The following is a 55,286-nucleotide window of genomic DNA, read 5'->3' as shown; positions in this document are numbered from 1 at the left end:
TTCAAGGCAGGCGCAAACGCGAAGCCCGAGGCTTCCACCTATTGCATCATGATCCCGCCCCCCAATGTCACCGGCGTCCTGCACATGGGCCATGCTTTCAACAACACGCTGCAGGACATCCTGATCCGCTGGAAACGCATGCAGGGCTTTGACACCCTGTGGCAGCCTGGACAGGACCACGCCGGCATCGCCACCCAGATGGTTGTGGAACGCGAACTGGCGAAAAACCAGCAGCCCTCCCGCGCCGAACTCGGCCGGGAAAAGTTCCTGGACAAAGTCTGGGACTGGAAAAGCCAGTCTGGCGGCACCATCGTTAACCAGCTGAAACGCCTCGGCGCCTCCTGTGACTGGTCGCGCAACGCCTTCACCATGTCCGGCGCCCCCGGTGCCCCGGAAGGCGAAGAGGGCAACTTCCACGATGCCGTGATCAAGGTCTTCGTGGAGATGTTCAACAAGGGCCTGATCTACCGCGGCAAGCGGCTGGTGAACTGGGACCCGCATTTTGAGACCGCGATTTCCGACCTTGAGGTGGAGAATATCGAGGTTGCGGGCCACATGTGGCACTTCAAATACCCTCTCGCGGGCGGTGCAACCTATACCTACGTCGAAAAGGACGAGGACGGGAATGTCACGCTTGAGGAGGAGCGCGATTACATCTCCATCGCCACTACCCGCCCCGAAACCATGCTGGGCGATGGCGCCGTGGCCGTGCACCCCGATGACGCGCGCTATGCCCCCATCGTAGGCAAGCTGGTCGAGATCCCAGTGGGCCCCAAGGAACACCGCCGCCTGATCCCAATCATCACCGACGAATACCCCGACCCCGACTTCGGCTCGGGTGCGGTGAAGATCACCGGCGCACATGATTTCAACGACTATCAGGTGGCCAAGCGCGGCGGCATCCCGATGTACCGCCTGATGGACACCAAGGGCGCGATGCGTGCCGATGGTGCGCCTTACGAAGAGGCCGCAACCACGGCCATGGCCGTCGCCAAGGGCGAACAGACCCTTTCGGAGGCCGAAGCCGACGCCATCAACCTGGTGCCTGAGGACCTGCGCGGTCTGGACCGCTTTGAGGCCCGCAAGGCCGTGGTGCAGCAGATCACCGACGAAGGTCTCGCCGTGATGGTGAAAGAGGCCAAGACGGACGACGAGGGCAACCTTGTCGAAACCATGGTGCCGCTGGTCGAGAACAAGCCGATCATGCAGCCCTTTGGCGACCGCTCCAAGGTGGTGATCGAACCGATGCTGACCGACCAGTGGTTCGTGGACGCTGAAAAGGTCGTCGGCCCGGCGCTGGACGCCGTGAAGGACGGCACCGTCAAGATCCTGCCGGAATCGGGTGAGAAGACCTATTACCATTGGCTGGAGAACATCGAACCCTGGTGCATCTCGCGTCAGCTGTGGTGGGGCCACCAGATCCCGGTCTGGTACGGCTTTGACCTCTCCGGCGAAGGGTTCACCGATGACGAGGGCGACGGCGCGCTTGATCTGGTCGAAAGCCTGCGCCTTATGTGGGAGCAGAAGCTGCTGATCGGCGAAGAGCCGCGTCATTGCGCCGCCGATTTCGACAGCGTCAAACCACAGTTTGACGACATTCTGGTTGGCCTGCCGACACCGCTGAACCACGCGCAGGTGGTTGAAGTCGAAACCCGCGCCGATGCGGTCAAGGCCTTTGCCGCCGCGCTGGCCGAGTATGAAACCACTCAGGATCCGACCAAACTGGTCTACCCGGTCTGGCGTGACCCCGATGTGCTCGACACATGGTTTTCCTCCGGCCTCTGGCCAATCGGCACGCTGGGCTGGCCTGAACAGACCGAGGAACTGGGCAAATACTTCCCGACCTCGACGCTGGTCACCGGGCAGGACATCCTGTTCTTCTGGGTTGCCCGCATGATGATGATGCAGCTGGCCGTCGTGGATCAGATCCCGTTTGACACCGTCTACCTGCATGGCCTCGTGCGCGACGCCAAGGGCAAGAAGATGTCGAAATCCACCGGCAACGTCATCGACCCGCTGGATATCATTGACGAATACGGCGCCGATGCGCTGCGTTTCACCAATGCGGCGATGGCGAGCCTCGGCGGGGTGCTGAAGCTCGATATGCAGCGGATCGCCGGCTACCGGAACTTTGGCACCAAGCTGTGGAACGCCATCCGCTTTGCCGAGATGAACGAGGTCTTCACCGATGCGGTGCCGCAGACCGATGTGGCCGATCTGAAGCCCGCGCAGGCCGTCAACGCCTGGATCATCGGCGAAACCGCCCGCGTGCGTGAGGAAGTGGATGCGGCGCTAGAGGCCTATCGCTTCAACGATGCGGCGCAGGCGCTTTACGCCTTTGTCTGGGGCAAGGTCTGCGACTGGTATGTGGAGCTGTCCAAGCCATTGTTGCAGGGTGAAGACGCCGCAGCCCAGGCCGAGACCCGCGAGACCATGCGCTGGGTCATGGATCAGTGCCTGATCCTTCTGCATCCGATCATGCCCTTCATCACCGAAGAGCTGTGGGGCCAGACCGGAACCCGCACCAAGATGCTGGTGCATGTTGATTGGCCCGCCTATGCCGCCGCTGACCTGGTCAATGCCGAGGCCGACCGGGAGATCAACTGGGTGATCTCGGTCATCGAGAACACCCGCTCTGCCCGCGCGCAGATGCATGTGCCTGCGGGCCTCAAGGTCGCCATGTTGGTGACCGAGATCGACGAGGCCGCCCAAACCGCATGGGACCGCAACGAGGCGCTGATCAAACGCCTTGCGCGGATCGACAGCCTGACCAAGGTCGACAGCCTGCCGAAGGGCTGTGTCTCGATCTCGGCGCCCGGCGCTTCCTTCGGCCTGCCGCTCGCCGATATCATCGACATCGACGAGGAAAAGGCACGCCTTGAGAAAACCCTTGGCAAACTGGCCAAGGAACTTGGCGGCCTGCGCGGACGGTTGAACAATCCGAAGTTCGTGGCCTCCGCCCCCGATGAGGTGGTGGAAGAAGCGCGCGAGAACCTTGCCGCCCGCGAAGAGGAAGAAACCAAGATCAAAGAGGCGCTTGCCCGCCTTTCTGAACTCGGCTGACATACCCCTTGAAGCCGCCCGCGCAAAACGGGCGGCTTTCACTAGGCGCAACCCCGTTATTTAACGAATTTTTTAGATTTTCCGGAACCGAACGGGGAAATTCAGGCCAAGGCGGCCATTGTTTTTGTGTCGCTTCTGTTTCAGCTTATCAAAAAGACAAAAAGGATTCCGAATGCCAAAGGGATATTGGGTTGCCCATGTCGATGTTGACGATATGGAGCGTTACAAGGACTACGTGGCGGCCAACGCGGCGCCCTTTGCCGAATACGGCGCGAAATTCCTGGTGCGCGGCGGCGCGAAAGAAGTCCGCGAAGGACAAACACGCGCCCGTACCGTCGTGATCGAATTCAAGGATTTCGACACCGCAAAGGCCTGCTACGACTCGGTCGCCTATCAAGACGCCAAGGCGCTGCGCGATCCGGTCTCGACCGGCGACATGGAAATCATCGAAGGCTACGACGGTTAGAAACTGTTGGCCCCACCGGCGTTGCAGGGTATCCTGATCTCATGCTCAAAAAGCTCTTTCAAGCCTTCCGCCCGCCGCAGCCCCCGGCGCTGCCGGATCCCGACGCTGAACTGGCCCTCGGGGCGCTGATGGTGCGCGTGGCGCAATCCGACCGGGAATATCAACTGGAAGAGATCAGCCTGATCGACCGGATTCTGGCGCGGTTATATCAGCATAACGCCATTGAAGCGGCCAAGGTGCGCGCCAGCTGCGAAAAATTGCACGCCGCAGCGCCCGAGACCGATACATTCGGCCGCCTGATCCGCGAAACCACCGGGCTTGACGAACGGCTCGCCGCGCTGGACGCCCTGTGGGAAGTGGTGCTTGCGGATGGCGACGAACACGAGGGCGAAGTCAAGATCGTGGAAGACGCCCGCAAGGCCATGGGCCTGTCCTATGCCGACAACGAAACCGCGCGGGAGCGGGCGCGCCGCAAACTCGCCAACGCCTCAGAGGAAACTCAGACTTGTTCCAGGACCTCCTGAACCGCCTTCTGTCCCCCGCGAAAGTCACCCTCGCGGATGAGGACGCCCGACTGGCCCTCTGCGCCCTTCTGGTGCGCGTCGCACGATCGGATCACAACTACTCCGAAGAGGAAAAGGACCGGATCGACCGCATCAACCAATCCCGCTACGGGCTGGACATGGGAGGCGCGATCCTGCTGCGCGAAGAGGCAGAGGCGATGGAGGCCGAAGCCCCCGACACCGTCCGTTTCACCCGCGCCATCAAGGATGCCGTGCGCTACGAGGACCGCACCGCGGTGATCGAGGCGCTGTGGATGGTCGCCTTGGCTGACGGCCACAGGGATGACAGCGAGGATACGTTACTCCGGCTCTCCTCCAGCCTGCTTGGGGTGAACGACCGGGACAGCGCCCTGGCCAGACAACGTGCGGAGGCTGCACTGTGATTGCTTTTCTTGGAATGTACGACCGCCCGGAAACCGCCGAGGCCAATGACCGTTTTTGGGCGGCAATACGTGAGGCCCTGGCCGGTGAGTGGGACGTCCCGGAGGCGCTGGACCGCAAAAGCGATCCCTGGAGCGCCTGGACGGCAAAGAACCTGCTGCTGGCCCAGACCTGCGGCTGCCCGCTGCGCACCCGTCTATACGGCGAGGTACAGCTGATCGGGACCGCCGATTACGGCCACGCAGGCTGCGCGCCGGGGCATTACTACAGCGTCTTTGTTGCCCGCAAGGATGCAGATGTCTCCCGCCTGAGCCAGCTTGATGGCAAGATCTTTGCCTATAACGACGGCCTGTCGCAATCCGGCTGGGCTGGACCGCTGATCCACATGCAGGATGAGGGCATGTTGCCGGGCGAGTTGCTGGAAACAGGCAGCCACCGGGACTCCGCGCTGGCCGTGGCAGAGGGGCGCGCCGATTTTGCTGCCCTAGATGTCCTGTCCTGGGAAATGATGCAGAAATACGACGATTTCGCCGCCGACCTTCAGGCCTTTGAGCGCACCGCGGAGACCCCCGGCCTGCCCTTTATCACGGCCATCGGGAACGCTCCGGACGTGCTGTACAAGGCGATTGAAACCGCGATTTCCAACCTCGACGAGGACACGCTGGCGACGCTGCACCTCAAGGGCATCGTACAAATTCCCATGTCCGATTATCTGGCGGTGCCGACACCGCCCGGCCCGGTGCTGACCGGACAAAAGATCCGCGCCCGCGCCAAGGCCTGATGCATTGTCCGTTTTGTCGGCAGGCCTGACCGTTTCGCAGGAAACCACGGATCTTTGTGCGGTTTGAACATTGCAATTCGGCTTTTTTTGGGTCCAATAAGACAAAATTTTATCCAACCGGACGACGCGCACCTTGACCGAAACAACGACCAAAGCAACGCCTGCGAGCAAAACTGCACCCGACGCCACTCCGGTTCTGGAGATGCGCGGTCTGCATAAATCCTATGGCGATCTGGAGGTCATCAAGGGCGTCGACATCACCGCCCCGCGCGGCGCCGTGGTGTCGCTGATCGGCTCATCCGGGTCTGGAAAATCGACGCTGCTGCGCTGCTGCAACCTTCTGGAAGACAGTCAGCAGGGGGAAATCCTGTTCAAGGGCGAGCCGATCAAATGGGTCGGCAGCGGCCTGAACCGTCGCCCTGCCGACGCAAAACAGGTTCTGCGCATCCGTACCAACCTGTCGATGGTGTTCCAGCAGTTCAACCTGTGGTCCCATATGACCATCCTGCAAAACGTGATGGAGGCGCCGCTGACGGTGCTGAAACGCGACCGCGCCGAGGTTGAAGCCTCTGCGCGCAAATATCTCGACAAGGTCGGCATCGGCGACAAATGCGACGTCTACCCGGCGCAACTGTCGGGTGGCCAGCAGCAGCGCGCCGCCATCGCCCGCGCTCTGTGCATGGAGCCCGAAGCCCTGCTGTTCGACGAACCCACCTCGGCGCTCGACCCGGAATTGGAGCAGGAAGTCGTCAAGGTGATCAAGGATCTGGCCGCCGAAGGCCGTACCATGATGATCGTGACCCACGACATGAAGATGGCAGAGGACGTCTCCGATCACGTCGTGTTCCTGCATCAAGGATTGATCGAGGAGCAAGGCACCCCGGCCGAGGTCTTTGGCAACACCAAATCCGAACGACTGAAGGCTTTCCTGTCTTCGACCAAACGCTAAAACCAATAAAACGACCAATAACCAACCAAAACGGGAGTATACTCATGAAATCCATTCTTCTCGGCACCGCCGCCCTGGCCCTGACTGCGGGCGTGGCACTGGCAGATACCGTGCGTCTGGGCACCGAGGGCGCCTACCCTCCCTACAACTTCATCAACGACAAGGGTGAAGTGGACGGGTTCGAGCGCGAGCTGGGTGACGAGCTGTGCAAACGCGCCGAGCTGACCTGCGAATGGGTCACCAACGACTGGGATTCGATCATCCCGAACCTGACCTCGGGCAACTACGACGCCATCATCGCGGGCATGTCGATCACCGAAGAGCGTGAGGAAGTCGTCGACTTCACCCAAGGCTACACACCGCCGTCGCCCTCGGCCTATGCCGCGATGTCCAGCGATGTGGACCTGACCGGTGGCATCATCGCCGCCCAGACCGCAACCATCCAAGCCAACCACGTGGTCGACACCGGCGCGACCCTGGTGGAATACCCGACCCCGGATGAAACCATCGCAGCCGTGAAATCCGGCGAAGCCGATGCCGTTCTGGCCGACAAGGATTACCTGGAACCGGAAGTCGAAGCCTCTGACCTTGTCTTCGTCGGTGACGATGTACCGCTGGGCGGTGGCATCGGCATGGCCTTCCGCGAAAGCGATGACGAGCTGCGCGGCAAGTTCGACGCCGCCATCACCTCGATGAAGGAAGACGGCAGCCTGAACGAGCTGATCACCAAATGGGAAGTCGGCGGCACCTGGTAAGCCACGCCTGCCCTTTCCAAGAGACTGGCAAAGGGGGGCACTGCTCCCCTTTGCTGTATTCCCCCCGTTGCGCGCATGATCCGGCTCCGTCAGGAGGGATGCGGGTGACATAGACGACGAGGTCAGCCATTTTCGCCTATTGCTCAGACCCGGCCACCCTGGAGGGCCTCCAGTGGCTGTCATGTTACCTGACCACCGGAAAGCACATGGGATTTTATCTCGCTTTCGGGACGGTCCTGCTGCTGCTCGCCATCACTGCGCCGCTGGCGCTCCTGTTCGGCTTTGGTGGCGCTATCGCAGCCCGCTCTCACTTCCCGCCCCTGTCCTGGTTCGGCAAGGGATACATCGCCATCGTGCGCGGTGTGCCCGACATTGCCTTCTTCCTATTCTTCGTCATCGCGCTGGATCAGGGAATTGAATGGCTGCGCCACAAGGTCAAATGCCCGGACTGGGATCAACCGATCCGCCAGGGCAGCGATTTTCTGGTCTGCGACATCGCCAAGATGCCGCTGGGCACCTCACCGCAGTGGATCCACGAGGTCTATGGCTTCTCCCTTGCGGTGGTGACCTTCGCCATCGTGTTCGGCGCCTTTGCAGCCAACGTGCTCTATGGCGCGATGAACGCGGTGCCGCGACCGCAGATCGAAACCGCCGAGGCCTATGGCATGACACGCAGGCAGGCCTTCTGGCGCATTCAGGTGCCGCAGATGTGGACCTATGCCCTGCCCGGCCTGTCGAACCTCTGGATGGTGCTGATCAAGGCGACGCCGCTGCTGTTCCTTCTGGGCGTCGAGGATATCGTCTACTGGGCGCGTGAACTGGGCGGCTCCAAGACGGCCAAGTTCACCGATTACCCGCACGGCGACTGGCGCATGTGGTATTTCCTGGCGCTGCTGGTCTTCTATCTCGCCTTTACCAAGGTGTCAGAGGTGGTGCTGGCCCGGATCACGACCCGCCTGTCGCATGGGCAAGCCACCCTGGGCGGCGAAGCGCAGAGGAAAGCCAAATGAGCTGTATCGAGACCATTCAGGCCTACGCCTTCCGCTCACTTGGCTACGGGGAACGCCTGCTGCCGCGCAGTGATTTCACCCTGTGCGAACATTTCACCCTGATCGGTTCGGGGATGATCTGGAACATCTATTTCGGCACCCTTGCGGTGATCACCGGTTTCTTCTTTGCCAACCTCCTGGCGGTGGCGAAGAACTCCTCCTCCGCGGTCTGGCGCAAACCGGCAGAGTGGTTCATCTTCGTTTTCCGGGGATCGCCACTCTTCATCCAGTTCTTCTTTGCCTATTTCCTGTTCCTGGAAATGAAGGGCTTCTCGCCCATTCTTGATGCCTTCTCCTCGGCCTGGTTGGGGGCGCTGGTGGTGCTGTTCTTCAACACCTCGGCCTATAGCGCCGAGATCTTCTATGGTGCGCTGCGATCCATCCCCAAGGGCGATATCGAGGCGGCGGACGCCTATGGCCTGTCGGGCTGGCACCGGTTCCGGCGCATCATGTGGCCGACGATGATGCGTCTCGCCTGGCCGTCCTACACCAACGAGGCGATTTTCCTGTTCCACGCCACGACGCTGGTCTTCTTCTCCGGCTTCCCAGCCTGGCGGCAAAAGGGCGATGCGCTCTACTACGCGAATTACTTTGCGGACAAGACCTTCAACCCCTTTGTGCCCTATCCGATCCTAGCCTTCTATTTCATCCTGCTGACGCTTTTGATCATAGGTCTGTTTGGCCTTGTGAACAAAAGACTGAACCGGCACGTACCGAAGGAAAGACGGGTCAAAATGCGGTTCAGGCCAAGCCTTATCCGCTGAACGCCGCCACGGAATAGCACTTTGAAAATGGCTCCTTCGGGGGCCATTTTTTGTGCGCAGGCGCGGCTGCGACAATTTTTGATCAAATTTTGATTGCGTCTTTACGCGGCTCGGGTAGAACTATGGTCAGAAACAATGGAGCCCCCCCATGGACCTGTCCGGCCTCAGAACCGTCCGCATTGCCGCCTGTGACATGAACGGACAGATGCGCGGCAAGCGCATGCCCGCAAGCGCAGCACATAAGCTGGATGATGGCACCGCGCGCATGCCGGTCTCGGTGCTCAACGTGGATATCTGGGGGCGCGACATCGAAGACAGCCCGCTTGTGTTCGAGACCGGCGATGCCGATGGCATCCTGCTGCCCACGGACCGGGGCGCCGTGCCCATGCCCTGGCTCAGCACGCCGTCCGCCCTGGTTCCGATGACCATGATGCTTGAGGATGGAACGCCGTTCATGGGCGACCCCCGTCAGGTTCTGGCTCACGTTCTGCAGCGCTATGCGGCACGGGGATGGAGTGTGGTTGCTGCCACCGAGATGGAATTCAACCTTGTGGATGATGGCGGCGCCCAACCCGGCCCGCCGATTGATCCGCTCACCGGACGCGAGCTAGACCAGCAATCGGTTCTGTCGGTGGCCGAGCTCGACGCCTTTGACGCCTTCTTTTCCGATGTCTACGAGGGCGCCGAGGCGATGGGCATTCCCGCCAAGGACGCCATCTCCGAAGCCGGCCTCGGCCAGTTCGAGATCAACCTTGACCATCAGGATGCCATGCGCTGCGCCGACGATGCCTGGCTGTTCAAGGCCTTGATCAAAGGTCTGGCACGCAAACACGGGTTTGCGGCGACCTTCATGGCGAAACCCTATGCCGAGGAAGCCGGTAATGGCATGCACGTGCATTTCTCAGTGGTCGATGAGGCTGGAAACAACATTTTCGACAATGGCACCGACGCCGGGTCAGAGCTGCTCCTGAACGCGGTGGCCGGCTGTCTGGCCGCAATGCCCGCCAGCACCCTGATCTTTGCGCCCCACGGCAATTCCTATGACCGGCTGATCCCCGGCGCCCATGCACCAACCAGCGCGGCCTGGGCCTATGAAAACCGTACCGCCGCAATCCGCATTCCCGGCGGCAGCCCCAAGGCGCGCCGGATCGAACACCGCGCCGCAGGCGGGGACATCAACCCCTACCTGATGCTGGCCACTGTACTTGGCGCGGCCCTTGTCGGGATCGAGGACGCAATGCAGCCGCCTGCCCCCTCGAGTGGGAATATCTATGACATCAAGGGCCTGCCGCAGCTTGCCGCGACATGGCAGGAAGCAATCGACCTGTTCGAGAGCGATCCCATCATCGCCCGCATCCTGCCAAAAACCGCGATCCGCAATCTGGTGATGACAAAACGGCAGGAACTGGAGGAATTCGCCCGCCGCCCTAAAGAGAGCCACTGGCTGTCCTGGCTCGAAGCGGTATGATCCCTTGCCTGGCCTTTATGGCTCGGCTACAGTAAATTTGATCAAATTTGGTGACCCATGAAAATCGGCATTCTGCAAACCGGCCATGCCCCGGACGACCTGATCGACAGCTCAGGTGATTACGACCAGATGTTCTGCGACCTGCTGGCCGGGCACGGTTTTGAATTTCAGACCTGGGCCGTAGTCGATGGGGCGTTCCCGGACGGTCCCGATGCGGCGGACGGCTGGATCATCACCGGATCCAAACACGGCGCCTATGAAGACCACGACTGGATCCCGCCGCTAGAGGAGTTGATCCGCAAGATCGACGCCGCGAAACGCCCCATGGCAGGGATCTGTTTCGGACATCAGATCATCGCACAGGCCCTCGGCGGCAAGGTCGCCAAATTCGATGGCGGCTGGGCGGTGGGTCACGTGACCTATGAACAGGACGGCCAGCCGGTGACCCTGAACGCCTGGCATCAGGATCAGGTTGTGACCCGCCCCAAAAACGCCCGGGTGCTGGCCGGCAACGATTTCTGCGAAAACGGAATCCTAGCCTACGGTGACCACATCTGGACCGTGCAGCCCCACCCGGAATTTTCCAACAGTTTCGTACAGGGGCTGATCGAGAAACGCGGCCGCGGCGTAGTGCCGGCCCCCATTCTGGAGGGCGCAGCCGCAGGCCTCAGCACCCCCGTAGACAACCTTAAGATCGCAACCTTCCTCGCAGAGTTTTTGAAGAAAGAGAGGACCTGATGTCCGCCTGGCTCGATACGCTTCCCGACGCCGCCAAATCCTACCTGGAGGGCCGTCGTCTTGACGAGGTGGAATGCGTTATCTCGGATCTGCCGGGCATCGCCCGCGGCAAGGCTGTCCCGGCCACCAAATTCGCCAAGCAGGAATATTTCCACCTGCCCGACAGCATCTTTTACCAGACCATTACCGGGGACTGGGGTGAGGCCGCCGACGAGGATGGCTTCATCGAAAAGGACATGACGCTTTATCCCGACATGACCACCGCCACGGCGGCGCCGTGGACCGGGGACTGGACGCTTCAGGTCATTCACGATGCCTTTGACCGCGACGGCAACCCAATTGCCTGCTCGCCCCGCAACGTGCTGAAACGCGTTGTGCAACTCTACCACGACAAAGGCTGGGAGCCGGTGGTGGCACCCGAGATGGAGTTCTTCCTGGTTGCCCGCAACGTCGACCCGGCCCATGAGATCAAACCGATGATGGGCCGCTCGGGCCGCCCCGCGGCGGCGCGACAGGCCTATTCCATGACGGCCGTGGACGAATTCGGCCCGGTGATCGACGATATCTACGATTTCGCCGAGGCACAGGGGTTCGAGATCGACGGCATCACCCAGGAAGGCGGCGCCGGGCAGCTGGAAATCAACCTGCGCCACGGCGATCCGGTGAAACTGGCGGATGAGGTCTTCTACTTCAAACGCCTGATCCGCGAGGCCGCGCTGCGCCACGACTGTTTCGCCACTTTCATGGCCAAACCGATCGAGAATGAGCCCGGATCGGCCATGCATATCCACCATTCGATCATCGACAAGGCCACCGGAGAGAACATCTTCTCCGGACCGCAAGGCGGTGAAACCGACGCCTTCTATCACTTTATCGCCGGTCTGCAGAACCACCTGCCCGCCGGGATCGCAGTGATGGCACCCTATGTGAATTCGTACCGCCGCTACGTGAAGGATCACGCCGCGCCGATCAATCTGGAATGGGGCCGCGACAACCGCACCACCGGCATCCGGGTACCGCTGTCCAGTCCCTCGGCCCGCCGGGTGGAAAACCGCCTCGCTGGCATGGATTGCAATCCCTATCTGGGGATCGCCGTGTCGCTGGCCTGTGGCTATCTTGGCCTGATCCAGGAGGAGCGCCCGCGCCGCCAGTTCAAGGGCGATGCCTACGAGGGCGAAGGCGATATTCCGCAGGTCATGGGCCAGGCTCTGGATCTGTTCGATACGGCCACCGAACTGCACGAAATCCTCGGCCCCGAGTTCGCGCGCGTCTATGGCATCGTCAAACGCAGCGAATACGAGGAATTCCTGCAGGTGATCTCCCCCTGGGAGCGTGAACACCTGCTGCTGAACGTCTAGGCAGCAACCGTTCCTGCCCACTTCCCGACCACCGTGCCGCTGCTGCGGCGCGCCCGCCCGCATGAGGTAATCTATGGCTTTGAACCTGCTTTATTCCAACGACCGCAAGGGTCAGTACCCTGCCAGCTGGTACAATGCGACGGCAACAGAGCAAAAGCCCTATGACGCCCTGCGCGGGGATATACGGGCCGATGTCTGCATCGTCGGCGCGGGCTACACCGGCCTGTCCGCCGCGCTGCATCTGGCGGAGGCAGGCATGGAGGTTGCGCTTCTCGACGCTCACCGCGTCGGCTTTGGCGCCTCCGGGCGCAATGGCGGGCAGCTCGGCAGCGGACAGCGAATGGATCAGGAAGATCTGGAAAGCTTCATGGGCGAAGCCGAGGCCCTGAAGCTCTGGCGGCTGGGGGAAGAGGCCAAGGATCTTGTCAAATCCCTGATCGCCCGGCACGATATCGACTGCCACCTGAAACCCGGCGTGGCGTGGACCGGCTCCTCATGCAGTGAGGTGTCGCATCTGCACGACTATGCGCGCCACCTGCAGGATTGGTACGGCTACGATCAGATCGAAGTTCTGAACGACGACGCATGCCTCAAGCTTTGCCCTTCGCCCGATTACAAGGGGGGCTTTCTGGATCATGGCGCCGGGCATCTGCACCCGCTGAACTATGCGCTTGGCCTCGCCCGCGCAGCCGAGGCCGCAGGCGCCAAGATATACGAGCAGAGTGAGGCACTGGAGATCACCGAAGGCGCCGAGGTCACTGTGCGCACCGCCGAAGGCACGGTCACGGCAGACCACCTGATCCTGGCCTGCAACGGCTATCTTGGCGGTCTCAACCGTCAGGTCGCGGCCAAGGTCATGCCGATCAATAATTTCATCGTCGCAACCGAGCCTTTGGGGGATCGCGCTAATCAAGTGCTGACCCGCGACGTGGCGGTGGCGGACAGCAAATTCGTGGTCAACTATTTCCGCCTCAGCCATGACAAGCGGCTGCTGTTCGGCGGCGGCGAAAGCTATGGTTATCGCTTCCCCGCCAATATCGAAGCCGTGGTACGCAAGCCGATGCATCAGATCTTTCCGCATCTGAGCGACGTGCGCGTCGATTACGCCTGGGGCGGCACGCTGGGCATCACCATGAAACGGATGCCCTATCTGGCACGGCTGGCGCCAAATGTCCTGTCGGCCTCCGGCTATTCTGGCCATGGGGTCGGCACCGCCACCCACGCCGGGCAATTGATGGCGCTGGCCATTCAGGGGCAGGCCGAAGGTTTTGACACCATGGCGCGGGTTCCCGCTCCGGCCTTCCCAGGCGGACCGCGCATGCGCTCACCGCTGCTGGCCCTCGCCATGACCTGGTACGCACTGCGCGACCGGCTTGGTATCTGATCCGGCTCTGATCCCCTCCTCTTTTACCATCCCCTGCCGGGACCGACGGCCAGAACGCACCCCGTGCCTTCTGGCCGTTGTCGCTCTGCGCGCCTTCGCAACAGTTCTGTGAAATTTTCACCCCTGCGCCGGGAAATGCACCGTCGGCCTTGGCTTTGCGCGCCCATTGTTTTAGATTTATGAAATGATCCATTTGGGAAATTGAAATATGACGCAGCCACCGAATGTTCACGACGCCGAACCGATCCCCGCAGCAGCCCGCGAAGCCATTGATGCGCTGATGCAATCCGGCGATCTGTTTCGCTATACCGCGCCCCAGGATGCCCCTGTTGCCCTGCTGGAACAGGAATTCGCAGAACTCATTGGCTGCAAATATGCCCTCGCCGTCTCTTCCTGCTCGGCTGCGCTGTTCCTGTCGCTGAAGGCGCTGGACCTGCCGCGCGATGCCCGCGTCCTGATCCCCGGCTTCACCTTCGCCGCGGTGCCCTCTTCGGTGGTACATGCCGACTGCGTTCCGGTCCTCTGCGAAGTTGGCGAGAACTACCGCATCGACATGGCCGATTTTGAGGCCCGTCTGGATCAGGATATCGCGGCTGTCATCATCAGCCACATGCGCGGTCACACCTCGGATATGGACGCGATCATGGCGCTTTGCGATGCGCGCGGCATTCCGGTGATCGAAGATGCGGCGCATTCGCTTGGCACCACCTGGAACGGTCAGAACATCGGTACCATCGGCCGGATCGGCTGCTTCTCCTTCCAGTCCTACAAGATGCTCAACGCAGGTGAAGGCGGCATCTTGATCACCGATGATGCCGAACTGGTCGCCCGCGCGGTCATCATGTCCGGCGCTTATGAGCACAACTGGCAAAAGCACAAAGGCCCCCGCGGCGAAAACACCCCGGATCTGGCGCAGGCCTTTGCCAAGTGGCAGAACCAGCTGCCGCTTTATAACCTCCGGATGAGCAATCTGTCGGCTGCCGTCATCCGCCCGCAGATCCCGGAACTGGCCCGCCGGGTCCGCGATGGTCTGAAGAATCACGATTACGTCGCCGCCCGTCTGAACGCCGCGCCCTATTTCGATGTGCCCGCCCCGCTGGCGCCCGAACAGCGCGCCCCGGATTCGATCCAGTTCAATCTGGTTGGCATGACCGAGGACGACATCAGGGCCTTCTCCAAATCCGCCGCGGAAAAAGGCGTCAAGGTGCAGGTCTTCGGCCTCTCCGAGGACAACGCCCGCGCCTTCTGGAACTGGCAGTTCCTCAAGGACCTGCCCGAGCTGCCGCAGACCCGCGCAATGCTGATGAAAGCCTGCGACGTGCGCCTTCCGGTCCGCCTCACCAAGGATGAGCTGGACGTGATCGTCGACATCCTACTCACTGCCGCCAGCGAAACCATGGAACGGGTCGCCGCCTGAACCGGCCCGGCGGTCTGCTCCGCCGGGCGACCGCCCGGCGCCGAGCCCAACGGATCCGGATCCCCCAATGGGGTGTCCGGGATCGGGTGGGAGCCTACCGCCCCTTGCAGACTTATCGCGCAGTAAAGCCTGACCCTAGATACGAAAAAACCCGGGCTTGCCCCGGGTTTTTCTCTTTCATCGGATCAGACGCTTTCTCGTGCGTCCGTCACTTTATCTTCGAAAGCTTGTCCTGCAATTCGCTCAGCTGGCGCTTGATCGATTCCAGATCTTCTTCGCCATCAGCATCCGATTTCGCGCCTTCCGGTTCCGGGCCGCTGCCGCCGCTCCAGCCGCCGGACAGGCCACCGGTCATTGCCTTGAGGAAAGCTTCCTGCTGAACCTTCATCGCTTCGAACCCCGGCATGGTGGCCATCGGGTTCATCGCCGACATGTTTTCCATCATCTTGGACTGGCTGTCGCGCAGCATATCGAATGAGGTCTGCAGGAACTGCGGCATTACCCCGCCGCCTGGCACCATATAGCTGCGGACCAGATCATTCAGCACATTCACCGGCAGCACGTTTTCTCCGCGGCTTTCGTGTTCTGCAATGATCTGCAGCAGATACTGGCGTGTCAGGTCGTCCCCCGTTTTCAGGTCGACGATCTGGACCTCGCGTCCATCCCGGATAAACCCAGCAATATCCTCCAGCGTGACGTAGTCGCTGGTCTCCGTGTTATACAGCCGACGGCTGGCGTAGCGTTTGATAAGCAGGGGTTTTTCCTGTTCCGCCATGGTCATACCTCCCCAGACATGATGCATTGCAGAAACCCTATGCGAGCGCAGAACAAAAGAAAAGCCTCGCGCCGCTTTGGAAAACAATTGTTCTCACTGTCCCTCTGATCCGCCTTTGTGAACCATCGGTCAAAACTGTCTTCACATCAAGAAAACCACCTTGACCTAAAGTATACTTGAGATTTTACCCCAGACCTCACAATCAGTTTCAGACCGAAGGACGAAACATGCGGGTATTGTTGCTTGGCGCGACAGGATCAATCGGAACCGCCATCACGCGTGAACTGGTCGGCCGGGGCCATCAGGTAATCGGTCTGGTCAGATCAGAGGCCAGCGCGCAGAAGATCGCCGCCCTTGGCGGTAGCCCCCTGCCCGGTGACCTGCGGCAGCCTGAGGCATGGGCGCCCGTGGTGAAAGAGGTCGATGCCGTTGTGCAGGCCGCCGCGACCTTTGATCAGGACATGGGAGAGACCGACGAGCGCGCCATAGAGGCGATCCTTGATCATGCCGCGGATCGGGGCACCCCGCTGAGATTGATCTATACGGGCGGTTGCTGGCTCTATGGCGCAACCGGCAACCGTATTGCCGATGAAACCTCGCCCAAACGGCCGATTGCCAGTTTCGCCTGGATGACAGAACAAAGCCGGACAGTACTGCAGGCGAAGTGGGTTTCAGGCGCCGTGATCCATCCCGGTATGGTCTATCACGAGGATGGCGGCGTCTTCGAACGCTATCTGACCGCAGCCCGCAGCGATCAGCCGATCGAAATCTGGGGCAGTTTAAATACCCGCTGGCCGCTGGTGCATCGTTACGATCTGGCGGTGGCCTATCGCATCCTGTTGGAGCGTCCCGATCTGACGGGGGAATTCAACGCCTGCGCCCAAAGCGGCGTCGCGGCATCGGACATCGTCGCCCATATCGCGCAGCAGACGGATCATGCGGGCGGGTATATGGTGCGCACGCTCAAACACGTTCTGTGTAAATACGGGGCCTGGGCCGAGGGGCCGACGCTGGACCAGCAGATGTGCGCGGAAAAGCTGCGGCGCCTGTGTGGCTGGACACCACGATACCGTTGTTATTCGATGGCCACCTTCTGACAGCCTGCATCGGCGGCCACAAAAGCAACAGTCCGAAAAGACCGTTCCACAATATAAAAAGGGCAGGCCCGCGTGGCCTGCCCTTTCATCACAATCCGGCACTGATTGGGAGGAGAGCTGGTGCCGTCTTGTGGACTTTCTTATTTGGTTGCAGCTTTCTTGGCTGCGGTGGTCACCTCTTCGGTGGCCTTTTTCACGGCGGCAGTCGCTTCTTCGCTCATATCCTTGCCTGCGGCCATCAGCAGCTCGACGGTGTCGGTCTGTGCTTTCTTGGCGACTTCGGCAAAGGCAGCCATGTTTTTGGCAGCCACTTCAGCAGAGGCGCTGGCGAAATCGGTTGCGGCTTTGGCATAGTCGGCAGGCTCGGCCTGAACTTTGGACATCGCGCCCATCTTGGACAGGGTGTCTTTGGTCCATTTGGTCGAAATCTCGGCGGACTGCTCGGCAGCACCGATCGCAACGGCGGCCAGCTTTTCATTCAGAGCAGCAGAGCTCTTGAACGCATCTTCCATGGCCTTGGTGTCCATGGGGAATGCGCCCATCATGTCTTTCATCATCGCGGTAAAATCTTGGGTCTTAGCCATCGTACTAGTTCCTCTCGTTGCCGTGGCAGGGAGATGCCCGCCCGCTGTGTCTGACAACAATATGCTTTCTGCATCGCAGCATTTCAAGATTTTTTTGCTGCAATGCAGAAAAATTATGGGAACCGCAGCAATATCAGGACTTTACCATCTTGCGCACATAGTCGCCGGGGGCCTGCACCAGTGGCGGATGGGTCGAATCACCCGGTTCGCGGGCCGGAACCTGCTTGCCCGAACGCTTTTTCAGCCAGGCTTCCCAGCGCGGCCACCAGGATCCTTCATGGAAGGTTGCGCCTTCCATCCAGGCAGCGGCATCCAGTTTCAGATCGTCATTGGTATAGTGACCATACTTGTTGCGGGTGGGCGGGTTCACGATGCCCGCGATATGGCCCGACTGGGAAACGATGAAGTTCTTGCTGCGCGATCCCATCTGCTGCACGCCGCGATAGCAGTCCTTCCAGCGGGCGATGTGATCCGTTTCGCAGGTGACGGCCATCAGCGGAATGTCGACATCTTTGAGCTGCAGCTTGTGCCCCAGCAGCTCAAAACCGTCCTTGGCAAACTGGTTTCCCTGACATAGCCCACGCAGGTATTGGATCGCCATCTTGCCCGGCAGGTTGGCGCCATCGCCGTTCCAGTAGAGCAGATCAAAGGCAGGCGGCGTCTCTCCCATCATATAACTGCGGATCGCCGGCCCGTAGACCAGGTCATTGGCGCGCAGGAAAGAGAAGGTCCGCGCCATGATATAGGAGGGCAGCATGCCATCGTCGCCGATCTGCTCCTCAATGGCATCCACGAAATCGTTTTGCAGGAAGGGCGTGAATTCCCCCTGATCGTCAAAATCGGTCAACGCGGTAAAGAAGGTCGCCGATTTCACCGATTTGTCGCCGCGCTGTTTCAGCAGAGACAGGGTCAGACCCAGCGTTGTGCCAGCGATGCAATATCCGACGGCGTTGATCTGTTTGACCTTGCAGATCTCCTTCACCTGCTCGATCGCGGTCAGGAAACCGTCCTGCACATAATCCTCAAGCCCCACATCCGAATAGGAGGCATCCGGATTGACCCAAGAGACCACGAACAAGGTATAGCCCTGATCGGTGACCCATTTGATCAGGCTGTTCTGCGCCTTGAGGTCAAGAATGTAGAACTTGTTGATCCAGGGCGGGAACAGCAGGATCGGCGTTTCATGCACCGTATCCGTGGTCGGGCGGTACTGGATCAGCTCCATCATGCGGTTGCGATAGACGACTTCACCCGGGGTGGTGGCCAGATTGCGGCCAATTTCAAAGGCGGTATCATCCGCCAGCCGGACCACCAGCTCGCCATCATTGGCTTCGAGATCCGCGACCAGATTTTCCAGCCCTTTGATCAGCGACTGGCCCTCGGTCTCCAAAGCCCGCTCCAGCGCATCCGGATTGGTGGGCAGAAAATTGGTCGGCGCCATCATATGAATGATCTGGTCCGCGAAATAGGACAGCCGCTGCCGGTCAACCCGGTCCAGATCGCCCGCCTCGTCAACAGCCTCGCGGATAGCGGCGGCATTGGTCATATACTGCTGCTTGATAAAGCGGAAATAGGGGTTCTTGTCCCACATCGGGTTGGTGAAGCGGCGGTCCGAGGGTGCATCGTCGCCTTCCCCGTCCTGTTGCCCGGCCAGCGCCTGCTGGGCCTCGGCGAAATTCAGCACCGATTTGCCCCAATATTCGATCTGATGTTCCAGCAGCTTTGCCGGGTTTTGCAGCATAGAAGCCCAGTAAGACGTTGCTGCACGTGCGAACAATTCCTGATTCGGACCGTCCAGTCCGGGATGATGCGGCTTCTTGCTTGCCATCACCTCGACCAGCCGTTTCGACAGATGTTCTACCTTTTCTAAATTTTCCTTAAGTCGATCAATGTGTTCTGGAGAAGTTCCGGCACCCTGCACGTCACTTGTTGTCATCTTAAGGAATCCCCCCTAATCTTTCTGCTATGCAGAATACTTGCTCAGGTAGTCTACGAGAAAGTGACAGCAAGTTCTAATCTCTGCACTTAATCCGCCCATGATTTATGATAATGGGTTGCAGGGCGGACACCTAAAGGAGACACCCATGCGCTACATGATGTCCTACGACCTGATGGAAACGACCCGGAACATGAACCAGTGGCTGGGGGCGACCGCATTGTCGATGGCATCCTATCCGGCGTTTTCCGCGATCCCCAATCCGGCGCTCAACTGGCTGGCCGCATGGGGTGAGGTCACGGAGCGCACCTTTCAGCGCATGGTTGCCCGGCCCGACTGGGGCATCGGCACCTTCACCTGTGAAGACGGCAAGGACCATACCGTCGAAATCGACACGGTTCTGGAACGCCCCTTTGGCGATCTGATCCATTTCCGTGTCGTCGGCCGCGAAGTGCAGCCGCGCAAGGTGCTGCTGGTGGCGCCGATGTCCGGACACTACGCAACCCTGCTGCGCTCGACGGTCAAAAGCCTGGTGGAGAACTGCGAGGTCTATGTCACCGACTGGCACAACGCCCGGGACATCCCGGTCTCCGCTGGCAAGTTCGACATCGAGGATTACACCCTTTATCTGGTGGATTTCATGCGCGAGATGGGTCCTGAAACCCATGTCATCGCCGTCTGCCAGCCCGCCCCGCTGACCCTCGCCGCCACCGCCTATCTGGCCGAGCAGGACCCCGAGGCGCAGCCGTCCTCCCTGACCCTGATCGGTGGCCCGGTGGACCCGGATGCAACGCCGACCGAAGTCACCGATTTCGGCCGCCGCGTCACCATGGGCCAGCTTGAGGAGACCATGATCCAGCGGGTCGGTTTCAAATACGCAGGCGTCGGCCGCAAGGTCTATCCGGGCCTGTTGCAACTCTCGTCCTTCATGTCGATGAACATGGACCGCCACTCCAAAGCCTTCATGGATCAGATCCAGCGGGTCAGCAGCGGCGAAGCCTCTGATCACGACGCCCATAACCGGTTCTATGACGAATATCTGGCGGTGATGGACATGACTGCGGAATTCTACCTGTCGACCGTGGACCGCGTGTTCAAGAAAGGCGAGATCGCCAAGAACGAATTCGTCGTCGATGGTCACAAGGTCGATATCGGAAAGATCACCGATGTGGCGGTCAAGACCGTCGAAGGCGCCAATGATGACATCTCCGCCCCCGGCCAATGTATCGCGGCGCTGGACCTTTGCACCGGCCTGCCGGATTCGAAAAAGGCCAGCCATGTGGAACCGGGCGCCGGTCACTACGGGATCTTTGCGGGCCGCAGCTGGCGCAACAACATCCGGCCATTGGTGATTGAATTCATGAATGCCAACAGCCGTCCAAAGGGTAAGGCAAAGCGGAGCAAACCCAAGATCGCAGCGGTCTGATCCGATGGCGTCAGAGCAGGACCATTCAGGCCGCGCCTTCTCCTGTTCTTGCGGGACAATGCAGGGATACATCACGCCAGAGGCACTGAAGTCCGGAACCCATATCGCCTGTTTCTGCGCCGATTGCCGTGCCAACGAGCTCTATCACCACAGGCCGGATCCTGCCCCGGGTCCGGTGGCGCTCTTCCAGATGTCGCCGGATGGCATCCACATCACCCAAGGCGCGGAGGAACTGCGCCTGATGCGGCTCAGCCCCAAGGGGTTGTTTCGCTGGTACGCAGGCTGCTGCGGCATGCCCTTCGCCAACACGCTTGAGAAACCCGGCCTGCCCTTCGCCGGGATGCGTACCAATCTGTTCGCCCAGCCTGAGATTTTCGGCAAGATCCGCACCCGCGCCTTTGAACCCCAGCCGGGCAGACCGCCCCGCACCAAGGGCGCCGGAACGATGGTCTATGCCCTGTTCCGCCGCATGATCACCGCGCGCCTGTCCGGCAAGTGGAAAGAGACTCCTTTCTTTGACATTGAAACAGGCCGCCCAGTGAGCGAACCAATCGTGCTGAGCAAGGCAGACCGAGACGCCCTGACACAGGGCTGAAGCCCCCCTCACCCCACATCGATAGTCTGCCGGGAACGCCGGATCAGGCCTGATGGGCCGCGTCCGGCGCGCGAGACAACCAGTACAGCAGCGCCCGGCTCACCGCCTCGGGCTGCTCGAGCACCGGCAGATGCCCTGCACCAGAGATCACCTCCAGCTCTGCATGCGGGATCAGGTCGGCCAGAAATTCATGCCGTTTGACGGGCGTCAGGCGATCATATTCGCCGCACAGGATCAGCGTCGGGACATGACAGCGCCGGGCCACGCCCTGCTGATCCATGCGCCGCTGCAAGGCCCGGCTTTGCGCGACGAACAGATCGCTGCCCAGATGCATCCCCATCTGCCGCACCGTGTTCAGAACCTCCAGCCGCCCAGGTCCGGGCGCCAGGCAATCCGCAGGCAGGGCCTTGGCGAGCATCTCTTCCAGCCGTCCGGTGCGGGCCGCCACGATCATCGGCTCCCGTTCGGCGGCCTGCGCCGGAGTTTCCGCCAGAGGCGTCGTGTCCATCAGGCACAGGCGGCTGACCCGATCCGGCGCACGGCGCAGGATCTCAAGCGCGATAATCCCGCCCATGGACAGCCCGGCCAAGGCAAACCGTTCGGGCAGCATGTTCAGGATGTGCGCGGCAATCGCCTCAATCCGGTCACCGCCCAGCAGTGGCGCCACCGTGACCGGCAGATAGGCCGAAAGCGCCTCGATCTGCGGTGCAAAGACGCGCGCATCGCACATCATCCCGGGCAGCAGCACCAGAGGTTCTGATCCAAGCTGGGCCGAAGCATCCGGGGAGGTGGTGTATTGCATCTGCGGTGCCTCGCTGTTCTGCGCCCTGCAGTCTGCCGCAAGGTCACACAGGTCTCATACTGCAACTTTGTAGAGAGTTTTTTGAAATTGCAAGAAGTTAGAGGTCAATTAGAGATCAATCCGCCTCGGGAAATCCATTCCAGCGAAAGGCGCCATCTTCAGACAGGGGCGAAAACGGATTATGGGCGATTTCCCAGATATGGCCATCCGGCGCGCGGAAGTACCCGATGTATCCGCCCCAGAACACCTCGCCCGCGGGGCGCAGCACCTCTGCCCCCGCAGTTCTGGCGGCCTCCATCAGCACGTCCACCTCTTCGGCGCTGCGGGTGTTGTGGCTTAGCGTCATCGCCCCGGTCCCCAGCGCCTCTACCGGCAGACCGATATCCTCGGCCAGCTTTTCAATCGGATAAAGGCCCAGCGTCTGCGAAATCAGATCGAAGGCAACAACCCCATCCGGGCTTTGCGCCCTTTGCCAGCCGAGCGCCTCGTAAAAAGACGTCGCCACCTCCATATCCGGCACCCCCAGGGTGATCAGGCTAATCCTCTGTTCCATCACTTCACCTCCAGATCGGCCAGCCAGGACAGGATATCCTCAACGGCGGCCTCGGTTTGGCCCGGCGACATGATATCCCCGGCCATGACATGCGCATAGGGATCATCACCAGGGCCGGGCGTGTGGTTCTTCACCTCGACCGGCCCGCCCCAGCGCGCCGCCACTCCAGTGGTCAAATCCGGGCGGACCACGCGGTCCTGCAGGGAATACCAGAAAAGCGCCGGAATCTGCGCCTTCTCCACTGGCAACGCCATCACCGCGCGCACCAGCGCCGCCATCGGCACCGCCGCCACGGATGGGTAAGAGGTGGTCCAGAACCGACCATGTTCCGGGCTGCGCGCCGGAAATTTGCGTTCTTTCCCTACCAGTAGCGGCAGCCAATAGCGCGCAGCGGGCCAGGTTAGCAGCGGCGCTGCCGGATGATTGACGCCGTAGTTCGGGGAAATCATTGCGAGCCCCACCAGATCCTGCGAGAGCGCCGGATCAAGCGCCGCGGCGGTCATCAACGTCGCCCCTGTTGAGGTGGCGATCACCACCACCCGGTCGCCGACCGCACGCGCCGCCGCCAGGGCCTCGGCCACATCCTGCATCCAATCGTTGACCGTTGGTTCGGCCATCGCCGCGCCGGGGCGCCCATGGCCCGCCAGCCGGGTATAGACAAGGTTCGCACCCAGCGCCGCCGCAACCCGATCCGGCACCGGGCGGATTTCCTCGGAGGTGGCAGAGAAGCCGTGGATATAGACCACCGACAGCGGCGTTCGCACTTCGGGCTGTCCGGCCCAGATCACCCGTTTTTCCGCACCGGGCGTGATATCGGAATAGGCGCTTTCGACGGTTTCGAAATAGACACCGACCCCTTCGCCAAAACGGCGCGGCTCGAAAGAGGCTGAAAGGTCCACCGGTTCATAAGGCCCAAAGGCCCAGAGCGCCGCCCCGGCGGCCGACAGGGCCAACCCGGCGCGGACCAGCCATTTTGCCCCCCGCCGTATCATGAAACGCCAAGCACCTCTTCCAGCGCCGCCTCGATCAGCTTCAGGCAGGCCTCATCGGAAAACCGGTGGTCTGCATCCTTGACCAGCGTCAGCCGCATATCGGCGCATTCCGCATGATCGAGCAGCCGCAGCGCGGTCTCGGTGGAGACGGCAGTATCGGCGGTGCCCTGCAGGCAGCGCACCGGGAAAGGCAACGCCAGCGGGCTGCGCAGGACCAGGCGGGTGCGCCCATCCTCGATCATCCGTTGGGAAATGCGGTAGGGTTCCATGTAATCACTGGGCAGCTCCACATAACCCTGCGCGTCGAGTTCGGCCTTCTGCGCATCGGTGAAACTCGCCCAGTATCCATCCTCGGTGAAATCCGGCGCTGCAGCGATGGTGACCATCCCGGCGATGCGTTCGGGTACGGCGCGCGCCAGAAGCAGCGCCTGCCAGCCGCCCATGGAGGAACCAACCGGGACGATGGGCCCTTCGGTCAGCGCCGCAACGGCCGCCAGCGTGTCTTCGTGCCAATCGCCAATGCAGCCATCCTCGAAGGTTTCCGAGCTTTCCCCGTGACCCGAATAGTCAAACCGCAGAAAGGCGCGCCCCCGCGCCTGCGCCCAGGCCTCCAGATGGATGGCCTTGGTGCCTTCCATGTCGGATTTCAGCCCGCCAAGGAATACGATCACCGGCCCCGCACCCTCGGTCTTGTGATAGGCGATGCGCCGCCCTTGGGGCGTCTCCAGATAGTTGGCCGTCATCTCGCGTGTCCTTCTGTCATGTCTTTCGCCATTCCTCTGCCATGTCGTGGCGCCATATGCAAAACCCGCCATCCACCGGCGGGCGGGCTTATATGCTAAGCGCGAGAATGCGGGAAATCTCTGCCAGCGGCCGCCCCGACTGCGCCTGCCATGTATTGAATGCCTCCTGCGCCGCCAGCATGGCCTTTCTTGATCCCGGCGGGCCCGATATCCCCCCTTCAGCGACAAGACGGGCGACCACGTCTTTGGTAGAGACATAGCCATCGCGCCCCATCTGCCGCAGGACATAGCCGCCGGTGGTGCCGCCCAACCGGGACCCTTCGGATTTGAGCCACAATAGCAGTTCCCCAAACCGGTCATCCGGCCAGTCGGCGATCTTGCGGCCAAAACCACCCGCCTCTGCCGAGACCTCTTGAATGAAAACCGCGTTTTCCTGAATGGCGCGCAGTTTCGGGGCGTTGCGAATGATCCGCTTGTCCTGCAACAGCGCATCAAACCATTCATCGGACATCAGTGCCACGCGCCCCACCTCGAACCCCTCGAAGGCGGCAACGATATCGTCCTCTTTGGCCTCGATCATCTTTGTGTTCATGCCGGTCGAAAAGATCCGCATCGCCATGGCCTGCAGCCAGATTGCATCCGGGATCTCTGCCACCTCCGCCTTGGGGCGGATCGTCGGCAGCATGGCCGCAATTGCCTCGGGGCCGCCATGGCGATCCGCCGCCAAGTCCAATATCTCTTCAAAACTATGCATGGTGCTCTTTCTAATCGGGCAATCGGACAAAACACACGGGGATCGTGGCCCCGCGCCCGTCAAAAGGCAAGAATGGAAAGAAAACCAATATGCTCTGGCCTCCTCGCCGTTGTCAGAGGTGGCACAATGACAGTCCGCAGTGGTTGACAGCGCCAGCGCCTCAGTCAAAAAGGGGCACAGACACCATAACCCGCAACCGGGCGTTCAGTGGGCGCCAAACCGACGAGGAGCAGCCGATATGGCCCAGATCTCTCTCACCCTTCCCGATGGCAATTCACGATCCTATGACGCAGGCGTAACCCCTGCCGAAGTGGCTGCCGATATTTCGACCTCGCTGGCCAAGAAAGCAATTTCGGCCACTGTCGATGGCAAGCATTGGGATCTGCAATGGCCCATCGAGGCCGACGCCTCCATTGCCCTGCACACCATGAAGGACGAAGAGCAGGCGAATGAACTGATCCGTCACGATCTGGCGCATATCATGGCGCGCGCGGTGCAGGAAATCTGGCCCGAGACCAAGGTCACCATCGGCCCGGTGATCGAAAACGGCTGGTACTATGACTTCGACCGCGCCGAACCCTTCACCCCCGAAGACCTTGGCGCCATCGAAAAGAAGATGAAGGAAATCATCAACAAGCGCGAACCCGTGACCACCGAGGTCTGGGACCGCGAACGTGCGGTGAAATTCTACGAAGCCAACAACGAGCCCTACAAGGTCGAGCTGATCGATGCCATTCCGGGCGACGAGCCGCTGCGCATGTACTGGCACGGCCACTGGCAGGATCTCTGCCGGGGTCCGCACCTTCAGCACACCGGACAGGTGCCGGGCGATGCCTTCAAACTGATGTCCATCGCAGGCGCCTATTGGCGCGGCGACAGCGACCGCGCCATGCTGCAGCGGATCTATGGCGTCGCCTTCACCGGCAAGGAAAAGCTGAAAGCCTACCTCACCATGCTTGAGGAAGCTGCCAAGCGCGACCACCGCAAGCTGGGCCGCGAGATGGACCTCTTTCACATGCAGGAAGAGGCCCCCGGTCAGGTGTTCTGGCACCCGAACGGCTGGAAGGTTTACACCACCCTGCAGGACTACATGCGCCGTCAGCAGGAACGCGGCGGCTATGTCGAGGTGAACACGCCGCAGGTCGTTGACCGCAAACTGTGGGAAGCCTCGGGGCACTGGGACAAGTACCAGGAAAACATGTTCATCGTCGAAGTGGACGAGGACCATGCCCGGGAAAAGGCCGTAAACGCGCTGAAACCGATGAACTGCCCCTGCCACGTGCAGGTATTCAATCAGGGTCTGAAATCCTATCGCGATCTGCCGCTGCGCATGGCCGAGTTCGGCTCCTGTGCGCGCTATGAACCCTCTGGGGCGCTGCACGGCATCATGCGGGTGCGCGGCTTTACACAGGACGACGGCCACATCTTCTGCACCGAGGATCAGATCGAAAGCGAAACTGCGCGTTTCATCGACTTCCTGTCGAAGATCTACGCCGACCTTGGCTTCCACGACTGGACCATCAAACTGTCGACCCGCCCCGAGAAACGCATCGGCAGCGACGAAAGCTGGGACTTCGTGGAAAAAGCGCTTGGCGATGCCTGCAAGGCGGCCGGCTATGATTTCGAGATCCTCGAAGGCGAAGGCGCCTTTTATGGTCCCAAGTTGGAATTCACCCTGACCGATGCCATCGGCCGGAACTGGCAGTGCGGTACGCTTCAGGTGGACCCCAACCTGCCCGAACGCCTCGAAGCGACCTATGTGGGTCAGGACGGCGCCAAGCATCGTCCCTTCATGCTGCACCGCGCAACGCTCGGCTCCTTCGAACGTTTCATCGGCATCCTGATCGAGGAACACGCGGGCAAGCTGCCGTTCTGGCTGGCGCCGCGTCAGGTGGTTGTCGCTTCCATCACCTCGGAAGCCGATGATTACGTTGCAGAAGTGGTGGAAACGCTAAAAGCCGCAGGCGTGCGCGCCGAGGCGGACATCCGCAACGAGAAGATCAACTACAAGGTCCGCGAACATTCGCTGGGCAAGGTGCCGGTGATTCTGGCGGTCGGCCACCGCGAGGTCGAAGAGCGCACCGTTTCCGTGCGGCGCCTCGGTGAAAAACAGACGAAGGTCGAAACCCTCGCCGATGTAACAAAATCGTTGGGCCTTGAGGCCACGCCGCCGGATCTGCTGTAACAATTGCGGCTACCGCTATCAAAAACCGGCTCCCAATCGGGGGCCGGTTTTCATTTTATAGTTGATTAACGTTCCCAATCAGATGGTTAAACACTACCAGACTGTCACACTTCCTGACGCCCGCGTGACACACAGCCTCGTGAATTTAAAGACCTCCGGACCTGGGTTAGGGTTTTCACGTACCCCAAGGGTATACTCGATATACCGCAAAACCCGTTGAGGAGGACTTCATATGTCGAACCACGCAAAATCCCTCGCCGTCGCCAGCGCGGTTGCCGCTGCCCTGACCGCTGCAACCACCATGCCTGCCGCTGCGCAGAGCAAGGAAAAGTGCTACGGCATCTCCCTGGCCGGCCAGAACGATTGCGCCGCCGGCCCCGGCACCACCTGCGCGGGCAGCTCGGTCGTTGACTATCAGGGCAACGCCTGGACCCTGGTCGACGCAGGCACCTGCGCCGAAATCGAACTGCCGGAAATGGCAGACGGCACCGCGCGCAAAGGCTCGCTTGAGCCGCTGGAACGCGACCTGCCCGCATAATAATTGATTTCGTGAAGGGCGCGCGCCTGCCCGCCCTTCACATTTTCGCCCCGCCCCAAGCCACGACCAGACGAGCAGGACACGCCATGCTGGACGCCGTACTTCCCAACCAACTGCCGACGACCCCCGGCGTGGGGTACAAGCCGCAGCATTTTGACGCCCTGATCCGGTCTGTGACGGATGAACACGGCCCCGGACCAGTGCGCTGGCTGGAAATCCATGCCGAGAATTACATGGGCGACGGCGGACGCCCTATCGCGCAGCTGCGTCATCTGGCCGAACGGTTTGCCATTTCCGTGCACGGCGTGGGCCTGTCGATTGGTGGTGAAGCGCCGCTGGACCGTGACCACCTTGCGCGGTTGAAAAAGCTGGTGAACTGGCTGATCCCGGCGAGCTTCTCTGAGCATCTGGCGTGGTCCACCCATGACAGCCATTTCCTGAACGATCTGCTCCCCCTGCCCTATACTACAGAGACGCTAGAGCGGATCTGCGATCACATCGACCAACTGCAGACCACCATCGGACGCAGCATGCTGCTGGAAAATCCCTCCAGCTATCTCGCCTTTGATGAAAGCGACTGGTCCGAGCCGGAATTTCTGGCCGAAATCAGCCGCCGCACGGGCTGCGGTCTGCTGCTGGACGTCAACAACGTCTTTGTCTCAGCGACCAATCTCGGGTTCTCGCCCACCGGATATATCGACGCCTTCGCGCTCGATAAGGTTGGCGAAATCCATCTGGGCGGGCACGACGAAGATGAAGACGATCACGGCGCGCCACTGCTGATCGACAGCCACGGGCGCGAAGTTGTGGACCCTGTCTGGTCTCTGCTCGACTACACCTTGGCCAAATCCGGTCCCAAACCTGTTCTGATCGAATGGGACACAGATGTGCCGGACTGGCCCATTCTGCGGAACGAGGCAATGCGCGCGGATCAGGCCCTGTCGAAAGTTGCCCCGGCACAGGTGGCAAGATGAAACTGTCGCAAACAGGTTTTGTCAGCGCCTTGCTGGCGCCGGATGCCCCGATTCCGGATGGGCTGTCGGATGGTGTTGGCCGTCCGGCTGGTCGCCGGTTTTCGGTCTACCGCAACAATGTGGCGGCCTCTCTGACAGAAGCCCTGCACGAAGGGTTCCCGGCGATCGCGGGCCTTTTGGGCAAGGAGAACATGGACGGGCTTGCCGGGCTTTACTTTCGCAAGCACCCGCCCGCCTCGCCCCTGATGATGCATTTCGGCGGCGATTTCCCTGATTTTCTGGCCGGGATGCAGCAACTGAACCATCTGGGCTACTTGCCCGATGTGGCCCGTCTCGAACTTGCGCTGCGCCGCTCCTACCACGCAGCCGACGCAACGCCCGCCGCACGGGATGCGCTGGCCGGGATGTCCCCTGATGTGCTGATGTCACTGAAGGTGGGAATTGCCCCGGCGGTGGAACTGCTGCGCTCCGACTGGCCGCTGCATGACATCTGGCGTTTCGCCACGCAGCCCGACGCCCCCAAACCCCGAGCCGAGGCGCAGGACGTGCTGATTACCCGGCCCGAATTCGATCCCATCGCCCAGCCGCTGCACCCCGGCGGCGCTGATTGGATCGACGCCCTGATCCAGGGTCAAAGCATCGGGGCAGCCTATGAGGCGGCCCTGCAAGCGAGCCCTGATTTTGACCTCTCCCAACCGTTGACCCTGCTCTTAGAGGGCGGCGGGCTGACCGATCTTATGATCTCATGACATAAAGGAAAACCAATGCGTTCTGTTGTTTCGCTCCACAACGCGGTCTTCGGCCTCATCGAAACCGCGGGAAGCTGGCTGTTGCCTGCCCTCACCCGTTTCGTCTTTGCTGCAACCCTTCTGATGTACTTTTGGGTCTCCGGCGTCACCAAGCTGGGTGATGGCATTTTGGGCCTGTTCAGCCCCTCCATGGGCGCCTATGCGCAGATCTTCCCGAAGCAATTCGAAGCCGTCGGCTATGACGTGTCACAGCTCGGCGCATTCCACTGGCTGGTCGTCATGGCAGGCACCTGGGCTGAATTCATCCTGCCGCTGCTGCTGATCATCGGCCTGTTCACCCGTCTTGCCGCGCTTGGCATGATTGGCTTTGTCGTGGTGCAGTCCCTGACCGATATCTACGGTCACAACGGCACCGATCCGAAGACACTTGGCGCCTGGTTCGACCGCTTCCCGGACGGCATCATCCTGGATCAACGTCTGCTGTGGGTCTTCCTGCTCAGCGTACTGGTGATCAAAGGTGCCGGCGCCCTGTCGCTTGATGCAGTGCTGCGCCGTAAATTCGCGGCGACCGATCCGGCCTGATCTCAACCGAAATCGTCACGCGTCATTCCCGCCATCCCCGCCAAAAACGGGGATGGCGTTTTTCGTTACCTTATTCGGGCAAAAGCGCCTGCTGAACGCTCTTGTCCCAGCCAAGGTACAGCTTGCCGTCAATTTCGATCAGGGGCCGTTTCATCAGCGCCGGATGCGCGCGCAGCAGATCAAGCGCCGGGGTTTCCCGTTCAGCGTCGCTGAGCCCCCGCCATGTGGTTGAGCGCGTATTGACCAGTTTGCCTTCAAATTCAGCATAGGCGCGCTCCAGAACATCATCCGGCACACCATCGGCCCTGACATCCACCAGTGTAGCCTCTGGCAAGAGTTTCAGTGCCTTACGGCAAGTATCACAGTTCTTCAGTCCAAAAAGCTGCATCGTATCATTCTCTTTCGCTTTGGATCGTTTCCCGTAATTTACGGAAGATTTTGAGGTCTGGTCTTGATTTTTTGTTCACGCATGTAACAGTCGGACTTGCCTAGACATTTTTCGGATGCCGTATAGCTCCTCACGCAGCATTGTCCGGCGCCGAAGAAAGGCAATTGTGAACGCCTTGGCAATATCCGGGGCGCGTATAAGGTAGAAGGAGACACGGAACATGCCAAGTGGCACCGTGAAATGGTTCAATAACACAAAGGGTTACGGATTTATCGAACCCGACACAGGCGGCAAGGATGTCTTTGTTCACATCTCTCAGGTCGAACGTTCCGGATTAAAGGGACTCTCTGACAATATGAAAGTCGGTTACGAGTTGACTGAAGGTCGCGATGGCCGACAGATGGCCGGTGAAATCACCGAACTCTGACGGGGGTGAGGCGGCGCGCACCGGCACGCCGATCCACGCGACACCTCACCGGGCCATCTTATCGTCTGAGGTACTCCACCAAAGCGCAGGCCGGATCTGCCGTCCGTAAGGCGGTGGTTCCGATCGGGTTCCAATCCGCCTCGCTGAAATTGGGGAAGAACGTATCAGCGCCTTCGACGGCAACATCGACTTCGGTGATCAGCAGGCGATCAGCCAGCCCCATCATCGCAGCATAGATCCCGGCGCCGCCGATGCCATAGACGCGCCGGTATCCCTGTGCATAGGCCATATCGATGGCCTCCCCGATCGAGGCGCAGACGGTATCCGCTGCGGCAGGATCTGATGACACAACGATATTCAGGCGGTTTTTCAGCGGCTTGAACGGCAGGCTGTCCCAGGTCCGGCGCCCCATCACGATGGCACCGCCCAGTGTTTCACGCTGAAACGCCTTCAGATCCTCGGGCGCGTGCCAGGGTATCGTGTTGTCCTTGCCAATGGCGCCATCTCGGGCGCGGGCCGCGATCAGTGTAATCATCTCTGCTGCCCCCGTTAAACCGCGACCGGCGCCTTGATGGCCGGATCGGGATCGTAGTTCAGGAATTCAAAGTCCTCGTAGCGGAAGTCGAAAATCGATTTCACGTCCCGTTTGATCCGCAGCTGCGGCAGGGGTTTCGGCGTCCGCGACAGCTGCTCCTGCACCTGATCCATATGGTTTGCATAGATATGCGCATCCCCCATGGTGTGAATAAAATCGCCGACCTCATAGCCAGTCACATGCGCCAGCATCGCCTGCAACAGCGCGTAGGAGGCGATATTGAACGGCACGCCCAGGAACATGTCCGCCGAGCGCTGATAGAGTTGCAGATGGAGCTTACCGCCCAGGATCCGCACCTGCCACAGGGTATGGCATGGCGGCAGCGCCATATCCGGCACATCGCCCGGGTTCCAGGCCGACACGATCAGGCGGCGGCTGTCGGGCGAGGTTTCGATCATCTTCACCAGATCCGCGATCTGATCGACACTGCCCGCGCGATAGAGGGCTTCGTCCCCCGTGGTTCCGGGCACCAGATCCAGACGCGGGAAACGGCGCCACTGATAGCCATAGACCGGCCCCAGATCGCCATTCTCATCCGCCCATTCATCCCAGATCGACACCCCGTTGTCCTTCAGGTAGCCGATGTTGGTATCCCCGGAGAGGAACCACAAAAGTTCGTGAATGATCGAGCGCAGGTGTAGCTTCTTGGTGGTGACCAGCGGGAAGCCGTCGGCCAGAGAGTAGCGCGCCTGCATGCCGAAACAGGACAGCGTCCCGGTCCCGGTCCGGTCGCTGCTGCGGGTGCCGTTCTCCAGAATGTGGCGCAAGGCGTCGTGATATTGCTGCAAAGGTCGTCCCCTCCCCGGCCGCGCCCGGTTGCCGGGCTGTTTCGCCTTTGGTCATACCCGTTGCACCGGCTCGCGCCAAGGCCTTGCGCCCCAGCGCTTGCTGCCAACACCCCAAAGACGAACTATGGCATTCAGGCCAGCCCCGCCGACAAAGTTTTCCCCATCCCGCAAATCCGTTGACTTTTTGGGACCTGCGGCAAATTGTGAGAAAAAACCGCCCAGAAGTTCGAGCAGAGGCAGGCACATCATGAATAAGATTACTGGCGCATTTATTGCGGCGCTTGCGCTATCGGCGTGCGGCAACGGGAATCCGTTCACCGAAGACACGACTGATAACGGCGGCGACACAGGCACCGACACAGGAACGGATACCGGTATCGACGGGGACGGCCGCCCACCGGGGACCCCCTCCCCGACCGCTGACACCTCGATCTTCCGCCGCGAAGGTACCAGCACCGAAGACGCCTATATCGGCAATGGCTACGCCACCGAAATTAGCTATGACAGCGACAACGATACGTTTTCGGTCGACAACCTCGCCTTTGATGGCGACGGCACCTATGCCCGCGGCACCGCCGTCAGCAGCCTTGGCCCCTTTGCGGTTTACGAGGCCGACGCCCAGTACAGCGACATCACCGACAACGAGCCGATCAACCAGTTTACCCACCGGGCGATTTACGGCGTCAGCACATCGGGCAACAGCAAATTCGCCATTGTCCGCACAGGCGCCTATGCCGATTATGGCTTTGGCGGCTTCGTCTATCAGCGCGATAACTCCGTCACCCTGCCCAGCAGCGGACAGGCCCAGTACAACGGTTCCCTGGCCGGCCTACGGGACTACAACGGCGCCGCGGGATTGGAATACACCACCGCCGACGTGCAGATCGCCATCGACTTTGACGACTTTAACCCGGCGACCGGCGGGCGCGGCGATGCGGTGAGGGGCAGCCTGACCAACCGGACCATCTACGACACAGACGGCAATGACATCACCAATGACGTGATCAACCGGATCAACGTTGACAAGAACCTGACGCTATCCAGCATTCCGGTTGCTATCTTCGATGTCGGCCCGAACAATCTTGATGACAACGGCGAAATCATAGGCACCCTGCAAAGCACATATGTCGATCCAAACGGCGTGCGCCAGACTTATGAAACCGGCAATTACTACGCGGTGGTCTCGGGCGACAATGCCGAGGAAATCGTCGGCGTCGTAGTGCTGGAAAACTCGCTTGACCCGGCTGCAAATTCCGTCCGCGAGACGGGTGGCTTCATCGTCTACAATAACTGAGCCTGTGATGCCGCGCGTTCAGCCGCTCAGCCAAGGTCTGGGCAGGGCTGCACTGGTCCTGCTCTGCGCGACGGTTTCGGCCTCTTTCGGGGCCGTGACCACGGCTGCGCCTTCGGGTGAAACGGTGCTGACCCCGGCTCAGATGCGCGCTGCGGCGACGCAGCTCCTGAAGGTCAGCAATCCAAAACAGGCCATGGCCCTGGCAGAGGCGCTGATCTCACGCGACCCAGAGGACCGCACCGCGCTCCTCATCAAATCGCGGGCAGCGCGGGATCTGGGCGACTATCCCACCGCACGAAAAACAGCCAAACAAGCCTGGTCACTGGCCGAGACCGACAGCGACCGATACGCAGCCGCCCTGATCATGGCGCAAGCGCTGTCCTCGGGCGGGCAACGGACCATGGCGCAGTTCTGGCTGCGCCGCGCCGTGGAACATGCCCCGGACCAACAGCTGGAGCGCCGCGCAGTGCGCGATTTCCGCTATCTGCGCGCCAGCACCCCCTGGCTGCACCGGTTTTCCTTTTCGGTTTCTCCTGAATCCAACATCAACAACGGCTCCTCCGAGCGGTCCTCGTTCCTGAATTACGAACTGGCAGAGGTGCTGCTGGGACAGCCCGTCGAATTTGAACTGGGCGGCACCCAGATGGCGCTCTCTGGGATCGAATACGCCGTGGGCCTGCACTCTCGCTACCGGTTCCATGAAACCGCAACTCGGGCGCATGACGTCGCTTTCTCATTGGATGCGCGTAGTTATACCCTCTCTTCCGAAGCCAAGGCGCAGGCGCCCGGCGCCGAGGGCAACGACTTTGCCTTTGCCACCTATCAGATCGGCTATGGCCTGCGTGGCATCAATCTGGACCGTAGGGGCGAATTCCGCGTCGCCGCCGATCTGGGGCAAAGCTGGTACGGCGGTGAGGAATACGCCCGCTTCCTGCGCCTCTCTGCCGGGCAAAGCTACAAGCTGGACCGCAGCCGCCGGATCAACGCGCGCCTGTCGCATGAAATTCAGGACGGTGTCGCGACCAGCGACCAGGACACCTGGCGCGCAGATCTTTCCTACAGCTTCAAGCTGCCCTCTGGCGCAACGCTCTGGACCAACCTGTCTGTGGCCGGGGCAACGTCAAACTATGCCCCCGACGAATTTGAGGAGGTCGGCCTGCGCACCCAGCTGACGCTGGGCAAGCCGATCCTCGGCGCGACGGCGCAATTTGGTCTTTGGGGGCGGATCCGGGATTATGACGTCTCCCCGCACAGCCCGGACGGGCGCCACGATGACCGCTACCAGGCAGATGTCTCGCTCACCTTCAACAAGATTGATTACTACGGTTTCAACCCGACGGTCAGCATTTCAGCATCCAAGCTCGACAGCAATATCGGCCTCTATGAATCGCATCGCTTCGGCGTGAACTTCGGCATTCAGTCGGCTTTCTGACCCCCGCCCCCTCGACTTTCCGGACCTGAAGGTTACTGTCGGCCCGAACGTGATCAGATCAGGGAAAATCACATGCCCCTTACCTATTTGCACACTATGGTCCGCGTTAAGGACCTTGAGAAATCCATGGCCTTTTACAAGCTTCTGGGCCTTGTAGAGACGCGCCGCTATGACAGTGAGCAAGGCCGGTTCTCTCTCATCTTCCTCGCGCCTCCGGGTCAGGAAGATGCCCCGATCGAGCTGACCTACAACTGGGATGGTGACGACGGACTGCCGAGCGACAGCCGCCATTTCGGCCATCTCGCCTATGGCGTCGATAACATTTACGAGATGTGCCAGCACCTGATGGACAATGGCGTCACCATCAACCGCCCGCCGCGCGACGGGCGCATGGCCTTTGTGCGTTCCCCCGACAATATCTCGGTCGAGCTGCTGCAGAACGGTGAAGCTCTGGAACCGGCAGAGCCCTGGGCTAGTATGGAAAGCTCCGGGCATTGGTAAAGCCAGCAGCCCTCCGGCTGCTGGACCAGAGTACAGGAGCCGGTTCAGGACACCAGAACAGAACACGTGAAAAAGGCGGCCCCGTTCCCGGGGCCGCCTTTTTCTGTTTTTGTCGCCTTTATTGTCGCTCAGCGCCGCGGTGATCTGCGGGCAGCGCGTGTACCTCTTTACGCCCCCTGCCGTGTTCGGTCTGTCGGGGCCTTGATCTTTACTGGCTAAACACCGTTTCCCTTTGGGGCCATGTATTGATCTGTTGAGGCATTCTTGCCTGTGCGACACTCACCCTCGCGGCTGAGCTCCTGTAGGTCGCAAACGGTTCACTCTTGAATTCTTCAAGTCGGGGTTTTGGCTGCGTTTTACAGCCGTACTAGGGTCTTCTTAACAGGTAGATCGAGCAGCCTTTCTGGCTGCATGGCAGCGGCCTTGGACCAAACGGTCCAGCACCAAATCAGTAGATGTAGCGGATCTGGTCAGACCAGTAGCGCTCCACACGTTTCAGCGAGGCGGTAATGTCTGCAATACCCTCTCCGCTGATGACACCTTTGCCTTCCAGGCCTTCTGCGTGACGCGAGAACAGCCCCGCCACGATATCGCGGATTTCCCGGCCACGCGGCGTCAGACGCACACGCACCGACCGGCGGTCGATTTCGCAGCGCTGGTGATGCATGTATCCCATGTCGACCAGCTTTTTCAGGTTGTAGCTAACGTTGCTACCTTGATAGTAGCCACGCGTCTTCAGTTCGCCAGCGGTGACTTCATTGTCGCCGATGTTGAACAGTAATAGCGCCTGGACGGCGTTGATTTCCAGAACGCCTACGCGTTCAAATTCATCCTTGATCACATCCAGCAACAACCGGTGCAGACGTTCTACCAGCGCCAGTGCTTCAAGGTAGCCAGTCATGAACCCTTTTCGGTCCTGCTGGCCAATTGGCAATTCCATACTCATTCGCATCTCCGACTCGAATTTGCTGAGAGACAGAATGCCTACAATTTCCGAAAAATCAGTTAAGCTGAATTTTTATGATTATTGATAGGTTTGCGCAATGTGTTGAACCAGCTCGGAAAACGCTTCGGGTGCCGGGACCTGCCCCGTAACCCATTGATATAAATCTTGATCATTTTCATGAAGCAGCCGGTCATAGAGGTCGAGATCCGCCTCTGACATGGCCGCGAGGTTGGCCTCAGCATAAGCGGACAGAAGAATATCCATCTCTTTGATTCCACGCCGCATCGACCGCATCTGCAAACGCTTCAGCCGGTTTTCGCGTGTTTCTGCCCCAGGGGTCTGTCCGCTCATGTGAGTCGCTCTCGTCTTATTGTGCTGCGTTCTGTAGCAGGTTCCGCAGTTTCTTTTCCAGACGCGCAGCGCGGTCCGAACCGGCGCGCAGCTCGGCGCGCAACTCGCGCAGCTCGCTAAGCACGGAAGAGAAATCGCCAGCTTCCAGTTCCAGCTCGCCCGGCTCGGGCATGCCGTCGCCTTCGCCCGTCAGCAGCCAGGTCATCGACACGTTCAGCAAGCCGGACATCATCGACAGTTTATTGGCGCGCGGCTCGGACAGGTCCTGTTCCCAGCCCGACAGGGTGCTTTTCTTGACGCCCAGACGCCGCGACAGCTGGCCCTGGGTCATGCCTGCCGCCTCTCTTGCAGCTGCCACGCGGTCGCCGAACGTCGCGGCCTCCGGTCCGAACCAGTCTGTTGTATCGTTGGCCATTTTGGCTCTCCCTTAATTGAACGCGCCAATGCCGCTTGATCGCGATTTGGCCGCACCCTATGACAGTTAACAGCAACATACAAACCGGGGCCACTCCGCCATGTCTTTTCTGTCAGCAACACTTTCTCGCGTAAAACCGTCACCCTCGATCGCCATCAGCACCCTTGCCGCCGAGCTGAAGGCGCAGGGGCGCGATGTGATCGGTCTGAGCGCCGGTGAGCCGGATTTCGACACGCCCCAGAACATCAAAGACTCCGCCGTCGCTGCCATCGCGGCGGGCAAGACGAAATACACAGCCCCAGACGGCATTCCCGAGCTGAAACAGGCGATCTGCGCCAAGATGAAGCGCGATCACGGGCTGGATTATACCCCGAAACAGGTCTCGGTCGGCACCGGCGGCAAACAGACGCTTTATAATGCGCTGATGGCGACGCTGAACCCGGGCGACGAGGTGATCATCCCGGCGCCTTACTGGGTCAGCTACCCCGACATGGTGCTGCTGGCTGGCGGAACCCCGGTCCCGGTCGAAGCCTCGCTGGAAAGCGATTTCAAACTGACGCCCGAGCAGCTGGAAGCCGCAATCACCCCGAAGACCAAGTGGTTCATCTTCAACTCGCCCTCCAACCCCAGCGGTGCGGGCTATAACCGGGCCGAGCTGAAGGCGTTGACCGACGTCCTGATGCGCCATCCGCATGTTTGGGTGATGACCGATGACATGTATGAACACCTGGTCTTTGACGGGTTCGAATTCTGCACCCCTGCCGAGGTGGAGCCGGGCCTTTACGAGCGGACCCTCACCTGCAACGGCGTGTCCAAGGCTTATGCCATGACCGGCTGGCGCATCGGTTATGCCGCAGGTCCCGAACATCTGATCGCCGCCATGCGCAAGGTGCAGTCGCAATCCACCTCGAACCCCTGCTCGATCAGTCAATGGGCCGCAGTCGAGGCGCTGAACGGTCCGCAGGATTTCATTGCCGAAAACAACGTCGCCTTCAAACGCCGCCGCGATCTGGTGGTGGCTGCGCTGAATGATATCGACGGGATCACCTGCCCAACGCCCGAAGGCGCCTTCTACGTCTACCCCTCCATCGCCGGACTTATTGGCAAGACCACGCCCAAGGGCACCGTCATCAGCGATGACGAAGCCTTCGCCACCGCGCTCCTGGAAGAGCAGGATGTGGCCGTGGTCTTTGGCGCGGCATTCGGTCTGTCCCCGAATTTCCGCATCAGCTACGCCACCTCGGACGAAGCGCTGGTAGAGGCCTGCCGCCGCATCAAAAGCTTCTGCGACACCCTCAGCTGAACCGGAGAGACCGCCTATGTCCGCTGCGCTGCCCGAGTATTACTTCCGTGTCCGCGAAAATGGGGCGTTCGTGTTCCGTGTGGATACGGAGAACCGCCAGCGCCGGATCGACATGGATCAGATCGCCGTTGTGAACACACGCAACGGCGAGATCCGCCCACATGGGGACCGCCAGCTTTCCGCGCGCGACATGGAGGCAATCGAGACCTGGATGGCCGACCGCATTGCCACGCTGGCGCGGCGGGACATTGATGATATCCACCGGGCGGTGGACCATTTGAACCTCACCGCCCATTGGGTGCAAAGCAAGGCCACCGACGAACAGCTGGATGAAGTCTCGGATGCATTGTTAATGGCGATGCACGACCTGCGCTCGGTTCTGGTCCGCAAGAAGGCCGACCAGCTGATGAAATCTCGCAAGGACTAAACCGGCCCGTCGCCGTTTCCCGTGGCCCTGATCAGATCGCGGCGGCAGGTACCCTATGGGCGGCCTGACGCCAGAACCGGATTAGCAGGAAGAACCCGGCACAGCTGAGCCCCAGCGCCAGCCCGTACCAGACCCCGACACCGCCCCAGCCAAAGGTAAAGCCGAACAGGTAGGAGGCCGGGATGCCGACCACCCAATAACTGAGCGCGGCGATCACCATCGGAACGCCGGTGTCCTGCACCCCGCGCAACAGCCCCAGAACCACCACCTGCATGCCGTCCATCAGCTGAAACAGCGCCGCCGCGGCCAACAGCCCGGCCCCGATAAGCAGGATTTGCGGTTTGTCTGGATCCTCGGTACCCAGAAACAGCGAAATCAGCGGATCCGGCGCGGTCAGGAACAGGATGATCGTCGCAACCGACATGGCCAGCGACAGGGCGATTACCACCTTCGCCCCGCGGGCCATATGTGGCCAGTCGCGGCGCCCATAGGCGTTGCCGGACCGGATCGTCGCCGCATTGCTGAGACCGAGGTGCACCATGAAGGTGAGGCCCGACAGCGTGATCGCAATCCCATGCGCCGCCAACGTGGCCGTGCCCAGCCAGCCCATCATCATCGCAGAGGCGGTGAACAGGCTGATCTCGCTGAGATTGGTCAGCCCGATCGGCACGCCAAGGCGGAAGACCTCGCGCAACATCTCCCAGTCGGGGCGGTGAAAATTACGCATCAGCTCGTGCTCGGCCAACGCCTTCAGGGCATATGCAAGCACTGCCACCAGCGACACAAGCTGCGTCAGCACCGAGGCAATCGCCGCACCCGTAATGCCCAGCTCTGGCGCGCCCCAGTGGCCAAAGATCAGCGCATAGTTCACCACGGCATTGACGAGAGCCGCCAGCACCGTAACCCAAAGCACGACCTGCGTGCGCTCCAGCGCCGCCAGATAGGATTTCAGCACCATCACCAGGAGCGCCGGGAACAGCCCCCAGCCTGCAATACGCAGATAGGCCGAGGCATCCGCCGCCACCCCCGGTTTCTGCCCCAGCATCAACAACAACGGCTCGGAATACCACAGCACCGGCATTGCCAGAACGCCGTAGGCCAGCGACAGCCACAGCCCCATGCGGGTGGAGCGTCGGATCTGGCGCTCTTCCCCAGCGCCTGCTGCGGCCGCCACCAGCGGCATCACGGCAAAGGCAAAGCCGGCCCCCAGCATGAAAAAGACAAAGAAACAGGATCCGGCCAGCGTCACCGCCGCCAGTTCATCGACGCCATACCAACCCAGCATGATGGTATCGGTCATGTTGATCGAGAACTGGGCCACATGGCCGCCGATCAGGGGCAGGCCCAGAACCGCCACGGCCCGGGCATGTGCACGATATGTCATCACAGTTTCCATGCTCTCGCATTAGGGCCACCCGCCCCCTCTGGCAAGAGGTTACGTCTCATCTTGAAACGTTCCTCCCTGGCTGCCAGTCCAACACTGCCAAACCCGAATGACGCAGTGTCACGCGGAAATTGCACAACATCCGCTACACATGTCGTGACCACGGGCTACCGTGGGGCCATTGGTTTCAACAGGAGAGCATTATGCGCGAACAGATTGCAGCGATCGGACTTGCGGCGGGACTGGCTGCGGGCACGGCGGCAGTGGCCGAAAACCGGATTGACCGGATCCGCCCCGATGCGCCCGAACTGGCGGCCTTTGGACCCCATCCGATCGGGGTACAGACGCTGACCTTCACCCACCCTGGACAACACGACATCCTCAATACAACGGCCGACAGTCAGCCGATCTATGACCGCCCTCTGACAGTCGAAGTCTGGTATCCGGCCGCGCCCGGCACCGAACCTGGCGGCAGCTATCGCACCGTCCTGCGTGATGGTGCGACCGAAGTCACGTTGCAGGGCCGTGCCGCCCGCGCGGCAGAGCCCGCAACCGGCACCCGCTATCCGCTGGTGGTGATCTCTCACGGCTATCCCGGCAACCGCTTCCTACTGTCGCATCTGGGCGAAAACCTGGCCTCCAAAGGCTATGTGACCGTCTCCATCGACCATACCGACAGCACTTACTCCGATCAGGCGGCCTTTGGCTCGACCCTGCTGAACCGCCCCATCGACCAGAGGTTCGTTATCGATCAGATGGCCGCCCTCGACGGCCCGCTGGGCGCCATCACCGATGTCTCGCAGACCGGCGTAATCGGCTATTCCATGGGAGGCTACGGTGCGCTGATCTTTGCCGGGGCGGGCGTGACCCAGGCCTCGACCGAATACAGCTGGGGTACGCCCGCCGGGCTGCTGTCGCGGCACCTGGCCGGATCGGACAGCCACAAGGCGCTGGTGGACGAGCGGGTCAAGGCGGTGATCTCCATCGGTCCCTGGGGCATGAACACCGGGTTCTGGGATGCCACCGGGCTGGCAGGCGTGGAAAAGCCAGTGATGATGATGGCAGGCAGCGCCGATGATGTGTCGAAATACCCCGCCATGCGGCAGATCTTCGAAGGCATGGTCAACACCGACCGGCATCTTCTGACCTTTGAGGCAGCCAACCACAATGCCGCCGCGCCGATGCCCGCCCCGATCGAAAGCTGGCAACCGGTGGAAACGCTCGATTTCGTGCCGTTTGAACACTATGCGGATGCGGTCTGGGACACCAACCGGATGAACAATATCGCACAGCATTTCGCCACGGCCTTCATGGATCTGCACCTGAAAGGCGCCGAGGACAAAGCCGCGTATCTGGAGCTGATCCCGCGCGCGGCGGATGGCGTCGTCGACACGGACGATGCGGGCAAGGAAGGCCCCGGTCATACCTATTGGAAAGGCTTTGCACCGCGCACCGCGCAGGGGCTGACTCTTGAAACCCTGCCCAAGGGCGAATAGTCACTTAGACAGCCAAGCCCCGCTGCCGGAGCAACCGGCTGGCGGGGCTGATCAGAACGACAGATCAGATCGCCCGCAACATGATCTGAACTGCCAGAAGCGCGATTACCCCTCCGGCCAGCAATTCAAGCCCCGCCGCCAGAGCCAGCGCGCCGCGCCCCTGCATCCGGTCCAGTGCGCCCTGTCGCAGGCTGACCGAGGCAATGGCCACCGCCACAGTCACACTGGCCGTGCCCAGCCCCATGGCAAAGGCCCCGGCGATCCCGGCGGGTAGCACATCCATGCGCCATGTCACCAAGAGAAGGAACACCGCGCCGGTACAGGGACGCAGCGCCACCGCGCCGATAATCGCCAGCGCATCGCGCAGCCCGTGAACCTGTGCCGCCTCTTCCAACGTCGGACCATGCCGGTGACCGCAGCTTGGGCAGGCATCTGCTGAATGATCGTGATCATGGTCGTGGCTGTGCATATGGCCATGGTCACAGGCCGCGACCAGCCCATCCACCTTCGCAGCAGAAGGATTTTGCCGCGCGCGCAGCAGGCGGCGCGTCCCGCGCTGGAACAGGTACACGCCCACCAGCGCGATCAGACCATAGGACAGCGGCGCCAGAACCTCCTCTGCGATGCTGGTCATGCGCTCCCGGCCCCAGTCCATCACGGTCAGGCCGCCTGCGACCAGCACAACCGCCGTCGCCGCCTGCGCCAGCGAGGAGGCCACCGCCAGCGCCGCCAACCGCCCCATGGCCACCGAGCGGTCCATACCGTAGCCGCCGATCACCAGCTTCCCGTGCCCCGGCCCTGCTGCGTGAAAGAACCCGTAGGCGAAACAGAGCGACAATAGCGAGATCAGCGCACCCGGTTGACCGGCCTTTAGCGCCCGCAGGCCCCGCGCCAGCGCCGATTGCGCCTCGCGCTGGCCAGAGGCCGCCCAGCGCGCCACATCCTGCGCCCCGCCAAATCCCCAAAGCCAGATCGCAATGACAAGGACCGCGAGTGCGGCGATTGCTGTAAGGACCCGCATCTCAGTCCCCGCAGATCAGCTGCACTGTATCGGCAAAGGCCTCTCCGACCTCCGGATAGGCGGCCTCAGCTTGATCAGCAGGCATGGCGTAAAGCAGTTCTTCGACCAGCGTGTAGGCACGGTCGAGATCCGGTTCGGTTATTTCGGCCCGGCACCCTGCCCCGACCGACACGCCCTGGTTGACCGTATAGGCCGTGTAGTAAGTGGGATCATAGGCCCGGATCACAACGGCCTCCGCCGGGACCGGCGCCTTCAGTCCGCGCCGGTGGCGGGTGGTGATCCGCCCGTCCACCACTTCGGTCGACAGGTGTTCTGGCGCCGTCAGGGCCAACGACGCGTCGTTCCGGGTCAGGTAGGTGTCCCCGGCATAGCCTGCGCTCCAATTGAGATCAAAGCCTTTGAGGCGCGCCAGTTCATCGTCGGTCAGGACGCCGTCCGCATCCGGGTCCAGCCCCAGATCCTCGAAAATTAGCAGCGAATAGAATTCGTCATAGGCCCAAGTGACCTCGACCGCCTCAAGCGCCCCGCCCGCGCCAATCTGCACCGCCAGACCGGTATCCACAAAGATATGCGGATGCGCCTGCACAGCAGCAGGCGCAAGAGCGGCCCAGGTGGCAAAGACCGGCCCTGCAAGGCGTTTTTGCAGCGTTTTCATGTCCTTTGGTTTAGCCGCAAGCCACGCTCCCAACAAGACGGCATCCCGCCGCGCCAAGGTGGATCGGCAAAGGTCAGCGCAGCCGGGAATTGGGGTGCAGCGCCTTGCCTAGAATATGGTCCGAGCGGTGGATCACATGATGTGCCTGACCGATGATCAGCGGATCCGGCGCCGTGGCGATTTCAGGGTCCTTTCCAGGATAATCCAGCGTGCTGAGGAAATGGCGCATGCAGTTCAGCCGCGCCCGTTTCTTGCAGTTGGATTTCACCACCGTCCACGGCGCATCTGCGGTGTCGGTGTAAAAGAACATCGCCTCTTTCGCCTCGGTATAGTCATCCCATTTGTCCAGCGAGGCCTTGTCGATCGGTGACAGCTTCCACTGTTTCAGCGGATCAGTCTCGCGCGATTTGAACCGGCGCAGCTGTTCGTCCTGCGTCACCGAGAACCAGTATTTGTAAAGTCGGATACCCGAGCGCACCAGCATCTGTTCCAGATCCGGTGTTTGGCGCATGAACTCCAGATATTCGCTCGGCTCGCAAAAGCCCATCACCCGCTCGACCCCGGCGCGATTGTACCAGGAGCGGTCATAAAGCACGATCTCGCCGCTGGTGGGCAGGTGTTGCAGGTAGCGTTGGAAATACCATTGCCCGCGCTCTTCGTCGGTCGGCTTGTTCAGCGCCACGACGCGTGCATGGCGGGGGTTCAGGTGCTCGGTAAAGCGTTTGATCGTGCCGCCCTTGCCCGCCGCATCACGCCCTTCGAACAGCATGACGAACTTTTCCCCTGTCTCCAGCGCCCAGTGCTGCACCTTCAGAAGCTCCGCCTGCAGCTTTGCCTTCTCTTCTTCATAGGCTTTGCGGGCCATTTTGCGGGCATAGGGATACTTGCCACTCTCAAAGGCGCGGCGGATTTCCTCAGGCGCGGGCGGGCGCGGCGTAGCGCCTGGCTGGGGGGTGCTGGTGTTCGCGGCGGCTGGCCCTGCGGGAACTGGCTGTGCGGGGGGTGTGGACATATGGAACTCCTTACAATCACATTTGCCGCCAGCTTAACGGCTTTGCTGCGCGAGCGCGCTGACCTGTATCAAAGGACCGGCGCAAATTGGGTGTCACGTGACGAAATCGTTGCGCCCTGTGCGGTCTGGCATCAGCCTGTTCTTGATAGCGCGGAGGATTTCAGCATGCAGGCAGGTTTCGAGACACTGAACGGCAAAGCCTTTTTCGTCCGCCGCTGGGGCGACCCTGCCCTGCCGCCACTGCTGATGCTGCACGGGTTTCCCGAATATGGCGGCGCCTGGCAGGAACTGGCCGAACGCCTGTGCCACAGGTTTCACTGCATCGCACCGGATCAGCGCGGATATGGCCAAAGCTGGGCACCGCAGGACGTAGGCGACTACGCCACCTCCAGACTGGTCACAGACATGGCGAATCTGATCCCTACGACCGGCGCCCCGGTCACCGTGCTGGGACACGACTGGGGCGCGGCAGTTGCCTATGGCCTGGCGATGTTCCGACCCAATCTGGTGTCGCGGCTGATCATCGCCAATGGTGTGCACCCCGTGCCCTTCCAGCGGGCGCTGGCTGCCGGTGGACCACAGGCCGCCGCCTCGCAATACATCGCGGACCTGCGGCGCGACGGATCGGAGGCAGATCTAATGGCCAATGATTTCGAAAAGCTACTGGCCCTGTTTGGTGCCCCGATGGATATGAGCTGGCTCAGCGGTGAACGGCTGGAGGCCTACAATGTGGAATGGTCCCGCCCCGGACGCCTTCGCGGCATGGTGAACTGGTACCGAGCCTCGCCCTTGCAACTGGCCCAGCCCGGCAGCCCGACCCCAATGCCGGACCTGCCGCTGAACCGGTTGCAGGTTCCCCAGCCGCACCTGCTGATCTGGGGCGCGGATGACAGCGCCCTTTTGCCCGAAGCGACCGAGGGGCTTGAGGAGTTCGCCCCCAACCTGACACGCATCACCCTGGGGGGCTGCGATCACTGGCTGCACCATCAAAGACCCGATGAGATGAGCCATGCGATCCTGACATGGTCAGAGCAAAGCGTCTGACGCGGGACTGGATCGCAGGCGCATCTGTCTTGCGTCTCGTCGCGGCTTACTTGTGCCCCCAGTCGTTCGGATCTTCCGAATTGTTGGGGCTGAGGCCCAGCACATCGCCATCGGTCGAGCAGCCAAGCCCCAGAACGGTCCGGTTGGCGTAGGAAAAATAGGCTGTGACCTGATTGATTTCGAGGATCTCCCCATCGTCAAACCCGGCATTGCGCATCGCCTGAATGTCGGATTGCTCAACACTCGCAGGCGCCTCGGTCAGCTTGCGCGCATAGCCCATCGCAACCTTCTGCGCAGGCTCCAGCGGTGCCGCCTCGGGATCGCGCGCCTCGATCGCAGCCCGGATAGCCAGACCGCGTTCTTCGTCCTGCAACAGGCGCTGCAACCCGGCAAAGTGATGCTCGACGCAATAGGCGCAGTCATTCAGAGAAGAAATCCAGACGCCAAGCACCTCCAAGAACCACTTGGGAATGGTGTTGCCGGTGTGGTGCAGGACGTTCTTGTAGATCGCCATATGCCCTTCCATCGAATGCGGGCGCAGGCTGTGCACCATCATGATGTTATCGACATTACCGCCCGGCCCGGTCACCCGGTCGTAAAGTTTCTTCAGCTTCCCGGTGGCCTCGTCAAAGGGGACGGTTCTGATCCACGCCATATGCACTCTCCTCTTGCTTTGCGGCAGCTTAACCAACCGCAGCGCCGGGGAAAGAGGTAAAGCCGAAACGAAGTGATCACAAATCGGACAGTTCTGCCCGGCGCGCCACCGCGGCAATGGCCGCAGTGATATCCTCGTCCCGCGTGCGGTGGTTCGTCAGCGCGGCGCGCAGCAGGACCCGGTCCCCCATGCGTGTGGTGGAAAATACCGCTTCGCCGCTTTCCTGCAGGTCCTGGGCGATTGCAGTATTAAGCCGCGTTTGCTCCGCAGCAGGCAGATCCTTCCGCGCGGTGAAGACGCAGACGTTCGACACCACCGCAGCGCCCAGCGCCATGCGCGGCTGTTTCTCGACCTCATCGGCCATCAGAGCCGCAAGTCGGCAGTTGTCGGTGATCGCTGCAGCAAGCGCCTCTTCACCATGCATTTCCAGCGCGCACCAGACCTTGAGGCCCCGATTGCCGCGTGACAGATCGATGCCATAGTCGCAGAACCACGGATCGCCGCCTGCCAACCCGCGTTCACCGCCCTCCAGATAGGCTGGGCGGGCGGCAAAGGCGGCGCGATGGGCGGCCTCATCCGCGATCAAAACCAGACCGCAGTCATAGCCCACATACATCCATTTATGGAAATCGAGCGCTATACTGTCGGCACGTCCGATCCCGTTGCTGAGGCCGCGCCATGGCTCCGCCGCGATGCGCGTCCAGGCGCCAAAGGCCCCGTCCACATGCAGCCACAGCCCGTGATCCACTGCCAGATCCGCAAGAGATTCGAGATCGTCGAACAGGCCCAGATCCACAGAGCCAGCAGTCCCGACAAGGAGGACGGGAACCGCACCTGCTTCCCGGTCCGCCGCGATCATGTCGGTCAGCGCCGCGGGGTCCATCTGCCCGTCCACCAGTGGCACCTGCCGCAGGTTCTCCGCGCCCACCCCGATCAGCTCCAGCGCCTTGCGGGTCGCATTATGCACCCCGACGCCTGCATAGGCCGTGAGCCGCACCGCGCCCTGCCCTGTCTGGCGCACCTCGGGCAAGGCCCGCACCCGCGCGGCCTGAAAGGCAATCACTGTTGCCTGCGACGTGCCCGTGGTCAGAACGCCACTGGCGCCCTCTGGCATCCCCATCCGGCGGCGTGTCCAGTCGATCACAGCGCGCTCCATGTAAACCGCACCATGATCGCGCCCGCCGACATTGGCGTTGACCACCGCGCCCGCCATGCCCGCGATCAGGTCGGAGGCCATCCCAGAGCCCTGCACCCAGCCCCAGAACCGGGGATGCACGTTGCCGCCATGATGCGGCAATACATCCCGCTCGATCCGTCCCACCAGATCACCGCCCTGCCCGATCCGATAGCGCGCAGGCAGATCACCGGGAACCGGTTGCCAGGGACGGTCACGGATCTGTTCCAGCTGGTCCAGCGATGCCTCCAGCATCCGGTGCGCCTCGGCACGGAATGCGGTCCAATCCTTTGGGTCCAGCCCATCACCCTTGCTCATGCCCGTCCCCTCTCTCGCGCGATTTGCCTCCTTACATGGCACAGCGCCGCAGGGTTATCCACAGGCCCCGTCGCCCTCTTCCCCGCGGCGCTGACACCTGCCATAATGCCCCTTAACCAAAAGCAACCAAGAGCAGCCCGAAACAGATGGCCAACGATCTCCTGAGCACGCCTGACGCCGAAACCTATGACGCCTCCTCGATCGAGGTTCTGGAGGGGCTTGAACCCGTCCGCCAGCGGCCCGGCATGTATATCGGCGGCACGGACGAACGCGCGCTGCACCACATGGTGGCCGAGATCCTCGACAACTCGATGGACGAGGCGGTCGCCGGCCATGCCAACCGGATCGAGGTCGAGCTGCACGCCGATTACTCGGTCACCATCCGTGACAACGGCCGCGGCATCCCGATCGACCCGCACCCCAAGTTTCCCGACAAATCCGCGCTTGAGGTGATCCTCTGTACCCTGCACGCGGGCGGCAAATTCTCGGGCAAGGCCTATCAGACCTCGGGCGGCCTGCACGGGGTTGGCTCCTCGGTGGTGAACGCCCTGTCTGATCTGATGGTCGTGCAGGTGGCCAAGAACAAGGAACTGTTCGAACAACGGTTCTCCCGCGGGATCCCGCAGGGGCCGGTTGAAAAGGTCGGTGCCGCCCCCAACCGGCGCGGCACATCGGTCACCTTCCACGCGGATGAGCAGATCTTTGGCTCGCACCGCTTCAAGCCCAAGCGGCTGATGACGCTGGTGCGCTCCAAGGCCTACCTGTTCTCGGGCGTGGAAATCCGCTGGAAATCCGCCATCGACGACGGTGAAACCCCGACCGAGGCGACCTTCCACTTCCCCGGCGGGCTCAGGGATTACCTCTCCGAGGTGCTGGGTAAGGCCACGACCTATGCCGATGCGCCTTTTGGCGGCAAGGTGGAGTTCCGCGAAAAATTCGGCGAGCCGGGCTATGTGGAATGGGCGATCAACTGGACGCCCGCCCGCGACGGCTTCATCCAGAGCTACTGTAACACCGTCCCCACCCCTGAAGGCGGCACCCATGTCGCCGGTTTCTGGGCCGCGATCCTGAAAGGCATCAAGGCCTATGGCGAGCTGGTCGGCAACAAGAAGGCCACGCAGATCTCGCGCGAAGACCTGATGACCGGGGGCTGCGCGCTGGTTTCCTGCTTTATCGCGGACCCCGCATTCGTCGGCCAGACCAAGGACCGCCTGTCGACCGAAAGCGCCAGCAAGATGGTGGAAAACTCGGTCCGCGACCACTTTGACAACTGGTTGGCCGCCGATACCAAATCGGCCGGCGCCATCCTCGATTTCCTGATCCTGCGGGCCGAGGAGCGCCTGCGCCGCAAGCAGGAGAAAGAGACCCAGCGCAAGAGCGCCACCAAGAAACTGCGCCTGCCGGGTAAGCTGACCGATTGTACGTCAAAAGACCGGCGCGGCACCGAGCTGTTCATCGTCGAGGGCGACTCGGCCGGTGGCTCGGGCAAGGGCGCGCGCAGCCGTGAATATCAGGCGTTGCTGCCGCTTAAGGGTAAGATCCTGAACGTTCTGGGCGCGGCTTCTAACAAGCTGGGATCGAACCAGGAGATCAGCGACCTGTGCGAGGCGCTGGGGGTTGGCCTTGGCACCAAGTTCAACCTCGATGATCTGCGCTATGACAAGATCATCATCATGACCGATGCGGATGTCGACGGCGCGCATATCGCCTCGCTGCTGATGACCTTCTTCTTCACCCAGATGCGCCCGCTGATCGATGGCGGTCACCTCTACCTCGCCTGCCCGCCCCTGTTCCGCCTAACGCAAGGCGCGAAACGGGTCTATTGCCTGGATGAGGCAGAGCGGGACAAATGGCTGGAAAAGGGTCTGGGCGGCAAGGGCAAGATCGATGTCTCCCGCTTCAAGGGTCTGGGTGAAATGGATGCCAAGGACCTGAAAGAGACCACGATGGACCCCAAGACCCGCAAGCTGATCCGGGTGACGATTGACGAGGACGAACCGGGCGAGACCGGCGATCTGGTGGAGCGTCTGATGGGCAAGAAACCCGAACTGCGGTTCCAGTATATTCAGGAGAACGCGAAGTTCGTGGAGGAGTTGGATGTTTGAGGTGTTGGTCTCATACAATTCAGAATTGAGGTAAGCACCGATGGGTGACAGCAGCCATTACTCCGAGTCCATTGCCCGACTTGAAAAGGCAGTGGACTTGCGCGAGCGTCTCCCGGACAATGTTGAACTCCTGCGATCAGAAGTGGAGACCTTGTCTGCTCAATCATCGGAGCAGTCCCAACAGATGGATCGCATAATTGAACTTCTAGAGCGAAATAGTGAGATTCTAGAAAGCATTGACCACGCTCATTATTACAAGGTCCGCCCCGAAAGTGTCCAATTGACGCGCATTATTATCCTCCTTGTTGTGATAGCGGCAATTGGACTAGCCTCGCTCTTTCTCTGAGCACCTCGCGTCGAACTCACCAAGACTGACACAAGGCCCGTGCCTGACCTTGGGGAGGCGTGAAGCGCCTTCCCGGGGGGAAGGTCAGGCGCGGGCCGTGCGGCTAACGCCCCACGTCCCAAGGGGCCACCTTGCAGGCGTTGCATCTTGGGGAAAGCGTTTCAGCGATGGGCTCCGCCCGTTCTTACCCCAAACAGTGCCCCGCACTGTTTGCCGCTGCGCGGTCCGGGACGAACTCCCGGGGGGAAGGTCAGGCGCGGGCCGTACCGCTGCGCGCCACGCCCCAAGGGGATACCCTGCAGGCATTGCATCTTGGGGAAGGCGTTTCAGCGATGGGCTCCGCCCGTTCTTACCCCAAACAGTGTCCCGCACTGTTTGCCGCTGCGCGGTCCGGGACGAACTCCCGGGGGAAGGTCAGGCGCGGGCCGTGCGGCTGACGCCTCACGCCCCAAGGGGCTACCTTGCAGGCGGTGTATCTTGGGGAAGGCGTTGACGCGTGGGGCTCCGCCCGTTCACGCCTCAAACAGTCCCCCGGACTGTTTGTCCCTTCGGGATCCGGCGTGAACCCCGGATGTAAGGCCAGGCGCGGGCCTCGCCGCTACGCGCCACGCCCCAAGGGACCACCTTGCAGGCGGTGCATCCTGACTTCCCTCCTCCACAGACAGCCTGAAATCACCGTGGCTTTCGCACGGGGCAGCGGCTAACCTCCGGCCAAAACAGGGAGACAGAAATGACCGCCACCATGACCCCCGCGGATCTGCAATCCGTTCTGGCCGAAGGCTTCGCCGATTGGGTGCAGGCGCTGGATCTGACCGTGACCGAGGCCAGCCCGGAACAGACCACCCTGCGCATGCCGCTGACGCCGAACCTTGCCCGCATGGGCGGCATCGTCTCGGGGCAGGCGCTGGCGGCGCTGGCCGATACCTCGATGGTGCTGGCGGCCTTTGCCCATCAGGGCGGCGTGCGCCCGCTGGCAACCACCGATCTGCACACGCAATTCCTGCGCCCCGGGGTGGGCAGCGCGATCCTCTGCCGGGCGCAGGTGGTGCGGGCAGGCAAGGCGCTGGTATTTGCCCGCGCCGAGATGAGCGAAGAGGACAGCGACAAACTGGTCGCCACCGCCACCGCCAGCTTCTTTGCCGCCTGAGGTGAGGCGCAAAACGGCTATACCGCCCTTCCTTGCTGCGCTAGCGTGACCTCATGATCCTGCGTATATTCCTGATTGCCCTGATCCTCGCCTCCTGCGGGCGCGAGCTGACGCAGCAGGAGCGTGCCTTTCTGTCGGACATTCACGGCAGCGACCTGAAGCCGGAAAAGGTACGCATCATAGACGGTGCGCCGGTGGCCGCGACCACCTTCCGCCGCAAACCGCGCCCGCGCGTGGCCTGCCGCGAACGTATCCTGCCGCCAGTGAAGGACGAGATCGTCACATCCTCCCCCGCAGCGGTGACGCTGTTCAACCGGATCTATTATATCCGCGACTGGTACACCGAGAATTACCTGCCTGCTTATCCTGAGCGCCTGTATCTGGTGGAGGCGATGCTGCTGGCCCATGAGGTGACCCATGTCTGGCAATGGCAGAACCGGGCGCGCACCGGATATACCCCGCTGCGCGCCGCGGCCGAGCATCGCGGCAACCCCGATCCCTATCTGTTCGAACTGGACCAGAGCCCCGATTTCCTGAGCTATGGCTATGAACAGCAAGGCGCCATCGTCGAGGAATACGTCTGCTGCCGCGCGCTGGCGCCACAGGGCGCCCGCACCCAGCGGCTGCATGCCATGCTGAAGGATGTGATGCCGGTTTCGGACCTGCCGCAAAGCCGCCAGAGCGACGTCTACCTGCCCTGGAAAGGCGCCGATCTGCGCGGCATCTGTAGCTGAGGCATATGCTGCGGCTCAGCCTTCGGCCTGGATGCTTTCGAGGTAGGTCATCAGCGCCGCGAGAGGGCGCGGTGTCGGCGACAGGGTGCCTTCGACCTCAACCGGAATCAGCTCGCCTTCCAGCAGGGCGCCGAATTCCGGCATGTATTCGGCGCTGACCTTGCCGCGTCCGTAGCCATCGATCTGCGACAGCACTGCAGCGCGCGGGAACGCACCGTCATGGCGCGCGCTGATCTTGCGCAGGTCGGGCGCATCAAGCGTGGTCTCACGCTGGGCGAGATTACCATTTTCGCCATGGCACAGCGCGCAGTTCTGATTGAACAGGATCTGTCCTTCCTGCGCGGTGGGCATGCTGTTGACGATTTCGGTGCAGGCCACGGCAAGCCCGGCCACAAGCGGCAGCATGCAAAGGATCGTTTTGGTCTTCATGGCATCGTTCCTGTCGTTCTGGCCGCAACCGTCTCAGTCAGGGGCACTGTAACCGGCAGGTTTTGCAGCGTAAACCGGCGGCGGCAGAGATGCACCCAGAAACAGGGGCCGCGTGCGCGCGGGCCTATTGCGGCGCGGCCGCCACCGCCCCGTCCTCGAGATGCAGAACCCGGTCCATCCGCGCGGCAAGGTCAAGGTTATGGGTCGCGATCAGCGCCGACAGGCCAGAACTGCGCACCAGATCCATCAAGACGCCAAAAACCTGATCCGACGTCCCCGGATCCAGATTTCCGGTCGGCTCGTCCGCCAGCAGCACACGCGGCTGGTTGGCCAGAGCCCGGCAAAAGGCAACCCGCTGCTGCTCGCCTCCGGACATTGCTGCCGGACGGTGCCCGGCGCGGGCCGAAAGGCCGACAAGATCCAGCAACTCTGCCGCACGCGCCCGAGCCGCCTTCTGACTGGCGCCATTGGCCAGTTGCGGCAGGACGATGTTTTCTGCGGCAGTGAATTCGGGCAACAGGTGGTGGAACTGGTAGATAAAGCCCACATCGCTACGCCGCAGACCGGTGCGCGCCCGCTCGCCGAGCCCGGTGACATCCTGCCCACCGATACACAGGCTGCCCTCGTCCGGGGTATCCAGCAGACCGGCGATATGCAGAAGGGTCGACTTGCCTGCGCCAGACGGCGCGACAAGGGCCACGACCTCGCCCGGTTTCAGGGACAGATCGACACCCCGCAGCACATCCACCTGCGCCGCGCTGCCCCGGTTATAGGACTTGCTGATGCCTTTCAGCTCCAGCGCCAATGCGGCTGCCTGCGATACCTGATCATTCATAGCGCAGGGCCTCCACCGGGTTCAGCCGTGCCGCGCGACGCGCCGGAAAGATCGTCACCACGAAAGACAGGCCAAGCGACAGGGCAACGGCCGAGAGCACATCGGGCAGGTTCAGCTCTGCCGGAAGCGCATAGATGCCCCGGATCGACGGATCCCAGACCCCGCCGCCCATCGCGTAGTTCACGAAGGAGAAGATCGGATCAATATAGATCGCGAAGAGGCAGCCCAAGACCACACCGCAAAGTGTACCAATCACACCGGTAAAGGCACCACAGATGAAGAACACCCGCATCACCGATCCTTCGCTCAGGCCGATGGTGCGCAGGATACCGATATCGCGGCCCTTATTCTTGACCAGCATGATCAGCCCCGAAACGATGTTCATCGTGGCGATCAGCACCAGAATGGACAGGATGATGAACATCACGTTGTCCTCCACCTCCAGCGCGCGCAGGAACCCGCCAGAGGCATCGCGCCAGGTCCAGGCCCCGATCCCCTGTCCCGCCGCGCGCAGCAGCGGCAGCACCAATAGATCGACCTTTTCCGGGTCAGCCACCATGACCTCGATCTCGTCAGCCACGCCTTCACGGTTGAAGAACGCCTGCGCCGCGTCAAACGGCATATAAAGCCGGGTGCGGTCGATGTCATAGCGCCCTGCCGTGAAGATATAGACCACCTCATAGGCGTTGATGCGCGGGCTGGTACCAAAGGGGGTTTTGACCCCATTGGGAGAGATCAGCTTGATCCGGTCGCCGACACTGACGCCTAACTCGCGCGCCACGCCGGACCCGATCGCCACGCCATCCCCGAACCGCTCCAGATCGCCAAGGCTTTCCTCGCTTTGGGCGACGCCGGGAATGGCCTCCAGATCCGCGGCAGCGATACCAAAGACCTCGACCCCGGCATTGCGCTGGCGCAGGTTGGCCATCACCTGCCCTTTGATCAGCGGCGCGGCGCGGATCACACCGGGCACCTGCGATGCTGCTGCGGCCATCTCGGTGTAGTCTTCCAAGGTCCGGTCGATATTGCCCTCTGCCGTGACCTGCCCATGAGAATAGAGCGTCACATGCGCATTGGCGCCCAGGATGGTGCCGACGAATTCCGACCTGAACCCCGAACGCACAGCCAGCGTGGCGATCAGTGCGAACACCGCCAGAGTGATCCCGATCAGGCTGATCCAGGTCATCACGCTGACGCCGCCCTCGGCCCTGCGCGCACGCAGGTAGCGCCAGGCGATCATCCATTCAAAACGTGAAAACGGCGGAGGTGTCGTGGCCATGTGTGGTCCTGCCCGGGAGATTTGCGGACAACCTGTGCTGTCCGGCGTGCAGGGTCAAGGCAAGGCTGCATTGCCAAGGCGGTTTTGGTTTCGTGGCTGGCCATCTCGCGACGGTTCCGCGCGGCGGCGGGTCCCCTGCTCTCACTCGGGAAGCCACCAAGAGATGCTCGCCCCCCACTTACGTAATTCTACTTAAGATTGTGCAAATTGGCGATTCATCTGATTGTATATATTCAAGGAAAGTCTGAAAAACCTCGTGCTCTTAGCGTGTTGCGGTAGACTGAGCGGGACCTTGAAGGATGCCCGCCGATGCCCAAACAGCCCGCCTTTCCTGCGCTACGCCAGTCGATGAAGAAGAAACAGA

The 55,286-nt window shown here is 61.4% G+C and carries 57 protein-coding genes (1 of these 57 running past the window's edge); 34 read left to right on the top strand and 23 right to left on the bottom strand.

What is annotated here, in order from left to right; translation table 11 throughout:
- From AAFO90_RS13095 to AAFO90_RS13030, 14 genes are all read left to right on the top strand, one after another.
- Positions 1–3,063, top strand: partial view of a valine--tRNA ligase gene (locus AAFO90_RS13095; RefSeq protein ID WP_347509671.1) — the 3' portion only. Its footprint begins 75 nt before the window's first position; 3,063 of the gene's 3,138 nt are visible here — the last part of the coding sequence; its start codon lies off the left edge, out of view; the stop codon is at positions 3,061–3,063.
- A gap of 172 nt (positions 3,064–3,235) precedes the next feature.
- Positions 3,236–3,529 carry a DUF1330 domain-containing protein gene (locus AAFO90_RS13090; protein ID WP_065270686.1) on the top strand — a complete coding sequence of 98 codons (294 nt, stop codon included), beginning with the start codon at positions 3,236–3,238 and terminating at the stop codon, positions 3,527–3,529.
- A gap of 41 nt (positions 3,530–3,570) precedes the next feature.
- Complete coding sequence (locus AAFO90_RS13085; RefSeq protein WP_065270687.1) at positions 3,571–4,053, top strand: TerB family tellurite resistance protein; 483 nt, start codon at positions 3,571–3,573, stop codon at positions 4,051–4,053.
- Complete coding sequence (locus tag AAFO90_RS13080) at positions 4,035–4,475, top strand: TerB family tellurite resistance protein (RefSeq protein WP_065270688.1); 441 nt, start codon at positions 4,035–4,037, stop codon at positions 4,473–4,475. Before AAFO90_RS13085 ends, AAFO90_RS13080 begins: the two co-directional genes overlap by 19 nt.
- Positions 4,472–5,254: a PhnD/SsuA/transferrin family substrate-binding protein gene (locus tag AAFO90_RS13075; RefSeq protein WP_274832550.1), complete on the top strand. Its 783-nt coding sequence runs from the start codon at positions 4,472–4,474 to the stop codon at positions 5,252–5,254. The genes AAFO90_RS13080 and AAFO90_RS13075 overlap by 4 nt, the downstream gene beginning before the upstream one ends.
- Positions 5,255–5,456: 202 nt before the next feature.
- Positions 5,457–6,203, top strand: a complete 747-nt coding sequence (locus AAFO90_RS13070; RefSeq protein ID WP_274832609.1) for an ATP-binding cassette domain-containing protein — start codon at positions 5,457–5,459, stop codon at positions 6,201–6,203.
- Positions 6,204–6,247: 44 nt separating this feature from the next.
- Positions 6,248–6,958 (top strand): transporter substrate-binding domain-containing protein, encoded by a 711-nt coding sequence (locus AAFO90_RS13065; protein ID WP_065270690.1) that lies wholly within the window; start codon positions 6,248–6,250, stop codon positions 6,956–6,958.
- A gap of 128 nt (positions 6,959–7,086) precedes the next feature.
- Positions 7,087–7,968, top strand: a complete 882-nt coding sequence (locus AAFO90_RS13060) for an ABC transporter permease subunit (RefSeq protein ID WP_347509672.1) — start codon at positions 7,087–7,089, stop codon at positions 7,966–7,968.
- A complete protein-coding gene (locus AAFO90_RS13055; RefSeq protein ID WP_274832549.1) occupies positions 7,965–8,771 on the top strand; it encodes an ABC transporter permease subunit in 807 nt (268 codons plus the stop codon). The genes AAFO90_RS13060 and AAFO90_RS13055 overlap by 4 nt, the downstream gene beginning before the upstream one ends.
- 148 nt (positions 8,772–8,919) lie before the next feature.
- Positions 8,920–10,239 (top strand): glutamine synthetase family protein, encoded by a 1,320-nt coding sequence (locus AAFO90_RS13050; RefSeq protein WP_065273508.1) that lies wholly within the window; start codon positions 8,920–8,922, stop codon positions 10,237–10,239.
- Positions 10,240–10,296: 57 nt separating this feature from the next.
- The gene (locus AAFO90_RS13045) at positions 10,297–10,977 is read left to right on the top strand and encodes a type 1 glutamine amidotransferase (protein WP_347509670.1); all 681 of its coding nucleotides are present in this window, start codon (positions 10,297–10,299) and stop codon (positions 10,975–10,977) included.
- Positions 10,977–12,335, top strand: a complete 1,359-nt coding sequence (locus AAFO90_RS13040) for a glutamine synthetase family protein (protein WP_065270694.1) — start codon at positions 10,977–10,979, stop codon at positions 12,333–12,335. The genes AAFO90_RS13045 and AAFO90_RS13040 overlap by 1 nt, the downstream gene beginning before the upstream one ends.
- Before the next feature lie 73 nt (positions 12,336–12,408).
- Positions 12,409–13,719 (top strand): FAD-binding oxidoreductase, encoded by a 1,311-nt coding sequence (locus AAFO90_RS13035; RefSeq protein WP_347509669.1) that lies wholly within the window; start codon positions 12,409–12,411, stop codon positions 13,717–13,719.
- 208 nt (positions 13,720–13,927) lie between these two features.
- Complete coding sequence (locus AAFO90_RS13030; RefSeq protein ID WP_274838508.1) at positions 13,928–15,136, top strand: aminotransferase class I/II-fold pyridoxal phosphate-dependent enzyme; 1,209 nt, start codon at positions 13,928–13,930, stop codon at positions 15,134–15,136.
- Positions 15,137–15,344: 208 nt separating this feature from the next.
- Here the strand turns inward: AAFO90_RS13030 and phaR are convergent, their stop codons facing one another.
- Positions 15,345–15,911: a polyhydroxyalkanoate synthesis repressor PhaR gene (gene phaR, locus AAFO90_RS13025; RefSeq protein WP_065273509.1), complete on the bottom strand. Its 567-nt coding sequence runs from the start codon at positions 15,909–15,911 to the stop codon at positions 15,345–15,347.
- Positions 15,912–16,138: 227 nt separating this feature from the next.
- Between phaR and AAFO90_RS13020 the strand changes: the two genes are divergently transcribed.
- Positions 16,139–17,008 (top strand): NAD-dependent epimerase/dehydratase family protein, encoded by an 870-nt coding sequence (locus tag AAFO90_RS13020; protein WP_274835682.1) that lies wholly within the window; start codon positions 16,139–16,141, stop codon positions 17,006–17,008.
- A 140-nt stretch (positions 17,009–17,148) separates the two neighbouring features.
- On the opposite strand, the gene AAFO90_RS13015 is transcribed toward AAFO90_RS13020, so the two are convergent.
- Positions 17,149–17,592, bottom strand: a complete 444-nt coding sequence (locus tag AAFO90_RS13015; protein WP_347509668.1) for a phasin, PhaP — start codon at positions 17,590–17,592, stop codon at positions 17,149–17,151.
- Between the two features lie 133 nt (positions 17,593–17,725).
- The gene (gene phaC / locus AAFO90_RS13010) at positions 17,726–19,528 is read right to left on the bottom strand and encodes a class I poly(R)-hydroxyalkanoic acid synthase (RefSeq protein ID WP_065270699.1); all 1,803 of its coding nucleotides are present in this window, start codon (positions 19,526–19,528) and stop codon (positions 17,726–17,728) included.
- A 148-nt stretch (positions 19,529–19,676) separates the two neighbouring features.
- Here phaC and phaZ point away from each other — a divergent pair, with 148 nt between their 5' ends.
- Positions 19,677–20,954, top strand: a complete 1,278-nt coding sequence (phaZ, locus tag AAFO90_RS13005) for a polyhydroxyalkanoate depolymerase (protein ID WP_065270700.1) — start codon at positions 19,677–19,679, stop codon at positions 20,952–20,954.
- A gap of 4 nt (positions 20,955–20,958) precedes the next feature.
- Positions 20,959–21,549, top strand: coding sequence for a DUF6151 family protein (locus tag AAFO90_RS13000; RefSeq protein WP_347509667.1), 591 nt, complete (start codon positions 20,959–20,961; stop codon positions 21,547–21,549).
- 43 nt (positions 21,550–21,592) lie between these two features.
- On the opposite strand, the gene AAFO90_RS12995 is transcribed toward AAFO90_RS13000, so the two are convergent.
- The 5 genes from AAFO90_RS12995 to AAFO90_RS12975 form a co-directional block, all read right to left on the bottom strand.
- Positions 21,593–22,351 (bottom strand): alpha/beta fold hydrolase, encoded by a 759-nt coding sequence (locus AAFO90_RS12995; protein ID WP_347509666.1) that lies wholly within the window; start codon positions 22,349–22,351, stop codon positions 21,593–21,595.
- Positions 22,352–22,466: 115 nt separating this feature from the next.
- On the bottom strand, positions 22,467–22,904 hold the full coding sequence (locus AAFO90_RS12990) for a VOC family protein (protein WP_274832542.1): 438 nt from the start codon (positions 22,902–22,904) through the stop codon (positions 22,467–22,469).
- Positions 22,904–23,896, bottom strand: a complete 993-nt coding sequence (locus AAFO90_RS12985) for an alpha/beta fold hydrolase (RefSeq protein WP_347509665.1) — start codon at positions 23,894–23,896, stop codon at positions 22,904–22,906. Before AAFO90_RS12985 ends, AAFO90_RS12990 begins: the two co-directional genes overlap by 1 nt.
- Positions 23,893–24,639, bottom strand: coding sequence for an alpha/beta hydrolase (locus AAFO90_RS12980; protein ID WP_347509664.1), 747 nt, complete (start codon positions 24,637–24,639; stop codon positions 23,893–23,895). The genes AAFO90_RS12985 and AAFO90_RS12980 overlap by 4 nt, the downstream gene beginning before the upstream one ends.
- A gap of 88 nt (positions 24,640–24,727) precedes the next feature.
- Positions 24,728–25,393, bottom strand: coding sequence for a DNA-3-methyladenine glycosylase I (locus tag AAFO90_RS12975; RefSeq protein WP_347509663.1), 666 nt, complete (start codon positions 25,391–25,393; stop codon positions 24,728–24,730).
- Positions 25,394–25,631: 238 nt separating this feature from the next.
- On the opposite strand from AAFO90_RS12975, the gene thrS reads away from it, so the two are divergent.
- From thrS to AAFO90_RS12950, 5 genes are all read left to right on the top strand, one after another.
- Positions 25,632–27,578 (top strand): threonine--tRNA ligase, encoded by a 1,947-nt coding sequence (gene thrS, locus AAFO90_RS12970; RefSeq protein ID WP_274828403.1) that lies wholly within the window; start codon positions 25,632–25,634, stop codon positions 27,576–27,578.
- A gap of 232 nt (positions 27,579–27,810) precedes the next feature.
- Positions 27,811–28,116: a DUF2282 domain-containing protein gene (locus AAFO90_RS12965; protein ID WP_065270710.1), complete on the top strand. Its 306-nt coding sequence runs from the start codon at positions 27,811–27,813 to the stop codon at positions 28,114–28,116.
- Positions 28,117–28,202: 86 nt separating this feature from the next.
- The gene (locus AAFO90_RS12960; protein WP_347509662.1) at positions 28,203–29,090 is read left to right on the top strand and encodes a DUF692 domain-containing protein; all 888 of its coding nucleotides are present in this window, start codon (positions 28,203–28,205) and stop codon (positions 29,088–29,090) included.
- On the top strand, positions 29,087–29,839 hold the full coding sequence (locus AAFO90_RS12955; protein WP_347509661.1) for a DNA-binding domain-containing protein: 753 nt from the start codon (positions 29,087–29,089) through the stop codon (positions 29,837–29,839). The genes AAFO90_RS12960 and AAFO90_RS12955 overlap by 4 nt, the downstream gene beginning before the upstream one ends.
- Positions 29,840–29,854: 15 nt before the next feature.
- On the top strand, positions 29,855–30,421 hold the full coding sequence (locus AAFO90_RS12950) for a DoxX family membrane protein (RefSeq protein ID WP_274828400.1): 567 nt from the start codon (positions 29,855–29,857) through the stop codon (positions 30,419–30,421).
- 70 nt (positions 30,422–30,491) lie between these two features.
- On the opposite strand, the gene AAFO90_RS12945 is transcribed toward AAFO90_RS12950, so the two are convergent.
- Entirely contained in the window at positions 30,492–30,809 is a 318-nt protein-coding gene (locus AAFO90_RS12945; protein WP_347509660.1) for an ArsC/Spx/MgsR family protein, read from the bottom strand.
- Positions 30,810–31,029: 220 nt separating this feature from the next.
- On the opposite strand from AAFO90_RS12945, the gene AAFO90_RS12940 reads away from it, so the two are divergent.
- Complete coding sequence (locus AAFO90_RS12940) at positions 31,030–31,236, top strand: cold-shock protein (RefSeq protein WP_065270715.1); 207 nt, start codon at positions 31,030–31,032, stop codon at positions 31,234–31,236.
- Between the two features lie 58 nt (positions 31,237–31,294).
- Here AAFO90_RS12940 and AAFO90_RS12935 read toward each other — a convergent pair whose 3' ends face one another.
- Complete coding sequence (locus AAFO90_RS12935; RefSeq protein WP_274835692.1) at positions 31,295–31,771, bottom strand: dihydrofolate reductase; 477 nt, start codon at positions 31,769–31,771, stop codon at positions 31,295–31,297.
- A gap of 14 nt (positions 31,772–31,785) precedes the next feature.
- Complete coding sequence (locus tag AAFO90_RS12930) at positions 31,786–32,619, bottom strand: thymidylate synthase (protein ID WP_347509658.1); 834 nt, start codon at positions 32,617–32,619, stop codon at positions 31,786–31,788.
- A 247-nt stretch (positions 32,620–32,866) separates the two neighbouring features.
- Here AAFO90_RS12930 and AAFO90_RS12925 point away from each other — a divergent pair, with 247 nt between their 5' ends.
- The 3 genes from AAFO90_RS12925 to AAFO90_RS12915 all read left to right on the top strand — a co-directional run bounded on the left by AAFO90_RS12925 (position 32,867) and on the right by AAFO90_RS12915 (position 35,846).
- Complete coding sequence (locus AAFO90_RS12925; RefSeq protein ID WP_347509657.1) at positions 32,867–33,913, top strand: hypothetical protein; 1,047 nt, start codon at positions 32,867–32,869, stop codon at positions 33,911–33,913.
- A gap of 7 nt (positions 33,914–33,920) precedes the next feature.
- On the top strand, positions 33,921–35,345 hold the full coding sequence (locus tag AAFO90_RS12920) for a surface lipoprotein assembly modifier (protein ID WP_347509656.1): 1,425 nt from the start codon (positions 33,921–33,923) through the stop codon (positions 35,343–35,345).
- Positions 35,346–35,417: 72 nt separating this feature from the next.
- On the top strand, positions 35,418–35,846 hold the full coding sequence (locus AAFO90_RS12915; protein ID WP_065270720.1) for a VOC family protein: 429 nt from the start codon (positions 35,418–35,420) through the stop codon (positions 35,844–35,846).
- Between the two features lie 448 nt (positions 35,847–36,294).
- Here the strand turns inward: AAFO90_RS12915 and AAFO90_RS12910 are convergent, their stop codons facing one another.
- From AAFO90_RS12910 to AAFO90_RS12900, 3 genes are all read right to left on the bottom strand, one after another.
- Positions 36,295–36,792, bottom strand: a complete 498-nt coding sequence (locus AAFO90_RS12910) for a winged helix DNA-binding protein (protein ID WP_197492335.1) — start codon at positions 36,790–36,792, stop codon at positions 36,295–36,297.
- A 78-nt stretch (positions 36,793–36,870) separates the two neighbouring features.
- On the bottom strand, positions 36,871–37,143 hold the full coding sequence (locus tag AAFO90_RS12905) for a succinate dehydrogenase assembly factor 2 (protein ID WP_274838493.1): 273 nt from the start codon (positions 37,141–37,143) through the stop codon (positions 36,871–36,873).
- A gap of 16 nt (positions 37,144–37,159) precedes the next feature.
- Entirely contained in the window at positions 37,160–37,558 is a 399-nt protein-coding gene (locus tag AAFO90_RS12900) for a helix-turn-helix domain-containing protein (protein WP_274828393.1), read from the bottom strand.
- Positions 37,559–37,658: 100 nt separating this feature from the next.
- Here AAFO90_RS12900 and AAFO90_RS12895 point away from each other — a divergent pair, with 100 nt between their 5' ends.
- Both AAFO90_RS12895 and AAFO90_RS12890 read left to right on the top strand, forming a co-directional pair.
- Positions 37,659–38,861, top strand: a complete 1,203-nt coding sequence (locus AAFO90_RS12895) for a pyridoxal phosphate-dependent aminotransferase (RefSeq protein WP_347509655.1) — start codon at positions 37,659–37,661, stop codon at positions 38,859–38,861.
- A 16-nt stretch (positions 38,862–38,877) separates the two neighbouring features.
- Entirely contained in the window at positions 38,878–39,288 is a 411-nt protein-coding gene (locus tag AAFO90_RS12890; protein WP_065270725.1) for a hypothetical protein, read from the top strand.
- Positions 39,289–39,319: 31 nt separating this feature from the next.
- Here the strand turns inward: AAFO90_RS12890 and AAFO90_RS12885 are convergent, their stop codons facing one another.
- Positions 39,320–40,672, bottom strand: a complete 1,353-nt coding sequence (locus AAFO90_RS12885; protein WP_347509654.1) for an MATE family efflux transporter — start codon at positions 40,670–40,672, stop codon at positions 39,320–39,322.
- A gap of 203 nt (positions 40,673–40,875) precedes the next feature.
- On the opposite strand from AAFO90_RS12885, the gene AAFO90_RS12880 reads away from it, so the two are divergent.
- Positions 40,876–42,168, top strand: coding sequence for a dienelactone hydrolase family protein (locus AAFO90_RS12880; protein WP_347509653.1), 1,293 nt, complete (start codon positions 40,876–40,878; stop codon positions 42,166–42,168).
- Between the two features lie 64 nt (positions 42,169–42,232).
- Here the strand turns inward: AAFO90_RS12880 and AAFO90_RS12875 are convergent, their stop codons facing one another.
- The 3 genes from AAFO90_RS12875 to ppk2 all read right to left on the bottom strand — a co-directional run bounded on the left by AAFO90_RS12875 (position 42,233) and on the right by ppk2 (position 44,856).
- Complete coding sequence (locus tag AAFO90_RS12875) at positions 42,233–43,189, bottom strand: hypothetical protein (protein ID WP_347509652.1); 957 nt, start codon at positions 43,187–43,189, stop codon at positions 42,233–42,235.
- Position 43,190: 1 nt separating this feature from the next.
- Positions 43,191–43,844, bottom strand: a complete 654-nt coding sequence (locus AAFO90_RS12870; protein ID WP_347509651.1) for a DUF1007 family protein — start codon at positions 43,842–43,844, stop codon at positions 43,191–43,193.
- 73 nt (positions 43,845–43,917) lie between these two features.
- The gene (ppk2, locus tag AAFO90_RS12865; RefSeq protein ID WP_274828388.1) at positions 43,918–44,856 is read right to left on the bottom strand and encodes a polyphosphate kinase 2; all 939 of its coding nucleotides are present in this window, start codon (positions 44,854–44,856) and stop codon (positions 43,918–43,920) included.
- Positions 44,857–45,021: 165 nt separating this feature from the next.
- On the opposite strand from ppk2, the gene AAFO90_RS12860 reads away from it, so the two are divergent.
- Complete coding sequence (locus tag AAFO90_RS12860) at positions 45,022–45,900, top strand: alpha/beta hydrolase (RefSeq protein WP_347509650.1); 879 nt, start codon at positions 45,022–45,024, stop codon at positions 45,898–45,900.
- Between the two features lie 46 nt (positions 45,901–45,946).
- Here AAFO90_RS12860 and AAFO90_RS12855 read toward each other — a convergent pair whose 3' ends face one another.
- Both AAFO90_RS12855 and AAFO90_RS12850 read right to left on the bottom strand, forming a co-directional pair.
- Positions 45,947–46,555, bottom strand: a complete 609-nt coding sequence (locus tag AAFO90_RS12855) for a peroxidase-related enzyme (RefSeq protein WP_274838488.1) — start codon at positions 46,553–46,555, stop codon at positions 45,947–45,949.
- A 76-nt stretch (positions 46,556–46,631) separates the two neighbouring features.
- The gene (locus AAFO90_RS12850) at positions 46,632–48,047 is read right to left on the bottom strand and encodes a pyridoxal-dependent decarboxylase (protein ID WP_347509649.1); all 1,416 of its coding nucleotides are present in this window, start codon (positions 48,045–48,047) and stop codon (positions 46,632–46,634) included.
- 146 nt (positions 48,048–48,193) lie between these two features.
- On the opposite strand from AAFO90_RS12850, the gene parE reads away from it, so the two are divergent.
- From parE to AAFO90_RS12830, 4 genes are all read left to right on the top strand, one after another.
- A complete protein-coding gene (gene parE, locus AAFO90_RS12845; RefSeq protein ID WP_274835703.1) occupies positions 48,194–50,152 on the top strand; it encodes a DNA topoisomerase IV subunit B in 1,959 nt (652 codons plus the stop codon).
- Between the two features lie 40 nt (positions 50,153–50,192).
- Positions 50,193–50,498 carry a hypothetical protein gene (locus AAFO90_RS12840; RefSeq protein WP_347509648.1) on the top strand — a complete coding sequence of 102 codons (306 nt, stop codon included), beginning with the start codon at positions 50,193–50,195 and terminating at the stop codon, positions 50,496–50,498.
- 730 nt (positions 50,499–51,228) lie between these two features.
- Positions 51,229–51,645, top strand: a complete 417-nt coding sequence (locus AAFO90_RS12835) for a PaaI family thioesterase (RefSeq protein WP_347509647.1) — start codon at positions 51,229–51,231, stop codon at positions 51,643–51,645.
- Positions 51,646–51,698: 53 nt separating this feature from the next.
- Entirely contained in the window at positions 51,699–52,379 is a 681-nt protein-coding gene (locus tag AAFO90_RS12830) for a hypothetical protein (protein ID WP_347509646.1), read from the top strand.
- A gap of 15 nt (positions 52,380–52,394) precedes the next feature.
- Here AAFO90_RS12830 and AAFO90_RS12825 read toward each other — a convergent pair whose 3' ends face one another.
- From AAFO90_RS12825 to AAFO90_RS12815, 3 genes are all read right to left on the bottom strand, one after another.
- The gene (locus tag AAFO90_RS12825) at positions 52,395–52,808 is read right to left on the bottom strand and encodes a cytochrome c (protein WP_347509645.1); all 414 of its coding nucleotides are present in this window, start codon (positions 52,806–52,808) and stop codon (positions 52,395–52,397) included.
- A gap of 124 nt (positions 52,809–52,932) precedes the next feature.
- Positions 52,933–53,643 (bottom strand): ABC transporter ATP-binding protein, encoded by a 711-nt coding sequence (locus tag AAFO90_RS12820; protein WP_347509644.1) that lies wholly within the window; start codon positions 53,641–53,643, stop codon positions 52,933–52,935.
- Positions 53,636–54,922: a lipoprotein-releasing ABC transporter permease subunit gene (locus tag AAFO90_RS12815; protein WP_347509643.1), complete on the bottom strand. Its 1,287-nt coding sequence runs from the start codon at positions 54,920–54,922 to the stop codon at positions 53,636–53,638. The genes AAFO90_RS12820 and AAFO90_RS12815 overlap by 8 nt, the downstream gene beginning before the upstream one ends.
- Positions 54,923–55,286: the final 364 nt, after the last annotated feature.

The sequence above is a fragment of the Phaeobacter sp. CAU 1743 genome (assembly GCF_039839315.1).
In the GTDB taxonomy this organism is placed as follows: domain Bacteria; phylum Pseudomonadota; class Alphaproteobacteria; order Rhodobacterales; family Rhodobacteraceae; genus Phycobacter; species Phycobacter gallaeciensis_A.
The sequence above is the reverse complement of the archived record's forward strand: the minus strand, read 5'-3'. Positions and strand labels throughout refer to the sequence as shown.

Bases quoted from the DNA above. Each gene is read 5' to 3' on its own strand.
- AAFO90_RS13090 (WP_065270686.1), top strand. From the start codon at position 3,236: ATGCCAAAGGGATATTGGGTTGCCCATGTCGATGTTGACGATATGGAG.
- AAFO90_RS13085 (WP_065270687.1), top strand. From the start codon at position 3,571: ATGCTCAAAAAGCTCTTTCAAGCCTTCCGCCCGCCGCAGCCCCCGGCG.
- AAFO90_RS13070 (WP_274832609.1), top strand. From the start codon at position 5,457: ATGCGCGGTCTGCATAAATCCTATGGCGATCTGGAGGTCATCAAGGGC.
- AAFO90_RS13065 (WP_065270690.1), top strand. From the start codon at position 6,248: ATGAAATCCATTCTTCTCGGCACCGCCGCCCTGGCCCTGACTGCGGGC.
- AAFO90_RS13055 (WP_274832549.1), top strand. From the start codon at position 7,965: ATGAGCTGTATCGAGACCATTCAGGCCTACGCCTTCCGCTCACTTGGC.
- AAFO90_RS13050 (WP_065273508.1), top strand. From the start codon at position 8,920: ATGGACCTGTCCGGCCTCAGAACCGTCCGCATTGCCGCCTGTGACATG.
- AAFO90_RS13045 (WP_347509670.1), top strand. From the start codon at position 10,297: ATGAAAATCGGCATTCTGCAAACCGGCCATGCCCCGGACGACCTGATC.
- AAFO90_RS13040 (WP_065270694.1), top strand. From the start codon at position 10,977: ATGTCCGCCTGGCTCGATACGCTTCCCGACGCCGCCAAATCCTACCTG.
- AAFO90_RS13035 (WP_347509669.1), top strand. From the start codon at position 12,409: ATGGCTTTGAACCTGCTTTATTCCAACGACCGCAAGGGTCAGTACCCT.
- AAFO90_RS13030 (WP_274838508.1), top strand. From the start codon at position 13,928: ATGACGCAGCCACCGAATGTTCACGACGCCGAACCGATCCCCGCAGCA.
- phaR (WP_065273509.1), bottom strand. From the start codon at position 15,911: ATGGCGGAACAGGAAAAACCCCTGCTTATCAAACGCTACGCCAGCCGT.
- AAFO90_RS13020 (WP_274835682.1), top strand. From the start codon at position 16,139: ATGCGGGTATTGTTGCTTGGCGCGACAGGATCAATCGGAACCGCCATC.
- AAFO90_RS13015 (WP_347509668.1), bottom strand. From the start codon at position 17,592: ATGGCTAAGACCCAAGATTTTACCGCGATGATGAAAGACATGATGGGC.
- phaC (WP_065270699.1), bottom strand. From the start codon at position 19,528: ATGACAACAAGTGACGTGCAGGGTGCCGGAACTTCTCCAGAACACATT.
- phaZ (WP_065270700.1), top strand. From the start codon at position 19,677: ATGCGCTACATGATGTCCTACGACCTGATGGAAACGACCCGGAACATG.
- AAFO90_RS13000 (WP_347509667.1), top strand. From the start codon at position 20,959: ATGGCGTCAGAGCAGGACCATTCAGGCCGCGCCTTCTCCTGTTCTTGC.
- AAFO90_RS12995 (WP_347509666.1), bottom strand. From the start codon at position 22,351: ATGCAATACACCACCTCCCCGGATGCTTCGGCCCAGCTTGGATCAGAA.
- AAFO90_RS12990 (WP_274832542.1), bottom strand. From the start codon at position 22,904: ATGGAACAGAGGATTAGCCTGATCACCCTGGGGGTGCCGGATATGGAG.
- AAFO90_RS12985 (WP_347509665.1), bottom strand. From the start codon at position 23,896: ATGATACGGCGGGGGGCAAAATGGCTGGTCCGCGCCGGGTTGGCCCTG.
- AAFO90_RS12980 (WP_347509664.1), bottom strand. From the start codon at position 24,639: ATGACGGCCAACTATCTGGAGACGCCCCAAGGGCGGCGCATCGCCTAT.
- AAFO90_RS12975 (WP_347509663.1), bottom strand. From the start codon at position 25,393: ATGCATAGTTTTGAAGAGATATTGGACTTGGCGGCGGATCGCCATGGC.
- thrS (WP_274828403.1), top strand. From the start codon at position 25,632: ATGGCCCAGATCTCTCTCACCCTTCCCGATGGCAATTCACGATCCTAT.
- AAFO90_RS12965 (WP_065270710.1), top strand. From the start codon at position 27,811: ATGTCGAACCACGCAAAATCCCTCGCCGTCGCCAGCGCGGTTGCCGCT.
- AAFO90_RS12960 (WP_347509662.1), top strand. From the start codon at position 28,203: ATGCTGGACGCCGTACTTCCCAACCAACTGCCGACGACCCCCGGCGTG.
- AAFO90_RS12955 (WP_347509661.1), top strand. From the start codon at position 29,087: ATGAAACTGTCGCAAACAGGTTTTGTCAGCGCCTTGCTGGCGCCGGAT.
- AAFO90_RS12950 (WP_274828400.1), top strand. From the start codon at position 29,855: ATGCGTTCTGTTGTTTCGCTCCACAACGCGGTCTTCGGCCTCATCGAA.
- AAFO90_RS12945 (WP_347509660.1), bottom strand. From the start codon at position 30,809: ATGCAGCTTTTTGGACTGAAGAACTGTGATACTTGCCGTAAGGCACTG.
- AAFO90_RS12940 (WP_065270715.1), top strand. From the start codon at position 31,030: ATGCCAAGTGGCACCGTGAAATGGTTCAATAACACAAAGGGTTACGGA.
- AAFO90_RS12935 (WP_274835692.1), bottom strand. From the start codon at position 31,771: ATGATTACACTGATCGCGGCCCGCGCCCGAGATGGCGCCATTGGCAAG.
- AAFO90_RS12925 (WP_347509657.1), top strand. From the start codon at position 32,867: ATGAATAAGATTACTGGCGCATTTATTGCGGCGCTTGCGCTATCGGCG.
- AAFO90_RS12920 (WP_347509656.1), top strand. From the start codon at position 33,921: ATGCCGCGCGTTCAGCCGCTCAGCCAAGGTCTGGGCAGGGCTGCACTG.
- AAFO90_RS12915 (WP_065270720.1), top strand. From the start codon at position 35,418: ATGCCCCTTACCTATTTGCACACTATGGTCCGCGTTAAGGACCTTGAG.
- AAFO90_RS12910 (WP_197492335.1), bottom strand. From the start codon at position 36,792: ATGAGTATGGAATTGCCAATTGGCCAGCAGGACCGAAAAGGGTTCATG.
- AAFO90_RS12905 (WP_274838493.1), bottom strand. From the start codon at position 37,143: ATGAGCGGACAGACCCCTGGGGCAGAAACACGCGAAAACCGGCTGAAG.
- AAFO90_RS12900 (WP_274828393.1), bottom strand. From the start codon at position 37,558: ATGGCCAACGATACAACAGACTGGTTCGGACCGGAGGCCGCGACGTTC.
- AAFO90_RS12895 (WP_347509655.1), top strand. From the start codon at position 37,659: ATGTCTTTTCTGTCAGCAACACTTTCTCGCGTAAAACCGTCACCCTCG.
- AAFO90_RS12890 (WP_065270725.1), top strand. From the start codon at position 38,878: ATGTCCGCTGCGCTGCCCGAGTATTACTTCCGTGTCCGCGAAAATGGG.
- AAFO90_RS12885 (WP_347509654.1), bottom strand. From the start codon at position 40,672: ATGACATATCGTGCACATGCCCGGGCCGTGGCGGTTCTGGGCCTGCCC.
- AAFO90_RS12880 (WP_347509653.1), top strand. From the start codon at position 40,876: ATGCGCGAACAGATTGCAGCGATCGGACTTGCGGCGGGACTGGCTGCG.
- AAFO90_RS12875 (WP_347509652.1), bottom strand. From the start codon at position 43,189: ATGCGGGTCCTTACAGCAATCGCCGCACTCGCGGTCCTTGTCATTGCG.
- AAFO90_RS12870 (WP_347509651.1), bottom strand. From the start codon at position 43,844: ATGAAAACGCTGCAAAAACGCCTTGCAGGGCCGGTCTTTGCCACCTGG.
- ppk2 (WP_274828388.1), bottom strand. From the start codon at position 44,856: ATGTCCACACCCCCCGCACAGCCAGTTCCCGCAGGGCCAGCCGCCGCG.
- AAFO90_RS12860 (WP_347509650.1), top strand. From the start codon at position 45,022: ATGCAGGCAGGTTTCGAGACACTGAACGGCAAAGCCTTTTTCGTCCGC.
- AAFO90_RS12855 (WP_274838488.1), bottom strand. From the start codon at position 46,555: ATGGCGTGGATCAGAACCGTCCCCTTTGACGAGGCCACCGGGAAGCTG.
- AAFO90_RS12850 (WP_347509649.1), bottom strand. From the start codon at position 48,047: ATGAGCAAGGGTGATGGGCTGGACCCAAAGGATTGGACCGCATTCCGT.
- parE (WP_274835703.1), top strand. From the start codon at position 48,194: ATGGCCAACGATCTCCTGAGCACGCCTGACGCCGAAACCTATGACGCC.
- AAFO90_RS12840 (WP_347509648.1), top strand. From the start codon at position 50,193: ATGGGTGACAGCAGCCATTACTCCGAGTCCATTGCCCGACTTGAAAAG.
- AAFO90_RS12835 (WP_347509647.1), top strand. From the start codon at position 51,229: ATGACCGCCACCATGACCCCCGCGGATCTGCAATCCGTTCTGGCCGAA.
- AAFO90_RS12830 (WP_347509646.1), top strand. From the start codon at position 51,699: ATGATCCTGCGTATATTCCTGATTGCCCTGATCCTCGCCTCCTGCGGG.
- AAFO90_RS12825 (WP_347509645.1), bottom strand. From the start codon at position 52,808: ATGAAGACCAAAACGATCCTTTGCATGCTGCCGCTTGTGGCCGGGCTT.
- AAFO90_RS12820 (WP_347509644.1), bottom strand. From the start codon at position 53,643: ATGAATGATCAGGTATCGCAGGCAGCCGCATTGGCGCTGGAGCTGAAA.
- AAFO90_RS12815 (WP_347509643.1), bottom strand. From the start codon at position 54,922: ATGGCCACGACACCTCCGCCGTTTTCACGTTTTGAATGGATGATCGCC.